This window comes from Agrobacterium salinitolerans (genome assembly GCF_027498475.1).
Taxonomy (GTDB): domain Bacteria; phylum Pseudomonadota; class Alphaproteobacteria; order Rhizobiales; family Rhizobiaceae; genus Agrobacterium; species Agrobacterium salinitolerans.
Genome location: NZ_JAPZLN010000004.1, coordinates 327501 through 384569 on the forward strand (window position 1 = coordinate 327501; position 57069 = coordinate 384569).

Annotated in this window: 47 protein-coding genes, 1 tRNA gene, 2 rRNA genes, 6 pseudogenes and 1 riboswitch (1 of these 57 cut by a window edge); of the genes and pseudogenes, 31 read left to right on the forward strand and 25 right to left on the reverse strand. The window is 57.8% G+C overall.

Annotated features, from left to right (window positions below):
- Window positions 1–78: 78 nt before the first annotated feature.
- The 4 genes and pseudogenes from O9X91_RS16715 to O9X91_RS16730 all read left to right on the forward strand — a co-directional run.
- Window positions 79–3137: ribosomal RNA gene (locus O9X91_RS16715) — 23S ribosomal RNA — on the forward strand.
- A gap of 396 nt (window positions 3138–3533) precedes the next feature.
- Window positions 3534–3648 (forward strand): 5S ribosomal RNA (gene rrf, locus O9X91_RS16720).
- A 240-nt stretch (window positions 3649–3888) separates the two neighbouring features.
- Window positions 3889–3965, forward strand: a tRNA-Met gene (locus O9X91_RS16725).
- 163 nt (window positions 3966–4128) lie between these two features.
- Window positions 4129–4233, forward strand: a pseudogene (locus tag O9X91_RS16730) (IS630 family transposase); the annotation flags it as partial.
- Between the two features lie 210 nt (window positions 4234–4443).
- Here O9X91_RS16730 and O9X91_RS23890 read toward each other — a convergent pair.
- The 3 genes and pseudogenes from O9X91_RS23890 to O9X91_RS16740 form a co-directional block, all read right to left on the reverse strand.
- Window positions 4444–5103: pseudogene (locus O9X91_RS23890) on the reverse strand (IS3 family transposase); the annotation flags it as partial.
- Window positions 5100–5446, reverse strand: a pseudogene (locus O9X91_RS23895) (transposase); the annotation flags it as partial. The pseudogenes O9X91_RS23890 and O9X91_RS23895, both read right to left, overlap by 4 nt.
- Before the next feature lie 42 nt (window positions 5447–5488).
- Window positions 5489–6514 carry a LacI family DNA-binding transcriptional regulator gene (locus tag O9X91_RS16740; RefSeq protein ID WP_142914327.1) on the reverse strand — a complete coding sequence of 342 codons (1026 nt, stop codon included), beginning with the start codon at window positions 6512–6514 and terminating at the stop codon, window positions 5489–5491.
- Between the two features lie 175 nt (window positions 6515–6689).
- Here O9X91_RS16740 and O9X91_RS16745 point away from each other — a divergent pair, with 175 nt between their 5' ends.
- The 6 genes from O9X91_RS16745 (at window position 6690) to O9X91_RS16770 (ending at window position 11983) form a co-directional block, all read left to right on the forward strand.
- The gene (locus O9X91_RS16745) at window positions 6690–7643 is read left to right on the forward strand and encodes a sugar ABC transporter substrate-binding protein (RefSeq protein WP_142914328.1); all 954 of its coding nucleotides are present in this window, start codon (window positions 6690–6692) and stop codon (window positions 7641–7643) included.
- Window positions 7644–7769: 126 nt separating this feature from the next.
- A complete protein-coding gene (locus tag O9X91_RS16750; RefSeq protein ID WP_077984632.1) occupies window positions 7770–8891 on the forward strand; it encodes an ABC transporter permease in 1122 nt (373 codons plus the stop codon).
- The gene (locus tag O9X91_RS16755; protein ID WP_044460120.1) at window positions 8891–9679 is read left to right on the forward strand and encodes an ATP-binding cassette domain-containing protein; all 789 of its coding nucleotides are present in this window, start codon (window positions 8891–8893) and stop codon (window positions 9677–9679) included. The genes O9X91_RS16750 and O9X91_RS16755 overlap by 1 nt, the downstream gene beginning before the upstream one ends.
- A gap of 84 nt (window positions 9680–9763) precedes the next feature.
- Window positions 9764–10558: a TIM barrel protein gene (locus O9X91_RS16760; RefSeq protein ID WP_191218420.1), complete on the forward strand. Its 795-nt coding sequence runs from the start codon at window positions 9764–9766 to the stop codon at window positions 10556–10558.
- Between the two features lie 23 nt (window positions 10559–10581).
- Window positions 10582–11601, forward strand: coding sequence for a Gfo/Idh/MocA family oxidoreductase (locus O9X91_RS16765; protein WP_142914334.1), 1020 nt, complete (start codon window positions 10582–10584; stop codon window positions 11599–11601).
- Between the two features lie 97 nt (window positions 11602–11698).
- Window positions 11699–11983 carry a MurR/RpiR family transcriptional regulator gene (locus O9X91_RS16770; RefSeq protein ID WP_142914335.1) on the forward strand — a complete coding sequence of 95 codons (285 nt, stop codon included), beginning with the start codon at window positions 11699–11701 and terminating at the stop codon, window positions 11981–11983.
- Between the two features lie 281 nt (window positions 11984–12264).
- Here the strand turns inward: O9X91_RS16770 and O9X91_RS16775 are convergent.
- The 7 genes and pseudogenes from O9X91_RS16775 to O9X91_RS16805 all read right to left on the reverse strand — a co-directional run bounded on the left by O9X91_RS16775 (window position 12265) and on the right by O9X91_RS16805 (window position 17876).
- A pseudogene (locus tag O9X91_RS16775) lies at window positions 12265–13016 on the reverse strand (IS6 family transposase).
- Window positions 13017–13101: 85 nt separating this feature from the next.
- On the reverse strand, window positions 13102–14358 hold the full coding sequence (locus O9X91_RS16780; RefSeq protein WP_142913330.1) for an NAD(P)/FAD-dependent oxidoreductase: 1257 nt from the start codon (window positions 14356–14358) through the stop codon (window positions 13102–13104).
- Window positions 14359–14377: 19 nt separating this feature from the next.
- Complete coding sequence (locus tag O9X91_RS16785) at window positions 14378–15172, reverse strand: amino acid ABC transporter ATP-binding protein (protein WP_269827138.1); 795 nt, start codon at window positions 15170–15172, stop codon at window positions 14378–14380.
- On the reverse strand, window positions 15169–15825 hold the full coding sequence (locus tag O9X91_RS16790) for an amino acid ABC transporter permease (RefSeq protein ID WP_077984671.1): 657 nt from the start codon (window positions 15823–15825) through the stop codon (window positions 15169–15171). The genes O9X91_RS16785 and O9X91_RS16790 overlap by 4 nt, the downstream gene beginning before the upstream one ends.
- Complete coding sequence (locus O9X91_RS16795) at window positions 15825–16538, reverse strand: aspartate/glutamate racemase family protein (RefSeq protein WP_077984672.1); 714 nt, start codon at window positions 16536–16538, stop codon at window positions 15825–15827. The genes O9X91_RS16790 and O9X91_RS16795 overlap by 1 nt, the downstream gene beginning before the upstream one ends.
- Before the next feature lie 10 nt (window positions 16539–16548).
- Window positions 16549–17382, reverse strand: coding sequence for a transporter substrate-binding domain-containing protein (locus tag O9X91_RS16800; protein ID WP_269833324.1), 834 nt, complete (start codon window positions 17380–17382; stop codon window positions 16549–16551).
- A 29-nt stretch (window positions 17383–17411) separates the two neighbouring features.
- Window positions 17412–17876 carry an Lrp/AsnC family transcriptional regulator gene (locus O9X91_RS16805; protein ID WP_077984673.1) on the reverse strand — a complete coding sequence of 155 codons (465 nt, stop codon included), beginning with the start codon at window positions 17874–17876 and terminating at the stop codon, window positions 17412–17414.
- A gap of 111 nt (window positions 17877–17987) precedes the next feature.
- Here O9X91_RS16805 and O9X91_RS16810 point away from each other — a divergent pair, with 111 nt between their 5' ends.
- Window positions 17988–18917: a LysR substrate-binding domain-containing protein gene (locus tag O9X91_RS16810; protein ID WP_269833323.1), complete on the forward strand. Its 930-nt coding sequence runs from the start codon at window positions 17988–17990 to the stop codon at window positions 18915–18917.
- On the opposite strand, the gene O9X91_RS16815 is transcribed toward O9X91_RS16810, so the two are convergent.
- Both O9X91_RS16815 and O9X91_RS16820 read right to left on the reverse strand, forming a co-directional pair.
- On the reverse strand, window positions 18908–20659 hold the full coding sequence (locus tag O9X91_RS16815; protein ID WP_269833322.1) for a thiamine pyrophosphate-binding protein: 1752 nt from the start codon (window positions 20657–20659) through the stop codon (window positions 18908–18910). The genes O9X91_RS16810 and O9X91_RS16815 overlap by 10 nt on opposite strands.
- Before the next feature lie 819 nt (window positions 20660–21478).
- A complete protein-coding gene (locus O9X91_RS16820) occupies window positions 21479–22894 on the reverse strand; it encodes an MATE family efflux transporter (protein ID WP_269833321.1) in 1416 nt (471 codons plus the stop codon).
- Between the two features lie 158 nt (window positions 22895–23052).
- Here O9X91_RS16820 and O9X91_RS16825 point away from each other — a divergent pair, with 158 nt between their 5' ends.
- Entirely contained in the window at window positions 23053–23568 is a 516-nt protein-coding gene (locus tag O9X91_RS16825) for a MarR family winged helix-turn-helix transcriptional regulator (protein ID WP_269833092.1), read from the forward strand.
- 17 nt (window positions 23569–23585) lie between these two features.
- Here O9X91_RS16825 and O9X91_RS16830 read toward each other — a convergent pair whose 3' ends face one another.
- From O9X91_RS16830 to O9X91_RS16845, 4 genes and pseudogenes are all read right to left on the reverse strand, one after another.
- Complete coding sequence (locus O9X91_RS16830; protein ID WP_142913336.1) at window positions 23586–23774, reverse strand: hypothetical protein; 189 nt, start codon at window positions 23772–23774, stop codon at window positions 23586–23588.
- A 65-nt stretch (window positions 23775–23839) separates the two neighbouring features.
- Window positions 23840–24809: pseudogene (gene ftsZ / locus O9X91_RS16835) on the reverse strand (cell division protein FtsZ).
- Between the two features lie 51 nt (window positions 24810–24860).
- The gene (gene fabF, locus O9X91_RS16840; protein WP_142913338.1) at window positions 24861–26156 is read right to left on the reverse strand and encodes a beta-ketoacyl-ACP synthase II; all 1296 of its coding nucleotides are present in this window, start codon (window positions 26154–26156) and stop codon (window positions 24861–24863) included.
- 166 nt (window positions 26157–26322) lie between these two features.
- Window positions 26323–26907: a TetR/AcrR family transcriptional regulator gene (locus tag O9X91_RS16845; RefSeq protein WP_142913339.1), complete on the reverse strand. Its 585-nt coding sequence runs from the start codon at window positions 26905–26907 to the stop codon at window positions 26323–26325.
- A 98-nt stretch (window positions 26908–27005) separates the two neighbouring features.
- On the opposite strand from O9X91_RS16845, the gene O9X91_RS16850 reads away from it, so the two are divergent.
- The 3 genes from O9X91_RS16850 (at window position 27006) to O9X91_RS16860 (ending at window position 32193) form a co-directional block, all read left to right on the forward strand.
- Window positions 27006–28115, forward strand: a complete 1110-nt coding sequence (locus tag O9X91_RS16850; RefSeq protein WP_077984683.1) for an efflux RND transporter periplasmic adaptor subunit — start codon at window positions 27006–27008, stop codon at window positions 28113–28115.
- Window positions 28115–31228: an efflux RND transporter permease subunit gene (locus O9X91_RS16855; protein ID WP_142913340.1), complete on the forward strand. Its 3114-nt coding sequence runs from the start codon at window positions 28115–28117 to the stop codon at window positions 31226–31228. The genes O9X91_RS16850 and O9X91_RS16855 overlap by 1 nt, the downstream gene beginning before the upstream one ends.
- Before the next feature lie 152 nt (window positions 31229–31380).
- Window positions 31381–32193, forward strand: coding sequence for an oxidoreductase (locus tag O9X91_RS16860; RefSeq protein ID WP_142913341.1), 813 nt, complete (start codon window positions 31381–31383; stop codon window positions 32191–32193).
- Between the two features lie 261 nt (window positions 32194–32454).
- On the opposite strand, the gene O9X91_RS16865 is transcribed toward O9X91_RS16860, so the two are convergent.
- Entirely contained in the window at window positions 32455–33489 is a 1035-nt protein-coding gene (locus tag O9X91_RS16865; protein WP_142913342.1) for a LacI family DNA-binding transcriptional regulator, read from the reverse strand.
- 162 nt (window positions 33490–33651) lie between these two features.
- Here O9X91_RS16865 and O9X91_RS16870 point away from each other — a divergent pair, with 162 nt between their 5' ends.
- The 5 genes from O9X91_RS16870 to O9X91_RS16890 all read left to right on the forward strand — a co-directional run bounded on the left by O9X91_RS16870 (window position 33652) and on the right by O9X91_RS16890 (window position 39318).
- Window positions 33652–35223, forward strand: coding sequence for a sugar ABC transporter ATP-binding protein (locus O9X91_RS16870; RefSeq protein ID WP_142913343.1), 1572 nt, complete (start codon window positions 33652–33654; stop codon window positions 35221–35223).
- Window positions 35223–36233 carry an ABC transporter permease gene (locus O9X91_RS16875; RefSeq protein ID WP_142913344.1) on the forward strand — a complete coding sequence of 337 codons (1011 nt, stop codon included), beginning with the start codon at window positions 35223–35225 and terminating at the stop codon, window positions 36231–36233. The genes O9X91_RS16870 and O9X91_RS16875 overlap by 1 nt, the downstream gene beginning before the upstream one ends.
- 195 nt (window positions 36234–36428) lie before the next feature.
- On the forward strand, window positions 36429–37247 hold the full coding sequence (locus tag O9X91_RS16880; protein ID WP_245289637.1) for a sugar ABC transporter substrate-binding protein: 819 nt from the start codon (window positions 36429–36431) through the stop codon (window positions 37245–37247).
- A gap of 110 nt (window positions 37248–37357) precedes the next feature.
- A complete protein-coding gene (locus O9X91_RS16885; protein ID WP_142913346.1) occupies window positions 37358–38362 on the forward strand; it encodes a Gfo/Idh/MocA family protein in 1005 nt (334 codons plus the stop codon).
- Window positions 38359–39318 (forward strand): sugar phosphate isomerase/epimerase family protein, encoded by a 960-nt coding sequence (locus O9X91_RS16890; RefSeq protein WP_142913347.1) that lies wholly within the window; start codon window positions 38359–38361, stop codon window positions 39316–39318. The genes O9X91_RS16885 and O9X91_RS16890 overlap by 4 nt, the downstream gene beginning before the upstream one ends.
- Window positions 39319–39822: 504 nt before the next feature.
- On the opposite strand, the pseudogene O9X91_RS16895 reads toward O9X91_RS16890, so the two are convergent.
- Window positions 39823–40125: pseudogene (locus tag O9X91_RS16895) on the reverse strand (integrase core domain-containing protein); the annotation flags it as partial.
- Window positions 40126–40212: 87 nt separating this feature from the next.
- Window positions 40213–40620 carry a nickel-responsive transcriptional regulator NikR gene (gene nikR / locus O9X91_RS16900; RefSeq protein ID WP_142913348.1) on the reverse strand — a complete coding sequence of 136 codons (408 nt, stop codon included), beginning with the start codon at window positions 40618–40620 and terminating at the stop codon, window positions 40213–40215.
- Window positions 40621–40794: 174 nt separating this feature from the next.
- Between nikR and nikA the strand changes: the two genes are divergently transcribed.
- The 5 genes from nikA to nikE are packed head-to-tail and all read left to right on the forward strand — an operon-like array spanning window position 40795 to window position 45752.
- Window positions 40795–42372, forward strand: a complete 1578-nt coding sequence (gene nikA, locus O9X91_RS16905; RefSeq protein WP_142913349.1) for a nickel ABC transporter substrate-binding protein — start codon at window positions 40795–40797, stop codon at window positions 42370–42372.
- A 5-nt stretch (window positions 42373–42377) separates the two neighbouring features.
- Window positions 42378–43322: a nickel ABC transporter permease subunit NikB gene (gene nikB, locus O9X91_RS16910; RefSeq protein WP_142913350.1), complete on the forward strand. Its 945-nt coding sequence runs from the start codon at window positions 42378–42380 to the stop codon at window positions 43320–43322.
- Window positions 43322–44173, forward strand: a complete 852-nt coding sequence (gene nikC, locus O9X91_RS16915; protein WP_269834331.1) for a nickel ABC transporter permease subunit NikC — start codon at window positions 43322–43324, stop codon at window positions 44171–44173. The genes nikB and nikC overlap by 1 nt, the downstream gene beginning before the upstream one ends.
- Window positions 44170–44955 carry a nickel import ATP-binding protein NikD gene (locus O9X91_RS16920; RefSeq protein WP_142913468.1) on the forward strand — a complete coding sequence of 262 codons (786 nt, stop codon included), beginning with the start codon at window positions 44170–44172 and terminating at the stop codon, window positions 44953–44955. Before nikC ends, O9X91_RS16920 begins: the two co-directional genes overlap by 4 nt.
- Window positions 44955–45752 (forward strand): nickel import ATP-binding protein NikE, encoded by a 798-nt coding sequence (nikE, locus tag O9X91_RS16925; protein WP_142913352.1) that lies wholly within the window; start codon window positions 44955–44957, stop codon window positions 45750–45752. The genes O9X91_RS16920 and nikE overlap by 1 nt, the downstream gene beginning before the upstream one ends.
- Before the next feature lie 135 nt (window positions 45753–45887).
- Here the strand turns inward: nikE and O9X91_RS16930 are convergent, their stop codons facing one another.
- Window positions 45888–46193, reverse strand: coding sequence for an ATP-binding cassette domain-containing protein (locus tag O9X91_RS16930; RefSeq protein WP_142913353.1), 306 nt, complete (start codon window positions 46191–46193; stop codon window positions 45888–45890).
- A gap of 6 nt (window positions 46194–46199) precedes the next feature.
- Here O9X91_RS16930 and O9X91_RS16935 point away from each other — a divergent pair, with 6 nt between their 5' ends.
- Window positions 46200–46367, forward strand: a complete 168-nt coding sequence (locus O9X91_RS16935; protein ID WP_244614260.1) for a hypothetical protein — start codon at window positions 46200–46202, stop codon at window positions 46365–46367.
- Here the strand turns inward: O9X91_RS16935 and O9X91_RS16940 are convergent.
- Both O9X91_RS16940 and O9X91_RS16945 read right to left on the reverse strand, forming a co-directional pair.
- A complete protein-coding gene (locus tag O9X91_RS16940; RefSeq protein ID WP_142913354.1) occupies window positions 46359–47246 on the reverse strand; it encodes a LysR family transcriptional regulator in 888 nt (295 codons plus the stop codon). The genes O9X91_RS16935 and O9X91_RS16940 overlap by 9 nt on opposite strands.
- Window positions 47247–47248: 2 nt before the next feature.
- Complete coding sequence (locus O9X91_RS16945; RefSeq protein WP_142913355.1) at window positions 47249–48085, reverse strand: acyl-CoA thioesterase; 837 nt, start codon at window positions 48083–48085, stop codon at window positions 47249–47251.
- Window positions 48086–48184: 99 nt separating this feature from the next.
- Window positions 48185–48375, reverse strand: a riboswitch (cobalamin riboswitch).
- A gap of 280 nt (window positions 48376–48655) precedes the next feature.
- Here O9X91_RS16945 and O9X91_RS16950 point away from each other — a divergent pair.
- From O9X91_RS16950 to O9X91_RS16970, 5 genes are all read left to right on the forward strand, one after another.
- Window positions 48656–49639 carry a DUF1852 domain-containing protein gene (locus O9X91_RS16950; RefSeq protein WP_142913469.1) on the forward strand — a complete coding sequence of 328 codons (984 nt, stop codon included), beginning with the start codon at window positions 48656–48658 and terminating at the stop codon, window positions 49637–49639.
- A 27-nt stretch (window positions 49640–49666) separates the two neighbouring features.
- Window positions 49667–50695, forward strand: a complete 1029-nt coding sequence (locus O9X91_RS16955; RefSeq protein ID WP_077984688.1) for a methionine synthase — start codon at window positions 49667–49669, stop codon at window positions 50693–50695.
- 26 nt (window positions 50696–50721) lie between these two features.
- Entirely contained in the window at window positions 50722–51222 is a 501-nt protein-coding gene (locus tag O9X91_RS16960) for a flavin reductase (RefSeq protein WP_142913356.1), read from the forward strand.
- Window positions 51223–51720: 498 nt separating this feature from the next.
- Window positions 51721–52629 carry a GNAT family N-acetyltransferase gene (locus tag O9X91_RS16965; protein ID WP_162520538.1) on the forward strand — a complete coding sequence of 303 codons (909 nt, stop codon included), beginning with the start codon at window positions 51721–51723 and terminating at the stop codon, window positions 52627–52629.
- A 163-nt stretch (window positions 52630–52792) separates the two neighbouring features.
- Complete coding sequence (locus O9X91_RS16970) at window positions 52793–54214, forward strand: aldehyde dehydrogenase family protein (protein WP_142913357.1); 1422 nt, start codon at window positions 52793–52795, stop codon at window positions 54212–54214.
- Here O9X91_RS16970 and O9X91_RS16975 read toward each other — a convergent pair.
- The 3 genes from O9X91_RS16975 to O9X91_RS16985 form a co-directional block, all read right to left on the reverse strand.
- A complete protein-coding gene (locus O9X91_RS16975) occupies window positions 54208–55137 on the reverse strand; it encodes a LysR family transcriptional regulator (protein ID WP_142913358.1) in 930 nt (309 codons plus the stop codon). The genes O9X91_RS16970 and O9X91_RS16975 overlap by 7 nt on opposite strands.
- Before the next feature lie 390 nt (window positions 55138–55527).
- Complete coding sequence (locus O9X91_RS16980) at window positions 55528–56496, reverse strand: threonine/serine dehydratase family protein (RefSeq protein WP_142913359.1); 969 nt, start codon at window positions 56494–56496, stop codon at window positions 55528–55530.
- A 5-nt stretch (window positions 56497–56501) separates the two neighbouring features.
- Window positions 56502–57069: the 3' portion of an ornithine cyclodeaminase family protein gene (locus tag O9X91_RS16985; protein ID WP_142913360.1), read on the reverse strand. Its footprint extends 425 nt past the window's final position; only the last 568 of its 993 coding nucleotides appear in the window; its start codon lies beyond the right edge, outside the window; its stop codon occupies window positions 56502–56504.

Here is a 57069-nt window from a genome sequence, read left to right on the forward strand (position 1 = left end):
GGAAATGACTTGATTGTAAAAGGTAATCAAGTTGCCGTTCCTTTGGAGCGGCTATGGATGAGCATAGACAATGAGAACGAAGAAGTGAATTAAGGGCATTTGGTGGATGCCTTGGCATGCACAGGCGAAGAAGGACGTGATACGCTGCGAAAAGCCGTGGGGAGCTGCGAATAAGCTTTGATCCATGGATCTCCGAATGGGGCAACCCACCTTAAATACCTAGAAAATCATTCCTGTTGGAATGATTTGTCTAGTCTTGTTTGATCTCACGTGCCGTATCGCACTTCCTTTTGAAGTGCTGGCACTGCGATGGCGCGCTGCACGAGCAGCGACGGACTAGCGTCCTGTATGGGTACCTTGCTCAAGCTTGAGTGTGGCAGCCATACAGACCGATAGGTCGTCGCCAACAGTTTGGCGCCCGTCCGGAGCGAAGCAGCGCAAGCTGCGACAGCGTGAGGACAAAACAAGCCCGGCACGTCCGGGTGGGACAGAGCAACCGGAATGGTTTCTAGGTATTGTTATAAGGTATCTTACTTTCGAATACATAGGGGTAAGAAGCGAACGCAGGGAACTGAAACATCTAAGTACCTGCAGGAAAGGACATCAACCGAGACTCCGCAAGTAGTGGCGAGCGAACGCGGACCAGGCCAGTGGCAATGATGAATAAAGCGGAACGATTTGGAAAAGTCGGCCATAGAGGGTGATAGCCCCTTACGCGTAGAACAGTCATTGTCCTTGAGTAGGGCGGGACACGTGAAATCCTGTCTGAACATGGGGAGACCACTCTCCAAGCCTAAGTACTCGTGCATGACCGATAGCGAACAAGTACCGTGAGGGAAAGGTGAAAAGCACCCCGACGAGGGGAGTGAAATAGAACCTGAAACCGGATGCCTACAAACAGTCGGAGCTCGCAAGGGTGACGGCGTACCTTTTGTATAATGGGTCAACGACTTAGTGTAACTAGCAAGCTTAAGCCGGTAGGTGTAGGCGCAGCGAAAGCGAGTGTTAATAGCGCGACATAGTTAGTTGCATTAGACCCGAAACCGAGTGATCTAGCCATGAGCAGGCTGAAGGTTGGGTAACACCAACTGGAGGGCCGAACCCATAACTGTTGCAATAGTTCGGGATGACTTGTGGCTAGGGGTGAAAGGCCAATCAAACTCGGAAATAGCTGGTTCTCCGCGAAATCTATTTAGGTAGAGCGTCGACCTTATACCCTCGGGGGTAGAGCACTGGATGGGCTATGGGGACTCACCGTCTTACTGATCCTAACCAAACTCCGAATACCGAGGAGTACTAGTCGGCAGACACACGGCGGGTGCTAACGTCCGTCGTGAAAAGGGCAACAACCCTGACCTCCAGCTAAGGTCCCCAAGTCATGGCTAAGTGGGAAAGGATGTGAGGATCCCAAAACAACCAGGATGTTGGCTTAGAAGCAGCCATCATTTAAAGAAAGCGTAACAGCTCACTGGTCTAAATAAGGGTCTTTGCGCCGAAAATGTAACGGGGCTAAAGCCATGCACCGAAGCTGAGGATTGTGGCAACCTTCGGGTTGCTTCAGTGGTAGCGGAGCGTTCCGTAAGTCTGTGAAGGCGGACCCGTGAGGGCTGCTGGAGATATCGGAAGTGCGAATGTTGACATGAGTAACGATAAAGGGAGTGAGAGACTCCCTCGCCGAAAGACCAAGGGTTCCTGCTTAAAGTTAATCTGAGCAGGGTTAGCCGGCCCCTAAGACGAGGCGGACACGCGTAGTCGATGGGAACCACGTTAATATTCGTGGGCCTGGTGGTAGTGACGGATCTCGTGTGTTGTTCAACCTTATTGGATTGGTTGGGCGGCGAAGAGGTTCCAGGAAATAGCTCCACCGTATAGACCGTACCCGAAACCGACACAGGTGGTCAGGTAGAGTATACCAAGGCGCTTGAGAGAACTATGTTGAAGGAACTCGGCAAATTGCACGCGTAACTTCGGAAGAAGCGTGACCCTTTTGTACGCAAGTATGATGGGGTGGCACAGACCAGGGGGTAGCGACTGTTTATCAAAAACACAGGGCTCTGCGAAGTAGCAATACGACGTATAGGGTCTGACGCCTGCCCGGTGCTGGAAGGTTAAAGGGAGGGGTGCAAGCTCTGAACTGAAGCCCCAGTAAACGGCGGCCGTAACTATAACGGTCCTAAGGTAGCGAAATTCCTTGTCGGGTAAGTTCCGACCTGCACGAATGGCGTAACGACTTCCCCGCTGTCTCCAACATAGACTCAGTGAAATTGAATTCCCCGTGAAGATGCGGGGTTCCTGCGGTCAGACGGAAAGACCCCGTGCACCTTTACTATAGCTTTACACTGGCATTCGCCAAGGCATGTGTAGGATAGGTGGTAGGCTTTGAAGCAGGGACGCCAGTTTCTGTGGAGCCATCCTTGAAATACCACCCTTATCTTCGTGGATGTCTAACCGCGGTCCGTTATCCGGATCCGGGACAGTGTATGGTGGGTAGTTTGACTGGGGCGGTCGCCTCCGAAAGAGTAACGGAGGCGCGCGATGGTTAGCTCAGACCGGTCGGAAATCGGTCGTCGAGTGCAATGGCATAAGCTAGCCTGACTGCGAGACTGACAAGTCGAGCAGAGACGAAAGTCGGTCATAGTGATCCGGTGGTCCCGTGTGGAAGGGCCATCGCTCAACGGATAAAAGGTACGCCGGGGATAACAGGCTGATGACCCCCAAGAGTCCATATCGACGGGGTTGTTTGGCACCTCGATGTCGACTCATCGCATCCTGGGGCTGGAGCAGGTCCCAAGGGTATGGCTGTTCGCCATTTAAAGCGGTACGTGAGTTGGGTTCAGAACGTCGTGAGACAGTTCGGTCCCTATCTGCCGTGGGTGTAGGAATATTGACAGGATCTGTCCCTAGTACGAGAGGACCGGGATGGACGTATCTCTGGTGGATCTGTTGTCCTGCCAAGGGCATAGCAGAGTAGCTATATACGGAATGGATAACCGCTGAAGGCATCTAAGCGGGAAACCAACCTGAAAACGAGTGTTCCCTATCAGAGCCGTGGAAGACGACCACGTCGATAGGACGGGTGTGGAAGCACAGCAATGTGTGAAGCTTACCGTTACTAATAGCTCGATCGACTTCTTCGTTCCCATTGATTATGTTCATCGAACAAAGTTCGATGACATCATCTTCTGTCCTGACGCCCGAAGGGCTCCGGACGGGCCGCGCCACAGGGCGCGACGACCTCTGGTCTGTATGGCTGCCATGCTCATTGTTGAGCAAAGGTGGAATACCGACAGGTCACAGAAAGACGTGTAATTAAGATAAAAAGTGGCAATGCCACCCAGCTTCTCGAAACAACAGTTTCCATGTGAAAACATGGTCTGTGATCGCTTGGATCAGACGTTGCCTCATATGCGAGGTGACCGTATGGCCAATTGGTGTCCCCTGTGAGCGGCAAGCGAACAGGATAAGGTACACCAATAAACAAGCAATCATATGATCCATGCGAAACGCATGGATCATATGTTGCGTTTTGCCGACCTGGTGGTTATCGCGGGGCGGCCGCACCCGTTCCCATTCCGAACACGGCCGTGAAACGCCCCAGCGCCAATGGTACTTCGTCTCAAGACGCGGGAGAGTAGGTCGCTGCCAGGTCTGCAAAACGCAACTCAAAATCTTCTCAATCACACTCTTCGGCCCAGCCGACAAAAAGGGCCGCTACATGCGGCCTTTTGTCATTCAAGGCAAAGATTTAAAGGCAATAAAAATGGCGTACAAAATCATGTGCGCCCCTTAAAGGAGATAAATTGCTCCGCAATTTACTCCGCCAGAGTTCCGTCGTCGCTAAAGCAACGACGCAGACGCGACATTCGGCTTCGCCGAATGCGCTGGTAACGCGGGGTGGAGCAGCCCGGTAGCTCGTCAGGCTCATAACCTGAAGGCCGCAGGTTCAAATCCTGCCCCCGCAACCAAAACTTATATGACTATCAAGACTTTAATCGGCCTCCTTCGGGAGGCCGAAGTCGTTTTTACCCCTAGCACAACGCTAGGGCAGATTCTGTGGTCGATGAATCGATTGTGAAGTGACAGGGCGAGCGGAAGCTGATTCAACATCCATTGCGAAAGAGGTGGATGATGGGACGAGCACTGAGCGATGATCTTCGACTACGCGTGTTAAAAGCGTCTGCGGCGGGCATGTCTGCGCGCCAGTCGGCGGCGCGGTTCGGGGTTGGGATTTCGATGGTGACCTTGCCCCCAAGTTTTATCCAGTTTTGAGTTTGCTCCAGCGGTTTTGGGTTGCTGTATTCGGGGCGGTAGCGGCGGGTTGCGGTGCGGAGCCATTTCGGCTGCGCAGCACCGCATCACGTCGCGGGTTGATGGGTCTTGGGCGAACTCGGCGGGCGTCAGCCAGCCGAGGCCGGAATGCGGTCGATGATCGTTTGTAATCGCTGCGCCAGTTTGAAAGCCCTGATCGAGCATGGGGCAGTGACGAGAGAGCGTTTCATTCAGAAACTCGTCTCGCAGCCGCCCGTTGAAGCTTTCGATGAAGGCGTTCCGGATCGGCTTGCCAGGCGCGATGTAGTGCCATTCCACTTTGGTCCGATCCGTCCATTGCAGGATTGCGTTGCTGGTGAACTCGCTGCCATTATTGCTGACGATCATCTTCGGCTTGCCTCGTCTCTCGATGATCCGGTCCAACTCACGGGCAACCCGCAGGCCGGAAAGAGACGTATCGGCGACGAGGCCCAGGCATTCCCTAGTGCAATCGTCGACGAAGGTCAGCACCCGGAACCTGCTTCCATCGGTGTGTTGATCCGACACGAAGTCCAGTGACCACCGATCATTGGCGGCAAGCGGGACCAGTATCGGTGCTCGTGTGCCTATCGCTCGTTTTCGACCGCCGCGCTTGCGCACCGTCAGCTTCTCTTCCCGATAGAGCCGGAAGAGACGCTTGTGGTTCACCAGGTGACCCTCACGCCTGGGCAGCACATGAAGGCGTCGATATCCAAAGCGGCGACGTTCATGCGCCAGCGCCTTCATCCGCTCGCGAAGGTCATAGTCATCGCTGCGCCTGGTTTCGCAACGGATCGTCATCCGGCAAAAGCCGATGGCTTTACACGCCCGCCGTTCGCTCATCTGGTGGTGGATCATCAGATGAGTGACAGCGTTCCGCCTTGCTGCGGGCGTCACCATTCTTTCCCAAAAGGTCTTTCAAAGCCGCATTGCCGAGCATCGCATCTGCAAGGAGCCGTTTCAGCTTCGTGTTCTCGTCTTCCAGCGTCTTCAGACGCTTGGCTTCGGATACGTCCATGCCGCCGAATTTGGCCTTCCATTTATAGATGCTGGCATCGCTGACGCCGTGCTTGCGGCAAAGCTCCGAGACCCGCGTGCCAGCCTCGTGCTCCTTCAGAATGCCGATGATCTGTTCGTCTGTGAAACGATTGCGCTTCATTCCCTGGTCCTCTCAATGGGCCAGAGCTTACTTCAAAATGGATTATTTCAACGGGGCAAGGTCAGCCGACCTTAATGTTGAGTTTCGAACGACGAGCTCTCCCCGGAGAGTGACCGTCTTCAAATCCGAGTGCCCCTTGACCATACTCAGAATTGCATCAATCATTTCGTCGCGCGGTTGCTCATAGGTGGTAATGCCATATCCGAACGAACCGGATAGCTCGTAGTTGTCGAAGCCCACTATCGCAATGTCTTCAGGCACTTGAAGGTGGAATCGCGCCCTGATTTCATCCATGGCGCCCATCGCCAGAATGTCGTTTTCGCACATCAGGACATCGATGCGATCGTCAGGAGACGCCTCACTCAAGTACTTCCTCACCGAGGCGGCGCCAGCGTCCAGGCTGTATTTTTCCGCGCTCATGTGGACAATGTCCTGGATACCTTTTTCCGCCCAAAACTCCGTGAAATAGTGACTTCTTTTTAAAGCTGTAGACAAAGCCGTAGCACCACTCATGAAGCCTGGGCGCTTATATCCCCCCGCATGAAGGTGGTCTACGATTTCCTTGAGGGCCAGTTCCGCGTCGCAGACAACAGCGGGAACGCCGTCGATCTGACTGTCGCGTGCAAGCACGAACATAGGCGGCATGCCTTGCCCCTGCTGCAGGTCTGTCAGAGTTTCGTCACGAAACGCTGTACCAAAGAGAATGATGGCATCGACCTGACGCTGGTCCGCGTGGAGAAGGGCGTTTACATGGTCAAAGTGACTGTTGATATTGATCAGCATCACCACCAGGCCGGCCGCCTGGAGCTTCTCGGTGAGCGCCTCAAGGAAGGGGAGTTTTTGCGGGTTGGAAAAGTCATCCACGAAGACGGCGATCTGTCCCGTCGAGTTGGTTGCGAGGCTTCGTGCAAGGAGGTTCGGCGTATAGTTCAAAGCTGCAGCAGTTTCCAGTACCTTCCGCTTGCTTTCGTCAGTAATAGAGGCGCCCGGTGTGAAAGCGCGTATTACGGTCCACTTCGAGACTCCCGCCGCATCCGCTACCTGTTTTGCCGTTGCTCTCTTGCGCATGAACTCTCCGGTAATGGAACATAAATTCCATTTTTCTGATCCAGTGAAATGAATGCTTGCTTTTAACGCATTGTGACGTAACGTGCACCTGCTTGCACCCGGTAGCAAACAAATTTGCACCCGGTAGCATTCGAATTTGTCATCCAGAGGAGTGGGTGACATTGAGGAGGAAAAAATGAAATCCATTTGGAAGAATGTCGCTTCTGCGGCTATTGCTGTTTCACTGGCTGCAGCGGGGTCGATAGGCGTCAGAGCCGATGAACAGCCCAGCATCATTGCTGTCACTCATGGGCAAGCGTCCGACCCCTTCTGGTCGATCGTGAAAAACGGTATGATGCAGGCCGGCAAGGACATCAATGCCAAGGTTGACTATCGTGCACCGGAGACCTTCGACATGGTCGCGATGGCTCAGCTCATTGAAGCCGCAGTCAATCAGAACCCGGCGGGTATTGTAATTTCCAATCCCGATCCGGATGCGCTGGGCCCGGCGATTGCCAAGGCTATTGCGGCCGGTATCCCCGTCATTTCCATGAACTCCGGCATTGCCGCAACGGAAAAGCTGGGCATCAGGCTCCATGTTGGCCAGGACGAACTTACCGCAGGCGTGAAGGTCGGCGAAAAACTGAAGTCGCTCGGCAAGAAACACGTCCTTTGCGTAAACCAGGAGGTCGGAAATGCCGCTCTTGACCAGCGTTGCGCGGGGACGGCGAAGGGCTTCGAAGGTGGAAAGGTTACGGTCCTGCCGACGACAGCCGACCCGGCGGAAATTGAATCGAAGATTCAGGCTGCTTTAACCTCAGATCCTTCCGTCGATGTCGTACTTGGCCTGTCGGCACCCCTCGTTGGTGAGCGGGCGGTCGCTGTTGTCGAGAAGATGGGCAATGGTGACAAGGTCAAGGTCGCTTCTTTCGATCTTTCGGCGAATTTCCTGAAGGCTGTTTCGGAAGGCAAGGCACTGTTTGCCGTGGACCAGCAACCCTACCTTCAGGGGTATCTTCCGGTCACATTCCTCGCGCTGAATGCAAGATATGGCACGATTCCTGCTGGAAACGTTGCCTCGGGTCCGAGCTTTGTCGAGAAGGATACCGCCGCTTCGGTGATTGAGAAATCCTCCCAGGGTATCCGCTGAGCGGGACCCATCTAGCAGCTCTCGCACCTCCGGCGGGAGCTGCCCTCATCGCCTGGCATCCGATCCGCGTGACGCGTGAACGGCAACCGATGGCGCACGTAGAAAACTTACATCTGAGGTATGCCCATGACGCTGGCCAACGAACAGAACGGGTCACCGACTCGATCCGACGAGCGCCTGAAAAAGGTTTCGACTTTGACCGCGCTCGCGCGACGTCCGGAACTCGGCGCCGTCGCAGGATTGGTGCTCGTTACGATATTCTTCATGCTCACCGCAAACCCAGCCATGTTCACACTTGCCGGTATTGTAAACTTCATGGCGCCAGCAGCCCAGCTCGGAATTCTTGCGGTTGGTGCGGCACTTCTAATGATCGGCGGCGAGTTCGATCTGTCCATCGGCTCGATGGTCGCATTCGCGGGGCTGGTTTTCGGCACGGCCCTTGTCGTCCTTAATCTCCCGCTCAGTGTCGCGATCCTGATCGCGCTTGCTTTTGCCGTGGTCATAGGTGTCACCAATGCCCAGCTCACCATGCGCACCGGGCTTCCATCGTTCATAGTGACGCTTGCGTTTCTCTTCATTCTTCGCGGCTTAACGCTCGTCGGCCTGAAGTGGGCGAGCGGCGGTTCAACCCAGCTTCGCGGGATGAGAGAGGCTGTTGCGGACAGTCCCCTTGCGCCGCTCTTTTCAGGCGACGCCTTCCCGGGTCTCTTCACATGGCTTGGCAATGCAGGAATTATCGAGACCTTCCCGAACGGAACGCCGAAAGTCCCGGGTATTCCGGTGGAAATCCTCTGGTTTGTGCTCATTGCACTCGTCGCGACATGGGTTCTGCTTCGCACACGATTTGGAAACTGGATTTTTGCATCGGGCGGTGACCCGAAGGCTGCCCGCAAGTCGGGTGTTCCTGTCGCCCGTGTAAAGACCACCCTATTTATCGTAACCGCGATGTGCGCCACTCTTGTCGCCATTCTAACTGTCCTCGACGCCGGTTCGACTGATGCCCGACGCGGCTTTCAGAAAGAATTCGAAGCAATTATCGCGGCCGTTATCGGCGGATGCCTTCTCACCGGCGGCTACGGTTCGGCGATCGGCGCATTTTTCGGTTCGATCGTCTTTGGTATGGTTTTGATCGGCCTCACCTACACGTCAATCGACCAGGATTGGTACCTCGTCTTCCTCGGCGGGATGCTGCTGACTGCAGTTATTTTCAACAACATCATTCGTAAGCGTGTGACGGGAGAACGCTGATGAGCACGACCCAGACACCACTCGTCGAGGTCAAGAACCTCGTCAAGCACTTCGGCTCGATTATCGCACTTAACGGCGTTTCGCTGAGTGTCCACGCAGGAGAGGTTCTGTGCCTTCTCGGAGATAACGGAGCCGGCAAATCAACCCTGATCAATACTCTTTCTGGCGTTCACAGGCCGACATCCGGCGACTTCCTCGTCGAGGGGAAACAACATCTCTTTACCGGTCCAAGAGATGCGCTCGATGCGGGGATCGCGACCGTCTACCAGGATCTGGCGATGATCCCGCTGATGTCTGTCACAAGAAACTTCTTCATGGGTCGCGAGCCGTTAAAGGGCTTCGGTCCGTTCAAATACATGGACATGGAATTCGCGGATCGCGTTACCAGCGAAGAAATGAAGAGAATCGGCATCGATGTTCGTGAACCCGGACAGGCCGTCGGCACGCTCTCCGGTGGCGAACGTCAATGCGTGGCGATCGCACGCGCCGTGTATTTCGGGGCAAAAGTCCTCATTCTTGACGAACCGACATCTGCACTCGGTGTTGCGCAAACCTCGATGGTCCTGAAGTACATCGATCAGGTTCGTAGCAAAGGTCTGGGCGTCATTTTCATTACCCATAACGTCAGACACGCTTTTGCCGTCGGCAACCGTTTCACAGCTCTGAACAGGGGAAAGACGCTGGGGACATTTGCCAAGCATGAAATCGACCTCGATGGCCTGCAGAATCTGATGGCCGGCGGCAAGGAACTACAGTCGATCTCCGCGGAGCTGGGCGGCACCATCTGAAGACACTTGGAAACATCAATTTTGGCTCGGCGCATTCGCCGGGCCTCGGGACAGCCATATCCAAAATCCAGGAAACCACCCCAAATGAGCAATGCGAATATTAGCCCGTTTCCGTTAGCGGCTTGCGCGGAGATGCTGTGGCGGGACAAGCCGATCGAATGGCGCGCCTCCCGATTGAAGGAGCAGGGATTTGGCGTCGGCCTCTGGAATTGGCCAGAGCACGACATCAGCAAGCTCGAAGCCACCGGTGCAACCTTCACAATTATGAACGGTTACCTGACAGGCCGCCTCACCGATGATGAGGGCGCAGCCGAACTTTTGAGAACCGCACGCGAAACGGCTCAGATTGGCAAACGTCTTGGCGTTCAGCGCCTCAATCTTCACGGCACAGGCCTCGGGGATCGTGGACTGCCGGTTCAGCCTGTCGAGGTCGTCACGGGAACCATGTGGCTGAAGGCTCAGGAGACGCTATGCCGTATCGTTGACCTCGCGGAAGAAGAAAATGTGGTTTTCACACTGGAGAACCTGAACCTTCCCGTCGATCACCCCGGCGTGCCGTTCGGGCGCGCCGAAGACACGTTGGCGCTTGTATCCAGCATCGATCACCCGCGTCTGCGTTTGAACCTTGACCTCTACCACGCGCAGATCGGTGAGGGGAACCTGATCGAACTTTGCCGCAGGAGCCTGTCGTGGATCGGTGAGATTCAGGTGGCTGACGTACCCGGCCGATTTGAGCCGGGCACCGGCGAGGTGAATTGGAAGGGGATCGCAAAAGCCCTGAGCGATATGGGCTACTCCGGCCCGATCGGGATGGAAGCTTGGGCATCCGGAGATGCCGACGCAGCGCTCGCTGCCTTCCGCGAAGCCTTCACTCTCTGATTTCAAAAACAGGACTAAAAATTATGACCAAGGTCAAAACAGTCAACGTCGGACTTATCGGGGCAGGGCGCATCGGTTCATTCCATGGGGAGAGTGTCGCAAGAAGGCTCGTAGACGCGGAGCTTGTGGCCGTCGCTGATCCCGCTCCCGGGGCCGCCGCAAAACTTGCAGACGCGCTGGGCGCCGACGCTTCTTATACCGACGTCGCAGAAATGCTTTCTCACCCCGGTCTGGATGCGGTCATTATTGCCACACCTGCACGCTTTCACACCAATATCCTTGTGCAGGCGGCGGAGGCCGGTAAAGCGATCTTCTGCGAAAAACCGATGGCACTCACGCTTGAAGATGCGGATCGCGGCATTGCGGCCGCCAAGGCCGCGGGTGTTCCCCTGCAGGTCGGTTTTAATCGCCGTTGGGACCAGGCATTTTTTGAAGGCCGCGCAGCGATCGACGCTGGAAAGATCGGTGCGGTTCAACTCATCCGGTCGCTGACACGCGATCCGGGTCCGTTCGGCGGTGATCCTGACAGTATTCCGTTGTGGACGATCTTCTATGAAACCCTTATACACGACTTCGACACATTGCTTTGGTTGAACCCCGGCGCAAAGCCTGTCGAAGTGTTTGCAATGGCAGGTGCATTGGTTCGCCCGGATGCACGCGACAAGGGCTTCCTAGACACGGCGGTCGTCAATATCCGCTTTGACAACGGGTCTATTGCGGTTGCGGAAGCAAACTTCTCTGCAATGTACGGCTACGATATTCGCGGCGAAGTATTCGGCTCCGGCGGAATGGTCACGATGGGCGACGTACGACGTTCGAGCATGACGCTGTTCGACGCGACTGGCGTATCCAACGACACATGGCGGCGCGACACGGACCACTTCGTCCAAGCCTACACGGCGCAGCTTGCTTCTTTCGTTGAGGCGGCTCGTCGCGGTGTTGTTCAGAATGCACCCACGGGAGCTGATGCTCGCAACGCTCTGGCGATCGCCCTTGCTGCCATTGAATCCGTGTCGAGAAAACAGCCGGTTCCTGTGAGTTGAAGGCCTAGCTGACAGGGGCGCTGTCGGCCTCTGTCAGCACATATATGTTGGAAAAGTTCGTGACCAGAAGCCTGTTGGTGAGGCTAAGAGGATCATCATGGAAGCGAAAGCAGAAGTTCAGAAGCCAAAAACAGTTCTTGATCTGGAAAGCATGCTTGCGGTCCAAGGTGTGACGTTATCTTTCCGTCAAGAGCGAGTAGCGCGATTTGCGGTCGCCTATCCGGAAATCGTCGCCTTCGGTACAGCAAATTCCCTTGCTGTTCGTTGTTCAGTCACCCAGTCGACGGTGGTTCGGCTGGCAATCTCTCTTGGGTTTGAGAGTTATCGCGAATTCAGGCGCGTTTTTCGGCAGCACGTGAAAGTCAACGCAACCTACCGTTAGGTTATTGATTTTTGATTCTCGTCGCGCCTACCGTCAGAGAAAGCTGCTATTGCCAGATTTGTTGGCCCGTGTCTCGCCGCTCGGATAGGAGCATGTGTGGACGGCTCCTGCGGCACAGTGGTGATTCATGCGATATCGTTCGGTCGATTGCAATCATGTGTCCGGCCTACTCGTGCGACCGCACGGGTCGCTGGCCATGATGAAGTCCGCAGACAAGGTCCCAAACGGGCTTGTCGCAATCATTTCTGCACGTCGCAATTACCCTCTGACCGCCGCTGCTTTCACGCTTTGTTAACCTTTTGAAGTCCGAAGAGGCGCGCAAGGAGATCATTCTGGTCGTTTACGGTCCAGCCGCCTGAAAAACCGAAGCCTTCCTCAGCCACAGCATCGCCTCGAAACCCGCGATCGTTCGCCGCGCCGTGTTGAATGACTGGAAGCCACCAATCTTCGGCATGTTCTTCTTCACCCGGAAATGGTCGCTCTCGATGCCTTGCTGCAGGTGTTTGGTGACGTAGTGCACGGGATCCGGATGCAGAAGCCCATCGTCAACCGACGTTTTAATCGCCGATGGAAACGTATTGGCGTCATCCGTGCCGATCCTGCCGGGCGACAATAACGGATCATCTTTCAGCATTTTGCGGAAGAAACGCTTGGCGGCATCGAGGTCGCGCTTGGCTGTCAGCAGGAAATCAACGGGATTTCCTGCTTTGTCGATGGCGCGATACAGGTATCGCCATTTGCTGCGGACCTTCACATAAGTCTCGTCGATCCGCACCGATCCACAATGTGGTCGGCGAAACCGGCGAAGCCGCTTCTCGATAATGGGCGCATAAACCAGAACCCACCGATTGATCGTGCTGTGATCGACCTCGAAGCCACGCTCACGGAACATCTCTTCCAGATCCCGATAACTGAGCGGGTATCGCAAATACAACGTAACCGCCTGCACGATCACCCACGCCTCGAAATGCCTTCCCTTGAAATCGTCCTTTGATTGGCGCTTCAACTTCTCGGCAATGGCATTCAGAATCATTGGCTTGCTCCGCAACTTTTGGAGCGCGAATTTCTCTTCCGATGGTCAACTTTCCGTCAAGCTAGAAAATTTGCGACAAGCCCAATTATTGCCTGAAACGGTTCGGCAGAAACGGAAGCGCCTCGCCGCTGATGCGATTTTCGAGTGCGTCGAGCACGAGATCTGCTGTCTTGGGAGCGGCGGCAATGCCGACATGCCCGTGGCCGAATGCGGCGACAAGACCAGGGTGCCGCGACAGCGGGCCGATCACCGGCAGGCCATCCGGTGTGGAGGGACGATGCCCCATCCAGAGCCGAAGCCTGAGTGTCTTGTCCGTGGACAGATAGGGGTAGCTCGCCAGGGCATGCCGTTGCAGCACCTGCGCGCGCTCCCAATTCGGAGGTTTATCGACTGATGCGAGCTCGACCTGGCCCGAAAGGCGCAGACCCATGTCTGTCGGTGTGTTGGCCATCCGGCCGGTGCTCGGCATCACCGGGATCTCGAAAGGCGTTTGCCCCGATGTCACGGTCACATGGTAGCCCCGTTCGCTCTGCATCGGAATGCGCACGCCGAGCGGGCGCAGCAGATGGCCGGAATGTATGCCCGCAGCCACGACGATGCGGTCGGCAGATAACGTTTCGCCGCCCTCGAGCACGGCCTGCGGTGTCGCGCCGTCGAGGATGGCGGTCACGGCGGATTGGTGGAATTGGACGCCCCTGCGCCGCGCGGCGTCCACAATGCCGGCTACATAGCGCCCGGTGTCTCGGCAATGGGCACCGTTGACCACATGGATGGCGAACCGGTAGGCAGGGCCTAGTGCCGGCAGCCTTTCGCGGATTTCGGCCTCATTCCATTCCGCATAGGCAACGCCATTCTCGCGACGCAGCTCCCAGCTCAGTGCTTCCGCCTCGAAGGAGGCTCGGTCGGGATAGGCGTAGAGCAGCCCTTTTTGAAGAATGAGCTGCTCCTGTCCGGTCTTCTGCGCGAGCTCCAGATGCCGTTCGGGTCCATCGTGCAGCAGGAAGTTCAGTAATTTCGCCGTCCGGCGCACGCGTGCCTTGCTCGCACCTGCCCACAAAAAACGGAGGAGCCACGGCGCCAGCTGCGGCAGAGACGCCCAATCGATCGTCAGCGGCCCGTTTCGGTCGAGGAGGAAGCCGGGGACTTTCCGCCACAGGCCAGGCATGCTCATCGGGATGATCGATGCCGGGCTGATCCAGCCGCCATTGCCATAGCTTGCGCCGGCCTCGCTGCCTGGCGCATTGCCATCGCAAAGGACTACATCCCAGCCCGCTTCCGCTAATCTTAATGCTGTGGTGGCACCGATGATGCCCGCGCCGACCACGATTACCTTGCCTGTCATTGCCGTTTTCGTCCTGCTCTCAGGAAAGTCCGCCATGGAAATGGCTGAGGAATTCCCGCGTTTTCGTCTCGCGGGGTTCGTTGATGACCTGGCGCGCATCGCCCGACTCGATGACGAAGCCGTCCTGCATGAAGATGACGGTGTCGGCGACATCGCGGGCAAAAGCCATCTCATGGGTGACGAGGATCATCGTCATACCCTGCTCGGCGAGCTGGCGGATGACCGCCAGAACCTCACCCACCAGTGCCGGATCGAGTGCCGAGGTGGCCTCATCGAACAGCATGACCTCCGGTTTCATGGCCAGTGCCCGGGCAATCGCCACGCGCTGCTTCTGTCCGCCGGAAAGCTGCTCCGGGCGTGCATCGGCTTTCTCGACCAGCCCGACTTTGGAGAGCAGCTCCATCGCGAGTGTCCGCGCAGAATTGCTGTCCTGTTTCAACACGCTCACCGGCCCGATCATCACATTGTCGATGACGCTCATGTGCGGGAACAGATTGAAGTTTTGAAACACCATTCCCGTATTGGCGCGGAAGGTTGCCAGATCCCGGTCGTGCATGGCGACGTGGCCCGAGGAAAAGTCCATCCGCCTTCCGCCGATGGTGATGCAGCCCGCATCGGGCAATGACAGCAGATTGAGGCTGCGCAACAGGGTGGATTTTCCCGAACCGCTCGGCCCGATCATCGCCACGACATGACCGCGTGGCACGGAAAGATTGATATCTTTCAGGACCTCCAGCGGTCCGAAGGACTTCTTCAAGCCCACGACCTCGATCATCGGTTCCGTGCCGGCCATCGTCTGGATCTCGTTATTCATGTCCTGCGGCCCTCCAGCCAATGCGCCAGGCGTGTCATGGGAAACAGGACGGCCAGATAGATGGCTGCAATCAGGGTGTATGTTTCGAGTGGCCGGTAGGTGGCGGATGTCACCAGTTGACCTTGATAGAGCAGGTCGGGCACCGCGAGCACGGAGAGAAGCGAGGTGTTCTTGAGCTGCAGGACGGACTGGTTCACCAGCGGCGGCACCATGCGGCGCAAGGCCTGCGGCAGGATGATCTTGGCCATCAACTGGCCTCGCCGCATGCCGATCGCGCGGCCCGCATCCCATTGTCCCGTATCGATCGAGACGATGCCGCCCCTGATGATCTCGGCATAAAACGCGGCGCCGTACATGGTTAGCGTGATGAAGGCCGCCATCGCTGGCGAAATCTGGATACCGACCAGCATGGGCAGGGCATAATAACACCAGACCAGTTGCACGAGGACAGGTGTACAGCGGAACAGTTCCACGATCGTCATGATCGGAACGGTAACGACTTTCATCCCAGAGAGCCGGGCAAGAGCGAAGACCGTGCCGACGACGATGCCGGAGATGATGGTCAGAACAGTAAAGCCGACCGTATAACCCAAGCCTTGAAGAAACAGGCCGCGGTACTGCCAAAGGCCGGAGAAGTCCCATTGATACTGCATCACAGCGCGCTTTGTTCGGCCCCGCGGAATATCCGGGGAGAGGTTGATGTAAAAAGCCACTCGCCAAGCGTCAGGATGTCGAAGACCGGAAGGCCGAGGGCTGCCGAGATCGCCTGTGCAAAGGGCGGCATGTTGGTGCATTCCAGCACGATTGCGCCGACCGAGGGATGCTCGGCGATGAGCTTTCGGGCAACATCGATCACTTCGGCCTCCAGCGCCGCATGATCATATGCCGCGGAGCCCTCGATGAGCGCATGAAAAGCGCCGCCGGAGGGCACGCCGCGCACGGGCACCGATGGATCGGCCCCACAGGCTTCGAACACGTCATCACCCAGGCTGGCGGCATCATAGGTTATCACGCCGGGACGCAGCCCGGCGCCAAGCGTCATTTCCACCATGGGCAGCTGCATCAGGCTGGAGGCGGCGACCGGCACGCCGAGCGCCTCGGCCAATTTCCGCTGATGTCGCGCCATGAAGCCGCAAGACGTGATGATTGCGCTGCAGCCCTCCGAGATCAGCTCTCGTCCGGCGGCGATGAAATCTTCAACGAGACCCTCGCCGCCTGCACGGACGACGAGGGAAACGGACGCACCGCGCACTTTGCGAAACTTGACCGGAAAACGCCATGACCCGGCATGGCCGACATCACCAGGTGGACGCTCGAACGTCGTATCCAGCATGATGATGCCCAAGGCACCTGAGGAAGCGGACATTGGGTTCCTGTCAGAACGTCAGATTTGCAGGCAATGCAGCCTTGTCGACCCCGACGAGTGCGAGGCTTTCGACAATCCAGTTCGAGATCTTGCCCTGCTCGCGGCGCTCCGCAAGCCAGGTATCGACATAATCGCGGAACTCGCCATTCGGATCGCGGCGCACACCAATCGTGGTCGGCTGGCTTGCATGGGGTTCAGGAATGATAAGCTTGACATTCGGCGCAAGGTTCTTCGTCGTCACGACAGCAAGCAGGGCGACCTGAATGATGGCGTCGGCGCGGCCCGACTGAAGCGCCAGAATGGTCTCATCCGCAGATTTGAGCGCGACCAGTGTGCAGTTCGGCAGGTTCTTGCGGGCGAAATTGTCCTGTGTCGAGCCGAGGTCGACGGCTACCCGCATCTCCGGCCTGTTCATCTCCTCCCACTTCGTCACTTCCAGGTCCTTGCGGGCAACGAGGGTGAAAGTATTGTCCATCAACGCCTTGGTGAAGTCGACAACCTTGGCGCGCTCCGGATTGTTGCTAAGCCCGAACATGATGTCGATCTTGTTGCTTTGCAGATCGATCACGGAATTGCCCCAGGTCGTCTCGACCAACTCCAGTTTGACGCCGATATGTTGCGCCAGATCACGGCCCATTGCGACGCAGAAACCTTCCCACTCTCCGGTCGCCAGGTTCTTGTGATAATAAGGCTCGGTGCCTGCAAACACGCCGATCCGCAACGTACCGCGGGCTCGGATCGCTTCGAGCGTTGCGCCTTCGGTTGCTGCGAGAAGTGCGGAAGATGGGAGGAGTGTTGCAGCCCCTGCAAGCAGCATTACTCTTCCGAAGTCACGTCTGTTCATGGCCATATCCCCAGTTGATTATTCGTTCCCTATTGCGCCTTGCGGGCGATCAATGCGTTGTCGCGATTGATTTTATTGGAAAGCACGACCGAATAGGTCACGCTCTCGATTTCCTCGATCCGGGCAAGCTCTTCGATCAGGGCTTCCAGATCTTCCAAAAAATTGACGTTCACACGGCAGAGGATGTTTGCCGGGCCGCTGATCGCATCGGCTGTCAAGATCTCCGGGTAGCCGCGCAATACCACGAATAACCTTTGCGTGGCGCGCATGGCGGTGGTGATGAAGATATAGGCTGAAACGCTCTGATCGATCTCGCGGCGACCAACGATCGCACGATAGCCGAGAATGACGCCGCGGCGTTCCAGCCGCTCGAGGCGCTCCTGGACACTCGATCGTGCGAGGCCGACACGTCGGGCCAATTCACTGGCAGGCACGCGTGCGTTTTCCTCCAGGATGCTGAGCAGATTGCGGTCAATGCTGTCGCCGTAGTCCATGTCGTTCCCACTTTCTTTTGTGGAAAGACTGCGTTCAAACTTTCCCAAAGAAAAGCATTGAAAAATGGGTTCTTCATGACTTTTATTCATGATCCCAACAGGAGCTTCGTCATGCGCCGTTTTCTGCCATCCTTGAGTGCCCTGCATGCATTCGATGCATCCGTGCGTCACTTGAGTTTTACCAAGGCGGCCGAGGACATGGGGATCACCCAAAGCGGCATCAGCCGGCAAATAAAAAACCTTGAAGATTTTCTGGGTCTTACCCTGTTCGAGCGCGCCGGGCCTAAACTGATCCTGACGGAGGAGGGCACGCGGTATTATGATGAGATTTCGCGCCTTCTCGATAAGCTGGAAGATGTCTCCATCGATGCCGTCCGCGGTCGAAAAGCACAGAGCATGCTGAAGATCGGCTTTCCGCCGACACTGATGCGGCGTTGGGGCGCGTCGATGCTGACCGCGTTTGCAGCCGCGCATCCCCAGACATGGTTCGAGGTTTATCCCTGCCGTCACGATCTCGATTTTGCGACATCCGAGCTGGATCTGGCGTTTCTGCGCGGCATCGGAAATTGGAGCGGAGCGCGCAGCCAGCTGCTCTTCGACGAGGAATTGGTTGTAGTTGGCGCGCCGAAGCTGATGCCGCTGCAAGGTCTCCCGAACGACGAGGCGCTGCTGGAATATCCGCTGATCCAGAATTCCAGCCGCCCGAGCCTGTGGCTGCATTGGCTGCGGGGTGCAGGCGTGCACTACAAGAGCCGCATTTATGGCCCGCGCCTGCCGAACTTCGATATGATCCTTGAATGCGCCATCAACGGTATGGGACTGGCAATCGTTCCCGAATTCCATGTGCGCACCGAACTGGCCGCGGGGATTTTGAACCCCGCTCTAAGCAGGCTTCAGACATCGGGCGAGGGCTTTTATCTCTGTTTCCCGCAGGCGCGGATGAACTCGGCCAATGTGCGGATCTTCCGCGACTGGTTTGCTACCGAATTCGCGCGCCGGCGGCAATTCCTGCCTCTGACGCATCCCTTAAGTCAAAAATAGGACTTTTCTATGGGCGTCAGTTCAAGCGGATCTTCTCCCCGCTTCAATAGCCAGGAATAGACCGGCGGCACTCGGTCTGCGATGGATTCGACGTGAACGTCAATGAAGCACGGTCCGTCGTCATGGGTAAAGGCGGCTGCGAGTGCGGCATCGAGTTCCGAACCTGTCTTGGCTGTCCATGCCTTGAGGCCATAGGCTTCCGCGATTGCCTGACCGCGCGGCGCCAGAAAGTCCACGCCAAAGCACTGATTGTGACCTTTGAGCCGGTGGAGGCCCTTGATCCAGCCGAATGTGCCGTTGTTGAAGAGGATAAGGATTGCCGGTACCTGCAAGCGCACCAGCGTTTCCAATTCGCCGACCGTCATGCCGAACGATCCGTCGCCAAAGAGACCGATCGGCCTCTTGGATGGATCGGCCCGCCAGGCTCCGACCGTGGCGGGAAGTGCCGAACCAAGTCCACCGAAGGCGCGCGGAATGGCAAAACGCGTTTCACGATCATTGATTTTAAGGAAGCGCGTCATGTAGGGCGTCGGCGTGCCGGCGTCGGAGTAGATCAAAGCCGGCTTGCAGGAGGCATGGAGCGCCTCATTGAAGGCACGTACGGCCCTCTCCGGCCGCAAGGGAACCCGCTCGTCGGAAAGCGCTTCCTCGGCGTGCTCCCAGAAAACCTTTCGACGATCATTGAGGCTGCCGATCCACGCTTCGTGTCGGGCGGGTTCTATTGCAGCGTCCAGCGTCAGGAGTTCTTCCAGAACCAACAGGGCATCGCCCTGGATGGACAGCAGATTCTCATAGTTGTTCGCCATGATTTCCGGGGAGATATCGATCTGCGCCAGACGGCGATTGAGGGTGATCCGCGGGAAGGTCCAGCCGATGGTGACGACCGAGCCGATGCGCGAGCCAACGAAGAGCGTGAAATCCGAATGCTCCAGCGCCCAGTTCGCATGGGGATGAAAGCCGTTGTCGCCGATGACGCCGATGGCGAGGCGGTGGTCGTCGTCAATGGCGCCCTGGCCGGTCATTGTCGTGCACATGGGCACGTTGTATTTTTCGGCAAGCTGCGTGATCCGGTCGCCGGCACGCGCGCGGTTTACCCCGCCGCCTGCCACGATCAGCGGCCTCTCGGCCCTGGCCAGAAGTTTGAGCAGGTCCTCCAGCTTCGAGCGCGGCGGCAGTGTCGGGTAAGCGGGGAAGGTGCGGCATTCCTCTTCGACATGAAGGGAGATCCGCCCCGGGTCCACTTCGGCAAGCAGCATGTCCTCCGGAATTTGCAGATGCACGGCGCCGGGTTTGCCGGAGCATGCGACACGAAAAGCCCGGCGGATGATTTCCGGCAGTTTTTCCGGCGATTTCACCTGAACGGACAGTTTCGTCACCGGCTCGAAGAGCTTAGCGCAGTCGAGTTCCGTCAGAACGCCGCGGCCTTCGCCGGGAAGCGGGATGTCGATGGTGAGAAGGATTACTGGCACGGACGAGCCGTTCGATTCGGCGACCGGGGGCAGCGAATACATCGCGCCCGCGCCTGAGGGGCACTCGAAAACCCCCGGTCTATTGGTGAACCGCCCATAGGCGTCAGCCATGTAGCCGGCTGAACGCTCATCGCGGGCCATGACATGACGAATCTTGTCTTCACGCAACTGAAGGGCCTCGTAGAGAGGAACGTTGGTGTCCCCCGGGACGCCGAAAATCGTGTCGACCCCGTAACCGATGAGCATTTCCACCAAAATATCCGCTCCACGCATTTCGTTCTCTCCTGTCTGTGCTGCAGGAGGATAGGACCGTCGGGAGCCGGCGGGGACCGGCGATGTGTCGGGTCTATGAAGCGTGAACCGTCAGATTGCCGGTCTCGGCCGCTGCACGGCCTGTCGCCCACGGAAATACTCAGACGAAATTCACTATGTAGGCCGCTACTCGCTTTGCGCCTGGTGCAAAGAATTCCGGTCGCTGCCGAGGCGGCTGCCGAACTCTCACCGCGAGGCAAAGCGCTATTGCCAGATTTGTTGGCCCGTGTCTCGCCGCTCGGATAGGAGCACATCAATCTCGACGGACAATATCGTTGGCCAAAGTCTAAGCGTAGGATCTCTTCGAGGCATCTTTGGCATTCACGGCAGCCAAAGCCTGTTCAATCGACGTGTAAATCTCGGTATCGATGCCTTTAGCGCGCCACGAGACGACGCTTAGGACGTCGCCACGCCTGTTTTTTCTGGCAAAGAGAACCGTTCCAGGCGGTAGGTCGCTGTGGTGGATCATTGAGAGCACCTCCGTTCGAACGTATGGCCAGAATTCGTTGGGTATCCCCATTGCCAAAAGCGCCTGCAACTCGTTCCAGAACAGTTTCGAGCTAATCGTGCGATCGTCTTTCTGAACTACAACTACATAACGGCTTGCCTGTCGCAGGCGGAGCAGTACAGGCAAGCTTGTTGACTGGGGTGACACGTGTTGTCGACAGTTCATCAGCGGTGAAATTCCGTCTATCTTGATATGATTTTCGAAGCCAGCGGTGAGAACCAACCCGTTGACGCCTTTGCGATGGCGATCTTCTGGTTGGGTACTCGACGTCTCTACCGGGCAGTTTGAACGTCCTGTTGCCTGCCAAGATGGAAAATGCGGCGCGGCAGCACGGCGACGGCCGTTAATCCACCGTATGCGATGGCCGCCACCGCCACGATCTGGAAAAGGGAATTGAGACTCGCCTCAAACCAGATCACCGAAGCCCACCCGACGAAAGCAGCCAGGATCATCCTGACTGTTCCGGCAAGAACCGGGAGAAGAACACGCTTCAGTCCCTGGCTTGCAAAATAAAGTGCCAGTCCCAATCCAACCGCACCATAGGCCGGTGCGACGATTTGCAGATACTGCGAGCCTAGCTGCTGCACATCCGGATCTGCCGTGAACAATCTCATCCAAATCATGGGGAACAGAGTGGCGAGAATGCCGATTGTCTGCGTGATGCCAAATGCAATACCTGCGCCAACCCAGGCGACCCGGCGGGCTTGTTCGATCTGGCCCGCTCCGATATTAATCCCGACCATGGTGACGATAGCGGTTCCAAGACCGAAGATGATGGGGATTTGCAGATAATCAAGCCGCGATGCAATGCCGAACCCCGCAATCGCGTCTGCGCCGAAGTGACCAACGGCTGCCGTTACGAACGTAACCGTCAGATTTACCTGGATCGTGCCGACAGCGGAAGGCAGGCCGACACCCAGAATGTCCTTGAACAGTCGACCTTGCAGCGGAACGCTTTTAAGCTTCAGCGGGCTGCTTGACGAGCGCAGGTAAAGGGCAAGCACCAGTGCCGCGATCAGATAATAAATGAAGACCGCGGCGCCTCCGCCTGCCACGCCGAGCTGCGGGAAGGGCCCCCAGCCGAAAATCAACGGCGGCGACAGGACGAGGAGAAGGAACGCGCCGGAGATGATGACGAGTGCAGGCACGTTCACGTTGCTAGCGCCCCGCAGGGCTGCCGAAAGCAAAGCCGTGATCCAGATCGGAATGGAGCCTGCGAACACAATTCCTGAATAGATGAGGGCGGCCTTCAGGGTTTCTCCCGTCCCTCCCATTGAGCGGTAGAGCAGAGGTCCAAGGAGGATTGCAGCGACTGAGAAAATGGCTCCGAATACTGTGGCCAGAACAATCGAATGCCAGACGAGCCCATCGGCATCAGCGTGGCGGTTGGCACCCAGCGCTCGCGCCACGGCTGAGGAAACTCCGCCTCCAATTCCGCCATTCGACATCATTTGCATCAGCATGAGGACCGGAAAGACGAGGGTCACACCTGCTAAAGCCTCGGTCCCAAGGAAACTGACGAAATAGGTTTCCGCGACCCCAACAAAGGTCTGGACCACGAGAACGACGACCGTGGGCAATGCCAGCCGGAACAGCGCGGGTGTGATTGCTCCATGAAGAATTCCATATGGTGTCTTCTGTGAAATTGTTGAGACGTGAGAATTTTTGCTGTCCGGCATATCGGCCATGGCTGATCCTAAAAAGTTCTCCGAGGCTCTGCTCCGCTCCCAAGGCCGGGGTTCGCAACCGGTTCTCAGAATTTAAAAATAGATTGGTTTCGAAATCTAAATTATATAGAGTTCATTCGCAATCTAAAATATCGCTTACGAGCGTGAGACCGGAGCCCGTGCAGGTGTTCAAAACCCATGTTTCCGATCAAGGATCGATAAAAGCTGAAATGGTGGAAAACCCACTTGCCGGGGACCTATGCTTTGCCGTGCAGCGGACAAACCGCATCATCTCCCGCCAGATCAACGATGCATTGCGCTCGACAGGACTAACGGCAGAGCAGATATTTCTTCTTGCAGCGATTGGTGAAGCAGGTTCCCCTCGAATATCGGAAGTTTCGCTACTTCTTGGCCTTGACCACTCAACCGTCGTTTCAAATCTAAAACCCCTGGTGAGAAAGAATTGGGTGACGATGTCCGTGGATGTCGATGATCGCAGGGCACGAAGGCTTCTGCTCACCTACAACGGGAGCGCTCGGCTTGTAGTGGCATTTGAACGTCTTCGGAAACTTGAAGACACACTGGTGAAAAAGGTTGGCGGGGCACAGAATACTCTTAGCCTTTGCCGGATGCTTAGCGAGCTATCAACAGCGTGCGCTGGACCTAGGCCGCGCGCAGCCGACACCGGCACCTGACTGCAAGGATACAGCCATCACCCTCTATTTTCGGCGCCGTCTTCCCGTACTATCTCCTCATGGGGCTGTGCCTTTAAGCCAGCCACTTCGGTCTCCAGCCGGTCCAGCCGTTTCTCCAGCGCGATGAGGTAGTCTCCCTGCGGATCGTCGATACCCAGGACGACATCTTCCCACGATCGCCATTTTTCTCGAAAGCGTTTCAACATTTAAAATCTCCATCGCCATCAACTTTATAAGTCGGCATTTGCATGCCTGGCAGTTTGAGCGAGCGTTATGCCATTCTCTCTGAAAGAGAGATCACCTCTGCCGGTTGCCGCAAACCGGTTGCGACAACGGAAACTCTTAACCGCCCTGTCAGTGCATCATTGAATGTCGCGCCGACGACGATATTGGCGTCGTCATCGACCTCCTCGCGAACACGTGTTGCCGCTTCGTCGACATCAAAAAGGGTCATGTCCGGTCCGCCGGAGATCGAGACGAGAAGGCCTCTTGCTCCCCTGACGGACGCTTCATCGAACAGCGGATTGGCAATCGCTGCCTCGGCGGCATGTCGGGCGCGGGCGTCTCCCGTTGCCTCGCCCGTGCCCATGACCGCTCTGCCCATGTCACGCATGACTGACCTTACATCGGCGAAGTCGAGATTGATCAATCCTTCCTTGACGATCAGATCGATGACGGAACTGACCCCGGCATGCAGCACATGATCTGCCATTTCGAATGCATCCGCGAAGGTCGTCTTCGCATCGGCAACCCGGAACAGATTCTGATTGGGGATGACGATCACCGTGTCTGCGCATTCGCTGAGTACCTTCGAATGTGAAGGGCATGGTGACGACGCCGACCGTCAGTATGCCTGCCTTGCGCGCAGCACGGGCGATGACGGGTGCGGCACCTGTTCCCGTTCCTCCCCCCATGCCCGCCGTCACGAAACACATATGCATTCCGTCGAGGTGGTCCATGATCTCATCAATCGACTCTTCGGCTGCCGCCTGTCCAATGTCAGCCAGTGATCCGGCACCAAGTCCTTCCGTGACGGTCAGGCCAAGCTGGATAAGGCGTGGGGCTTTTGACATCGACAAAGCCTGGGCGTCGGTGTTCGCAACGACAAACTCTGCGCCCTCGAGATCGTGCATGATCATGTTGTTGACAGCATTGCCGCCGCCACCGCCGACGCCGATGACGGCAATCCTTGGCTTGAGGAGCGTTATGCCGGGCGGTGAAACGACAGTCGTTGGTTGCATAGTGGGAGTGTCCTGGTGGAGACTTTGTTTAAAGGTGACCACGCGCGGGGGCTAGTCAGCCAATGGCGTTCGACTGCCTCTCTTCGGCCAGCGTCGAAACACTGCACTTGCATTGACCCCACCGAAGCCGAAGCCATTGGATATCGCATACTCAACATCGAGAGGTCGGGCATCGTTTGCGACAAAGTCGATGCCATTGGCCTCAAGGTCTGGTGAACTGAGATTCAAGGTCGGGGGCGCGATCTGGTGCTGGAGCGCCAGGATCGTAAAAATAGCCTCAAGGCCGCCGGCGGCCCCCAGCAGGTGTCCCGTCGCCGACTTCGTCCCGCTGACGGCGATCGACTTCTTTTGGCCGAACAGGCTCTTGATTGCTCTGAGCTCTCCGAGATCTCCAACCGGGGTCGAAGTCGCATGTGCGTTCAGATGGCCGATTTCGTGCGGGGCGATACCCGCCTGGGCGATGGCAATCTCCATCGCCCTGCGCGCGCCGCTTCCGTCCTCTGGGCCTGAGGTAATGTGGTGGGCGTCGGCTGTCGTGCCGTACCCGACGAGTTCGGCAATCGGCGTCGCACCACGAGCAAGGGCGTGGCTCAACGCTTCAATGACGAGGATGCCTGCGCCTTCACCCATCACGAAGCCGTCGCGGGCGGTGTCGAAAGGACGTGAGGCCTTGGCCGGGGTCTCGTTAAAGCCTGTCGATAGCGATCTTGCCGCTGCGAAACCACCAAGGCTGACAATGTTCATACAGGCCTCGGTTCCGCCACAAACCGCAATGTCGGCTTCATTGGACCTGATCAGTCGCGCTGCATCGCCAATCGCCTGAACGCCGGCGGCGCATGCCGTCACCGGCGCTCCCAGCGGGCCTCTGAAACCATGCCGGATAGAGACTTGTCCGGCGGCGAGATTCACGAGAAAGGATGGAATGGTGAAGGGCGAGAGGCGGCGGACGCCGCGTTGGTCGACGGTACGCACCGCCTCCGTTATCGCGGGAAAGCCACCGATGCCCGATGCGATGATTGTCGCCGTTCTCAGTTTTTCTTCTTCGGAAGCTGGCTTCCAGTTCGCCTGTGCGAGAGCCTCTTCCGCCGCCGCCAGCGCAAAGATGATGAAGCGGTCGACCTTACGTTGATCCTTCGAGGGCAGGGTCTTGTCAGGATCAAATCCTCCTTCAGGATCTTCAGCCAGGGAAGGGACCACGCCTCCGATTTTTGAAGGCAAATCCCCGACGATGTCGTCGCCCAGCCGTCGGATCCCGCTTTTGCCAGCAAGAAGCCGGGACCAGGAGATATCGACATTTGCACCAAGGGGGCTGACGGCTCCCATTCCCGTGACAACGACACGACGCATTTGCATTTCCACCTGTTAACGATCAAAATTTTGGCATGCCTTCGGCACCCGACCGAATGACCGGTCGTGAACTTGGGACATGCGGTTCGCGCTATTCTCTTCTGATAGCGTGGGGCTACGGCCGAGCTGTGACAGCTATCGGCGACGAATATCCAAAAACCATCCGTTAGCCGCCATCGCGGCCAGCAATGCGCCGGACCTCGCTCGCTGCCGCATCGAGTACACTCGTCGAAAGCGCTTCATCCCCAATGATCCTGGACAGCGTCACCGCACCGACCATCATGGACAATATTGCCATGGCCTTTTCGCTTCGAGCTTTATCGCCACCCTCTCCGATAAGCTCTTCAAGCACCTCGAAGTGTGCTCGGATACCGTCTTCAAACGGGCGCCGAACTTCGGCGGTTTGACGCGCAGCGTCGGAGCCGAGAGCAACGAGCGGGCATCCTTCTGCCTTCTCGCCACTATGGTCTTTGGAAAGGTAGAAGGTGATGATCGATTCCAGCGGATCCGACGTGTCTGCTGCGGCATCAGACCACCTTCTCGTGGCGCTCTCGAGAGCACGCCGTGATGCAAGCGCCGCAAGATCGTCCTTGGATGCGAACTGCTTGTAGAATCCACCCTGGGTGAGCCCCGCACCCTTCATCAGGTCTTTCAGGCCAATCCCGTCGAAACCATGCTCTCGAAACAAGCGGCTGGCGACGTTGATCACCCGTTCCCGGTTTTCCTCTGCCTGTAAACGGCTCACTCGCATGTGGACCTCCAATTAGATTTCATTTGACATCTATATGTCTTTTAGAGTTAGAGTGCAATCTAATATTTTCAGGATGGCCGTCAAGAAGGGGCGATGAAATGAAACGGAAACTTGTTGTCACTGCAGCAGCAGTGCTGGCGCTGGCCGCAGGCGGAGCCGCAGCGCTGCTGCTTCCGACGCAGGCACCCGAGGCAAAGGCTGCCGATCCCCGGACTTTGGCGCCACTGGTCAACCTCGCGACGGCCAGGCTTCCTGGCAATTCGAGCAGCAGCTTTACCGGAACCGTTGGTGCCCGGGTCCAGAGTAATCTCGGCTTTCGCGTTCCCGGAAAGATCGTTGAACGTTTTGTCGACGTCGGGGAGCAGGTAAGCGCTGGACAGCCATTGATGAGGCTTGACGAGACCGATCTTCGTCTTGCTCTGACCGCCAAGCGAAACGCTGTCATCGCAGCACAGGCGACATTTGTCCAAGCGAAAGCCGATGAGAAACGCTTTGCCGTGCTGGTGAAGACCTCTGCTGCCTCGACGCAGCAATATGAACGATCGAAGGCCCTGCTGGATACGGCGACGGCACAGTTGGCCGCCGCTCAGGCTGACGCCGATGTCGCGGAGAACGAAGCAAAATATGCGGTTCTCGTTGCCGATGCAGATGGAACCATTGTCGAGACGCTCGGTGAGCCGGGCCAGGTGGTAACCGCCGGGCAGCCGGTTGTCCGGCTCGCGAAGTCTGGTCCGCGCGAAGCCATTGTCTGGTTACCCGAAACCATGCGTCCTGACATTGGAGTTCAGGCTTCCGCATCGGTTTATGGCAGAAACAATGCCGAAAAGGCCAAGCTGCGCCAGATCTCCGATTCTGCCGATCAGCAGACCCGCACCTATGAAACGCGCTGGGTGCTTGAAGGGGCCGCGTCCAATGCTCCACTGGGGGCGACCGTCACCATCGAAATCGAGAACAGGGATGCGCAAAACCACGCCGAACTGCCGATAGGCGCCCTGTTGGATGACGGGACGCGCACTGGTGTCTGGGTGATCGATCAGCAATCGTCCGTCGTGAAGTTTCGTGATGTGAAAGTAGAGCGGGTAAGCGAAGAGAAAGTGGTCGTCACTAACGTCAAGCCGGGAGAGGAGGTCGTTGCGCTTGGCGCACATCTTCTGAAGGATGGAGCGCAAGTTCGCACCAGCGTTGGGACAAAAGAGGTGACAAACTGATGAACCTCAATCTGTCCGCCCTTGCGGTTCGCGAACGCGCCGTCACGCTGTTCTTCATCGTCCTTCTGTCGCTTGCCGGCGTCTATGCCTTCGTCAAGCTGGGACGCGCTGAAGACCCTTCCTTCACCATCAAGACGTTGACGGTCACGACTGTCTGGCCGGGCGCAACCGCACGCGAGATGCAGGATCTGGTTGCCGAGCCGCTAGAGAAGCGCATTCAGGAATTGGCATGGTACGACCGGGTCGAGACAACGACGCGTCCCGGCTTTGCCTATCTTACCGTTACGCTCAAGGACAATACGCCGCCAAGCGCCGTCGCCGAAGAATTTTATCAGGCGCGCAAGAAGCTCGGCGATGAAGCCAGAAACCTGCCGCAGGGTGTGCTGGGACCGTTCGTGAACGACGAATACTCCGACGTCAGCTTCGGCCTTTACGCTCTCAAGGCGCAGGGCATGCCGATGCGCGATCTCGTCCGGGAAGCGGAAAAGATCAGGCAGGACATGCTTCATGTTCCCGGCGTGAAGAAGATCAACATTCTCGGCGAACAGCCCGAGCAGATATTCGTAGAGTTCTCCTATGAGAAACTCGCCACGCTCGGCATATCTCCTCAAGACATTGCCGCAGCTCTTCAACGGCGCAATACCGTTACGCCCGCTGGCTCAATAGATACGCAGGGTCCGCAGGTCTTCATTCGCCTCGACGGTGCCTATGACAGTGTTCAGTCTATCGCTGATACGCCCATCGTCGCTTCCGGCCGCGCGTTGAAGCTTTCCGACATTGCTGAGGTACGCCGGGGTTATCAGGAGCCGGCAGGCTATGTCATCCGTCATGACGGCGAGCCGGCCATCATGCTCGGCGTGGTCATGCAGCAGGGCTGGAATGGTCTGGAGCTTGGCAAGGCTCTTGAAGAGCGCTCGAGCCAGATCGCACAATCATTGCCCCTTGGCATAACGCTGACGAAGGTCAGCGATCAGGCCGTCAACATTGACGCGGCGGTGGGTGAATTCATGGTGAAGTTCGCCATGGCCCTCGGCGTCGTGCTCTTCGTCAGCCTCATTGCGCTGGGCTGGCGGGTGGGCATTGTCGTGGCGCTTGCCGTGCCTCTGACGCTGGCTGTCGTCTTCATCATCATGCTCGAGACGGGGCGCTTCTTCGACCGCATCACGCTCGGTGCATTGATCCTGGCACTTGGCCTGCTGGTCGACGACGCCATCATCGCCATCGAGGTGATGGTCGTGAAGATGGAAGAGGGTATGGATCGCATCAAGGCGGCTGCCTATGCCTGGAGCCACACTGCGGCACCGATGCTGTCGGGAACGCTTGTGACCATTATCGGCCTGATGCCGGTCGGTTTCGCCGCCTCTGCAGCGGGTGAATATGCGGGCAATATCTTCTGGATCGTCGGTTTCGCACTGATTGTTTCCTGGTTCGTGGCGGTGATCTTTACGCCCTATCTCGGCGTAAAGCTGTTGCCCGATATCAAGCCGGTGGCAGGCGGCCATCATGCGATTTACGATACGCCGAACTACAGACGCCTGCGCGGTGCGATTGAATTCACCGTCAAGCACAAGTTCCTGACCTGCGCCATTGTTGGCGTTGTCATGGCGCTTTCGGTTGTCGGGATGGGTGCGGTGAAGCAGCAGTTCTTCCCCACATCGGACCGTCCTGAGGTTCTTGTCGAAGTCCGCATGCCAGAAGGCACGAGCATCGAAACGACAACCGCCACGGTCAAGAAACTCGAGGCGTGGTTGAAGCAGCAACCCGAAGCGAAGATCGCCACCAGCTACATCGGCCAGGGCGCCCCCCGCTTCTTCTTCGCCATGTCGCCCGAACTGCCCGATCCTGCCTTTGCGAAGATCGTTGTGCTGACATCCGACGCACATGAGCGTGAGGTGCTGAAACTGCGTCTTCGGGAAGCCGTTGCGCAAGGGCTGGCGCCCGAGGCATTCGTCCGCGTGACGCAACTCGTCTTTGGTCCCTACACGCCATTCCCCGTCGAGTTTCGGATCAAAGGACCGGATGCCGAAGAGCTGTACAAAATCTCCGAGCAGGCACTTGCTCTCATGAGCTCGGTACCTGATGTCAGAAATGCCAACCGTGACTGGGGTAATCGAACACCCGTTGTCCGGTTCGTTCCCGATCAGGATCGCCTGAACCTCATCGGCATGTCGTCCGCCGAGGCTGCCCAGCAGATACAGCTCCTGCTGAGCGGTGTTCCCGTCACGCAAGTCCGTGAGAACATCCGAAACGTTCCTGTCGTGGCGAGAAGTGCCGGCGAAATCCGCCTCGATCCTGCCAGACTCGGGGACTTCTCGCTCGTGACGAGAGACGGCCGTGCCATCCCCCTCGATCAGATCGGCCACACGGAGGTGCGCTTCGAAGAGCCGATCCTCAAGCGCCGTGACAGAACGCCTGTGGTGACGGTCCGATCCGACATTAACGAGGCGACGCAACCGCCGGAGGTTTCGCAACAGGTGATGACCGCTCTTCAGCCACTCGTTGCATCTTTGCCTGCTGGCTACACAATCGAGATGGGCGGCAATATCGAGGAATCACTCAAGGCGAATACTGCCCTGGTGAAGGTGTTCCCACTGATGATCGCAGCGACCCTGATCGTCATCATCCTTCAGGTGCGCAGCCTGTCGACGATGACGATGGTGATGCTGACAGCACCGCTCGGTCTTGCAGGCGTCGTGCCGACCCTGATCCTGTTCAACCAGCCTTTCGGGTTTAACGCGATCCTGGGTCTTATCGGCCTGGCGGGCATCCTCATGCGCAACACGTTGATCCTGACCGAGCAGATCAAGGAAAACAAGGCCGCGGGCCTGGACGACTATCATGCCGTTATCGAAGCCACGGTGCAGCGAACGAGGCCCGTCATCCTGACGGCGCTTGCCGCGGTCCTAGCCTTCATTCCCCTGACGCATTCGGTTTTCTGGGGTTCGATGGCCTACACGCTTATCGGCGGAACGGCGGTGGGTACGCTCATCATCCTGCTCTTCCTGCCGGCGCTCTATGCTGCATGGTTCCGCATCAAGCCACCCAAGGCAGACATGGGTTCGACGGAGCACGGAAACTCGGAAACAGCGCAGCATTCGCTTGCTGCGGAATAGCCAACCCGTCCCTCCGCAGCAGATGATGCCGCGGAGGGATCATACTGCCTGGCGAGAAGTGCGTTTTATTTCGCTTGCAATCTAATTGAAATATAGATTACAAACGAAATCTATATTGATTTCTAGTCCAACGCCAGTTTTGGAGAGCGTAGATGTCGACAGACAAGATTGTTGTGGTGACCGGAGCATCCTCCGGCATAGGGCAGGCGACCGTGAGGTTGCTGTCACAGAATGGGTTCAAGGTGTTTGCAGGATCGCGCAATCCGGACAAAAGTGGACCGGTTCCCGGTGTCGAGTACGGACGTCTCGATGTGGACAATGACGAGTCGGTGAGGCAATTCGTCGATTGGGTTCTGTCCCGTTCAAGCCGGATTGATGTCGTGGTGAACAATGCAGGCGTCTCTCTCGTCGGGCCGGTCGAAAGCACGTCGGACGATGAGGCGAAGGCCCTTTTTGAAACCAATCTCTTTGGCCCACTGCGCATGATACGAGCGGTATTGCCTGCGATGCGACAGCAGAATTCCGGTCTGATCGTCAATGTCAGTTCGGTTCTCGGCTTTCTCCCCGCACCTTATATGGGCCTTTATGCCAGCAGCAAGCATGCGTTGGAGGGACTGTCTGAAACGCTTGACCACGAAGTTCGGCAATTCAACATTCGCTCCGTCCTGGTCGAGCCGACGTTCACGAGGACAAGTCTCGATGTCAATGCGAAGCAGACGGAGACGCGTATCGACGACTACGCCACTCAATTAGCCAAATCCAATGAGGCCGTTTTTTCCGCCATCAGGACGGCAAGCAGTCCTCAGACTGTCGCCGCCGAAATCATGGCAGCAATCACAGGTCCTCACAAAATGCGCAGACCGGTTGGAAAACAGGCTACGCTTCTGAGCCGCCTGAAACGGTTTATTCCAGCCAAGGCATTGGATGGCGGTATCAGGAAAACGTTTGGGCTCTCCCGGCTGTAGGCATTCGCGGAGCTTGCGCACCACAAGCAGAAAGTAGGGCGTCGGCATTCGGAGACTTCACGGCTTGTCTCGGACACATTTGCTTACCTTCAGCTCCGAGGGCGGAGAGTCGATGACTGTGCGCCTGAAGGGCAAGACACCGATCGGCCCGAAGGGCCCGGTTTACCGCTTGGTGGTCACGCGCCTGCATAAGAGTGTCCGACGCAACCCGCGGATTGCGTCGCGGACGGATCACCGCCGGCGCCAGCAATCAATGTTGCACTAGATGTTTGTCGCTGAATAAAACTCAAAGGGGAGAATGTGCTGAGAAAGAGTAGTTGGTCTATCAGCGTCAAGCGCTTCTGCCATGGCTCGGACCAGAGTCTCCGCCAGTAGCCTTGCAGGATGGGATAGGACCACCTTGATCAACCCCTCCGCAAGACCTGCCCTCGTTTCATTCGTCAGCTCGTGAGCAATGACGACAGGCCGTTGTGCCACAGGCCCGCCATTCTCGCGAAGGGCTTGCATTACGCCGGTGATGCCGCCGCCGGCGACGTAAAGTCCGACCAAATCCTGTTCGGTTTGGAGAAGACGGCAAGTGGCTTCATATGCGATCTCGGGTTCCTCAAGAGTGGCGACCGTTTCCAGCATTTGAAAGCCGGGCGCGCTTTCTCGAAAATACGACCGGAATCCCATTTCGTTGAGCTCCTGGGCCAGATACCGATGGCTGCCAACGAAGACAGCGACCTTGCCGCCGTTGGCATTGAGTCCCGCTATGAACCAAGCGGCGGTCCGCCCCTTCTTGACGCAGTCGTTGCCGACATAGGCCGCGCGTGCGGCAGTTGAGAGGTCAGAGATCATCGTCACGACGGGAATGCCTTCGGCGGCAAGACCGTCTACGGCGTGGTTCACCTGCGGATGATCTGACGTAATTATCCCAATCACGTCCGCCTCCCGGCTGAGGGAGTAGATTGCCTCTGCAGCTTTGTCTGGTGCGAGATCGTTCATAAACCTCACGATCGGTCGCCCATGCGCATCCGGAAAAGCTTCTACGGCCGCCGTCAGCAGTTCGCCCCACATCTGGTAAAGCTTTCGATGCGACTGCTTGAGAAGGAAACCGAACTTGATAACTGGCTTGTCGTGTTCCAGCCGCCGCTCAATCGCCGTGACTCCGTGATAGCCTATCTCCCGGGCGGCATTGAGAACCCGTTCGGCGGTCTGTGCGCGGACTGGGTCGCGGCCATTCAAAACGCGATCGACCGTTGAAATACTCACGCGGGCAGCTTTGGCAAGATCTGGGATAGTCGGTCGGGACATCGAAGCCTCTCATAAAATGAAGTCAATTATGAGAGTATTTGAAAGTAAAATCCATCCCTAAGTTGACAATCAGGTCGGTTTTAGTGATTTGTTCCTCATGAAATACCGCCGTTAAGGCAAAGAGGACTTGGGAGAGTCCTTTCATTTGGAGGAAAATCTTTCATGTCCGCGACCTTGAAGGTGGCGCCGCTATCGGGCGGCGGCGGCGCTCGCGCGCCTATAAATGACGAAAACGACTTTGTCCTTGAGATGCGGTCAATCACCAAGGCTTTCCCCGGTGTGCTCGCGCTTGACGAGATGAACCTCCAGGTCCGTGCCGGTACCGTGCACGTGCTCGTTGGCGAGAACGGCGCGGGCAAGTCAACCCTTATGAAGATTCTGAGCGGTATGTACGCGATCGATGGCGGCGAGATCTATTTTCGGGGCGAAAAGCTCGATCATCAGAATGCTGCAGCGGCACTCGATCGCGGCATTTCCATGATTCATCAGGAGCTTAGCCCGGTGCTCGATATGACGATCGCCGAAAACATCTTTCTCGGTCGCGAACCTGTCCGCGCCGAAACCGGGCTTCTGTCCAAGTTCGTCGACTTCGACAGGATGAACAACGAAACAAAGGTCCTGCTCGCCCGCGTAGGCCTGCGTTACAGCCCCGACACGAAAATGCGCGAACTGTCGATCGCGACCATGCAGCTCGTCGAGATCGTCAAGGCAATCTCGCGCGAAGCCTCTCTTGTCATCATGGACGAGCCGACATCAGCAATCAGCGACACCGAAGTCGCGATGCTCTTCCGGCAGATCGCCGAGCTGAAAGCCGCTGGTGTCGCCATCATTTATATCACGCACAAGATGGATGAGATCTTCCAGATAGCCGACGACATTACCGTCATGCGCGACGGTCAATATATCGCTGCGGGACCGGCTAGTGAATACAATACAGGCACGCTTATCTCTAAGATGGTCGGGCGGACGATTTCCGAGGTCTTTCCCAAAGAAGAAGTGCCGATCGGTGAGGTCGTCCTGTCGGTCGAAAACCTGACCCGCCACGGCGTCTTCGAAAATGTGAGCTTCAATGTTCGTGCTGGCGAGATTGTAGGCTTATCGGGTCTCATAGGTGCCGGCCGAACCGAGGTCGCGCGCGTGATTTTTGGACTTGATGGCGCCGACGCCGGAGTGGTCCGACTGAACGGCGCTGCTTTGAAGCTTGGCTCGCCGAGGGACGCGATCGCCAGCGGCATTGCCATGGTGTCCGAGGATCGCAAGTCGGAGGGCCTGGTTCTGTGCCGGTCCGTGGGCGAAAATATCTCTTTGGCAAACCTCAGGAAGTTCACCTCGCGGCTGTTCATCAGCGAACGGCAGGAGGAAAGCGCTGCGCAGCACATGATCAAGATGCTGCAGATCAAAACGCCCAACACAGCGATGACTGTGGAGAACTTGAGCGGCGGCAACCAGCAAAAGATCGTTCTTGCGAAATGGCTGCTGGGCGATCTGAAGCTTCTCATTCTCGATGAGCCTACGCGCGGGATCGACGTGGGATCCAAATCGGAAATTCACAAGCTCATGACCGAATTCGCCCGCCAAGGGCTCGCGATCATCATGATCTCATCCGAGCTGCCCGAAATTCTCGGGATGAGCGACCGCGTGGTGGTGATGAGCGGAGGCCGGGTGACCGGTGAACTTACAAGGAGCGAGGCGACGCAGGAAAGCATCATGCGCCTCGCCACGGGAGGACATTGATGAGTATAGATCCAGTAGCAGGAGCAGAAAAGCGGGAGGGACGGGTGCTGCGGGGTCTACGGGAGATGAGCTTCTCCCAGATCTATCGCAAGTACGGCACCGTCCTGATCTTCGTCGGCATCTGCATCCTGGCCTCGATGTTGAGCCCGACGTTTTTGACGGAAGCAAATCTCACTAACGTCCTGAGACAGGTGGTCGTTGTCAGTCTTTTGGCCTGTGGCATCACCTTCGTCATCATCCTGGGGCATATCGACGTTTCCCTCGGTTCGGTTCTTGCTCTTTGCGGGGTAATCGCGGCAAGCGTGATGTCGATGACCGGCAGCATCGTACTTGCGGTGGCAGCCGGTCTTGTCGTGGGTGTCATAACTGGCACGATCAACGGCTTCGTAATCACGTTCTTCCGAATCCCCTCGTTCATTATGACGCTTGCCATGACGACGGTCGCACGCGGAACCGTTCTGCTCTATACGGGCGGATCGCCCGTAACTGGCCTCGGTGACTTCAAGGTCATAGGACAGGGTTCACTAGGCCCAGTCCCCATCTCCGTGCTCATTCTGGCGGTAGTGGTCGTCCTGTCGTGGCTTCTGCTCAACAAAACCAAGTTCGGTCGATACGTCTATGCCGTCGGCGGGAATCAGCGCGCCGCACTTGCCTCCGGAATCAACCCCGACAGCATCGTCATCAAGGCGTTCATTTTCAATGGCGTCCTCTGTGCCGTTGCCGGCATTGTTCTGATGTCGCGCATCAATTCCGGCCAGCCCGCAGGCGGCGTTGGCTACGAGTTTGACGCGATCACGGCCGTGGTTGTCGGTGGCACCAGTCTGATGGGGGGGACCGGAACCATCACCGGTACGATCATTGGCTCCATGATCATCGGCGTTATCAACAACATCCTCAATCTCATGAATGTCAGCTCCTACTGGCAGCAGATCATCAAGGGTCTGATCATTGCGATCGCGGTGATCCTTGATGTTTGGACGAAATCAGCCCGTGGCAAGAAGAAGGCATAAACCCGTTCCAGGGACCTTCGGTCCCGGAAATAACTCTGTGTCGGCGGGATTTCCGCCCCTGCACCAACACACACCCTTTGGGAGGAAACCATGAAAGTTATCGCAAAATTTGCTTTCGCCTGCGCAGTCTCTCTGGCCGCGCTTTCTGCAACCGCCGCAACAGCAGCCGACAAGTTCGTCGTCGGTTATGCCAACATGGCCGACACCGACGTGTTCGTCATGGCACGTAAGAATGCCTTCATCGAGGCTGCCAAATCTGACCCGGCAGTGACGGTCAATTTCTCTGACGCGAATAACGATGTCAGCAAGCAACTCGACCAGATCGATAACTTCATCGCGCAGAAGGTCAATGCCATCGTTGTCGTGCCGGTCGACTATCAGGGCATTGTGCCTGGAGTTGAAAAGGCCAATGAGGCGGGCATTCCCGTGATTGCTCTCGGGATCCAGTCTGCTGGCGGCAAATATACATTTGTGGGCTCAAAGAACATCGATGCCGGCCGCCTTCAGGGCGAATACATGAAGGCGAATCTGCCGAAAGATGCGAAGATTCTCTATCTCGAAGGCACGCCGGGTCTCTCCCACACGCAGGAGCGGAAGAAGGGGTTTGAGGATGCGCTCGGCCGATCGGATGTTACGACGCTCGCAAGTCTATCGGGCAACTATGATCGCGCCGAGGGCATGAAGGTCACGGAAGACTGGATCCAGAGCTTCCCGAACTTCGATGCCATCGTTGCTGCCAACGATCAGATGGCGCTTGGTGCTCTCGAAGCCCTGCAGGGAGCCAATCGCCTTAAGGGCGTACTGATCTCGGGCGTCGACGGCACGGCCGACGCGCTCAACGCCATCAAGGCCGGCACGATGTCCCAGACGATCTTCCAGGATGCAGCAGGGCAGGCCAAGGCTGCCTTTGAAGTTGTTGAAGGCCTGAAGAAGGGCGAACAGGCGCCGGCGGAAAAGCTGGTTCCGTTTGCCTCGATCACCAAGCAAAACGTCGATCAGTACGCAAAGAAATAACCCTCCCACGGGAAGCGTGTCGGGAAACGAGGCCCGGCACGCAACGACACAGGCCGGTGCTCTGCTGGCGCCGGCCATCCCTTTCATCAGTTACAGAAAGATCATAGGAAATGGGTACCAGGATCGCAATCATCGGGGCGGGACTGATGGGGGCAGACCATGCAAAGATCGTGGCGGAAGATCTGCCGGGCGCAACGCTCCAAGTCGTGTGCGACATGGACGCTGATCGGGCGAGAAAAGTCGCGGACCGCTACGGCGCTCGGGATGTGGACGTGAATCCGGATGGTATCGCGGCACGACCGGACGTCGATGCGATCATCATTGCGAGCCCGGACTTTACGCACGCGACCCTTTCGTTGTCCTGCATCAAGGCGGGCAAGCGGGTCCTTTGTGAAAAGCCCCTTTCGCAATCGTCGTCGGAGTGCCTCGATATTCTCAAGGCGGAGGAGCAGGCTGGTGAGCGCTTCATCATGCTTGGCTTCATGCGCCGCTTCGATCAGTCGTACGTCGAGATGAAGCGAGCCGTGCAGGATGGCGCGATCGGCCGAGCCCTCATGATGCACAACTTCCACCGCAACGTGGCGACCCCGGCTGCCGACTTTACCGGTGCGATGGCTATTACCAATTCGGCACCCCATGAATTCGACGTGGTGCGCCATGTCCTTGGCACCGAATACATTTCGATTTCTGCGTTCCAGCCAAAGCGCTCCGACACCCTCGTCGCGCCCGTTCATATGGTGCTTGAGACGGTGGACGGTCAGCTTGTCAACATCGAGATCAACAACAACGCAGCCTATGGCTACGATGTTCGTGCCGAACTGGTGGGCGAAAAGGCGACTATAGCGATGAACCCGGTGAACTACACGCGGGTCGACCGTAATCTGGGACAGAGCACGAGCTACGAGGCCGACTGGCGTGGCCGCTACCATGAGGCCTACCGGCGTCAGAACAGGGCATTCCTGCGCTTCGCGGAGAGCGGCTTGTTCCCAGAGACGGCGTCCAGCAGTTGGGACGGGTACTGCGCCGCCGTCGTTGCCGAGGCGGGAGTGCAAGCGCTGAACAAGGGACACAAGATGCCCGTGGAGATGATCATGAAGCCGGAGTTCTACGCATGAAGCTGGGTTTTGTTTCAGACAGTCTGGGTGGTCTGCCGTTCGACGAGATGCTCGACCATGCCCGCCGGCTCGGGGTTTCCGGAGTGGAAGTCAACACCTGCGGCTGGTCCACCGCTCCGCACTTTGACCTGCCGGGGATATTGAAGGACGGTAACGTGCGGAAGGGCTTCCTCGCGTCCTTCGCAGACCGTGGACTGGAGGTCATCAGCCTCAACGCCAACGGAAACCCGCTGCATCCGACTGACCCCGCGCAAGGGCAGGGCCTTGAGGATACGATCCGAGCGGCCGGCGAGCTCGGGGTTAGTACTGTCTGCTCCATGTCGGGCCTCCCCGCCGGAAACGCAACGGACACCATGCCGAACTGGGTGGTTTCCTCCTGGCCTCCCGAAACGCAGGCCATACTCCGGTATCAATGGGAGGAGAAACTTATCCCGTACTGGACGAGGATCGCTGCGCTGGCAAAGGAACACGGGGTCGAACGCATCGCGCTGGAACTTCATGGCAACCAATGCGTCTACAACGTTCCGTCCCTGCTCAGACTGCGGGAGGCGGTGGGCCCGGTCATCGGTGCAAACCTGGACCCCTCCCATCTTTTCTGGATGGGCGCCGATCCTCTTGTGGCGGCGGAAGCGCTCGGCGAGGCCGTCTATCACGTCCATGCCAAGGACACATTCCTGAACTCTCCGAAACAGGCCGTGGGCAGCCTCCTAGAGAACGGGAGCCTGATGGACATTCCCGCCAGGAGCTGGTCCTATATCACGCTCGGTTTCGGCCACGGAGAGGAATGGTGGCGGCAGTTCTGCTACAGGCTGAAGATGGCAGGCTACGACGGCTGGCTTTCCATCGAGCATGAAGACGTCCTTCTGAACAGCCTGGAAGGTCTGGAGAAGTCTGTGGCGCTGCTCCAAGCCGTCATGCCAGTCGCCAAGAGCGACTTCAAACCGCAGGCGATCTAGGAGCCGCCAAACGGACCCATGCTCAAGATCAATTCGCTGCCGGCGGCATGCTTCCGGCAGAAAGTCGTCTGCGCCGAGGCGGGCGCGGTTCAACACGTATCAGAGACGCGAACATGCAGAAAACGCTCGACGTCATCACCATCGGCCGTGCCGGAGTAGACCTTTACGGCGCTCAGGTCGGCGGCCCACATAATCCTTCATTTCAGTGATGATCCAGTTGCTCGCCCGTTAACAGCGAAAGGATAGACTTAGTATAGGGGAAATCCCGTGCGCGGGTAAACTTGCACCAAATCGGTAAATGTTATGGGACAACAAAGCGGCTGCTCTTCGCATGTGCGAACCGAAAGCGGACCGCCATCTTGCGGCCCTAAATCGCTCAGTTCATCACTTGAGGTGGATGTCCGAATTAGGGCACAATGGACCAAGTGGAAACGATTTCCGCAGATGTGCTTATTAACTAGCTGAATTTGCAAGTCTCCATAGAATCAGGCCCCCGCAACCAAATCCCAGTTTCTGTCCGGCCAGCACGGTCGATATGTTGATCTTCTTGCGATAGAGGCAGGCGCGTCCACAATTGGTGACGATGATGTCCCGATCATGGAAGGGGTAATCGATCTCCGGCAGGCCAATGTAGGGTCGCAAAGAGGCGGTGTAGAGATCGGCCGGCACTTTCATGCCGATAGCCTCATGCGGCCTTTCACCATTGAATTCGCTGACGAATGCTTCGAAGCGTGCCTGTTGCTGAAGAAGGTTACCTTCGGGCGGGCGAGTTGCCTGCTTCTTCAATGTCAGATGCATGCGCTCATGAGCATGCGCTGCAGTGCGCTGATCGGTGTTGGGATAATCGTCGGTGGCCTCGGCACTATCAGGCCCATCTGGCCTGCCGGTCAGGCTTCAGGACTTGTGTGCCGGGACAATATGCAGGCGACCATAACGCACGGAACGCTCGGCGATAACGTGATCGGCAAAATGCTGAACCTCGCCCATCGGCCCCTTGAGCACGCCGACTTCAAGACAGTTCTCGGCATCGAGATGCACATGCATGCTGGCAATGGTCAAGTCATGGTGGTCATGGAACGTGCTGGTCAGTCGGCGGGCCAGATCGCGGGCAGCGTGGTCGTAGACATAGGACAAGACGCCGACGCAGTTCTGGTTGGAGCCCTGTTCCTGCGCCGCCTGCTTCAGGCCAGCGCGTGCCAGGTCTCGCAAGGCTTCCGATCGGTTCTGATAACCTTTGGTCTCGATGGCACGGTCGAGTTCCGCCATGAGGTCTTCATCGATGGTGATCGTAATCCGGTGCATAGCCAAATCCTTCCTGACATCAGCCCACAAGGTCAGATGGTTCTGGCCTCCGCGTCGCCTATTGTCCAGTCGGAAGTACGGCAAACAGCGTATGTCGGGATTGACGGCACTGCAAGTATGATGTTCTTTGCAAATCAGCATACTTTCCATCGGATTTCCTGAGAGATCAGTTTCATGTTCAAGAACACATTGCGCGGCCTCGCATTCGCATTGTCGCTTGCCGCTTCGTTTTCCGCGTCCCACGCCCTTGCCGAGCAGAACCTCAATTTTTCATGGCCGATGAATGTCGGGCCGCTCAATCCGCATCTGTATTCGCCCAATCAGATGTTCGCGCAGAACATGGTCTATGAAACGCTGGTTCGCTATGAAGCCGACGGCACGATCAAGCCGTGGCTTGCGGAATCCTGGGAAAGCTCCGCCGATGGGCGCAGCTATACGTTCAAGCTGCGCGAAGATGTCAAATTCTCCAATGGCGAGACATTCGACGCTGCAGCGGCAAAGGCGAACTTCGATGCGGTGCTCGCCAACCGCTCGCGCCATGCATGGTTGGAGCTTGCCAACCAGATTGTCTCGACCGAGGTCGTCGATCCCTACAGGCTGAAGGTTACGCTGAAGGAGGCCTATTATCCGCTGCTGCAGGAACTGGCGCTTCCGCGCCCGTTCCGTTTCGTCGCGCCTTCGCAGTTCAAGGATGGCGGCACCAAGGACGGTATTGTGGCGCCGGTCGGCACGGGGCCTTGGAAGCTAACCGAAACCCTTCTCGGCGAACGCGACGTCTTCACGCGCAATGACGGCTATTGGGGACAGAAGCCGGCCTATGACAAGGTCACGGTTAAGGTAATCCCCGATCCGAACACCCGCGCCATTGCCTTCGAAACCGGCGAGATCGATCTGATCTACGGCACGGACGGCCCGATCTCACCTGATACCTATGAGCGATTCAACAAGATGGGCACCGTTACGGCAGCGCTGTCCGAGCCATTGGAAACACGCGTTCTCGCCATCAACACCAATCAAGGTGCCACCCGCGACCTGGCCGTCCGCAAGGCGATCAATCACGCGGTGGACAAGGACACGATGATCGCGACCATCCTCTATGGCACGCAGCGCCGGGCAGACACCCTGTTCGCCACCAATGTCCCCTATGCGAATATCGGCCTCAAGCCCTATGCCTATGATCCCACCGAGGCGAAGCGGCTACTCGACGAAGCAGGCTGGAAAAGCGAAGGCGGCGGTGTCCGCAGCAAAGATGGGCAGCCGCTGTCCATCGAACTCTGCTTCATCGGCACGGACGCTGTCAGCAAGTCGATTTCCGAGATCGTCCAGGCCGATCTTCGCAAGATCGGCATCGATGTGAAGCTGACCGGCGAAGAGGAGAGCGCGATCTATGCGCGCCAGCACGATGGCCGCTTCGGGCTGATCTTCAACCGCACCTGGGGCGCTCCTTACGATCCGCACGCCTTCGTAAGCTCGATGCGCGTTCCCTCCCATGCTGACTATCAGGCGCAGCTTGGCCTGCCGGACAAAGCCGAGATCGATGCCAAGATCGGCAAGGTGCTGATTTCCACCGACGAGACGGCACGGCAGGCGCTGTACCGGGATATCCTGACGCGGCTCCATGAAGAGGCGGTCTATCTGCCGCTGACCTATGTCACGGCCATCGCCGTTGCCAAGCCCGAAGTCGGTGCAATCCCCTTTGGCGCGATGTCGAGCGAGATACCCTTCGATCGCCTGGCGCCGAAGGCGAACTGAGTTCCATGACCGGGTTCATTCTCCGGCGGGTCATCCTGCTCGTGCCCATGTTGCTCGGCGCCTCGCTCGTCATCTTTCTGATGCTGCGATTGGGGCCGAGTGACCCGGCCATGGATTACCTGCGTCTGTCCAAAGTGCCGCCGACGCCGCAGGCGCTCGCCGATGCGCGCCAGATGCTAGGACTCGATCGATCCATCGCCGTTCAGTATTTCGATTGGCTCGGCAAGGCGGTGCGCGGTGATTTCGGAGTATCCTATGCGACGCAGCGGCCCGTGCTGCCGGATCTCCTGCATTTCCTCCCGGCGACGCTACAACTCGCCGGTGTGGCGCTGGCTTTGACAATCGGTATTTCCGTCCCGCTCGGTGTCTGGGCCGCGCGATATCGTGAGCGCTGGCCCGATCAGGCGGTCCGTTTCCTCGCCTTTCTCGGCGTTTCCATGCCGAACTTCTGGCTCGGCTTCCTGCTGGTCATGGTGTTTTCGGTGCACCTTGGCTGGTTGCCACCGATGGGCCGCAGCGGTATCGCAAATATCGTCATGCCGGCAATTGCGGTTTCCTTCATGTCGCTCGCCATCAATGCCCGGCTGCTGCGCGCCAGCATGCTTGAAGTCGCGGGCCAGCGACATGTCCGCTACGCCCGTCTGCGAGGCCTCTCGGAGAGAGAGGTGGAGAGGTCACATATCCTGCGCAATGCCTGGCTGCCGATCATCACGGCAATGGGCATGCATATCGGCGAACTGCTGGGCGGTACGCTGGTGATCGAAAGCATATTCGGCTGGCCCGGCGTCGGACGTTATGCCGTTTCGGCCATCATGAACCGGGACTATCCCGTCATCCAATGTTTCACGCTGGTCATGGTAACGATCTTCGTCGTCTGCAACCTGATCGTCGATATCATCTATGCCTGGGCCGATCCGCGCATCCGGCTATCCGCCGAAGGGGTCGAATAATGACCGTCTCACCGACACGGGCGAAAATCCTCGCGCCGCGCCTCAGCACCTATATCGCTTGCTGCATCATCGTCCTTCTTGTGCTGGCGGCAATCGCGGGGCCGTGGATATCGCCGCACGATCCCGACCAGGTCGAATTGACCCAGCGGCTGCGGGCGCCCGACGCGACCTTTCTGCTCGGAACCGATCATCTCGGCAGGGATATTTTTTCGCGGCTGATCGCGGGCACGCGCGTGTCGCTCGGCTCCGTGGCAATCACCCTCGTGGTGATCCTGGGTCTCGGTATCACCATCGGCGGCATATCCGGTTTTATCGGCGGTCGTGTCGACCAGATCATCATGCGGATCACCGATGCGTTCCTCACCTTCCCGACGCTGGTTCTGGCACTCTTCATGATTGGCATGCTCGGAACCGGCCTCGTCAATGTCATCATCGCGATCGCGCTATCGCACTGGGCATGGTACGCGCGCATCGTCCGCGGCATCGTGCTGTCGCTGCGGCACAGGGAATTCCTGCTGGCGGCGCGTCTCAGTGGTGCGGGGCCAATCCGTATCTTCGTCGAGCACCTGCTGCCCGCTACACTGTCGCAGCTCCTGGTGCTCGCGACACTCGATATCGGCCATATGATGCTCCATGTCTCCGGCCTGTCGTTCCTCGGCCTCGGCGTGACGCCGCCGACTGCCGAATGGGGCGTGATGATCAGCGATGCAAGGCAATTCGTCTGGACCGCGCCGATGCTGATCTTCTGGCCCGGTTTTGCGCTGTTCATCGCCGTCATGGCCTTCAACATCCTCGGCGATGCGCTGCGCGACCGCCTCGACCCGCATCTGAGGGCAGAACATTGCCACTGACAGCGAAGAGCCTTTCCATTCGCAACGTGACGGTGACCGCGCCTCATGGCGACCATGCACATGTTCTTGTCGATGACCTGTCTTTGACGCTGCAGCCCGGCCGCGTGCTGGCCCTGGTCGGCGCCAGCGGATCGGGCAAATCCATGGCCTGTGCGGCAAGTCTCGGGGTATTGCCGCCGGGCGTGCTGCTCGAAGCCGGCGAAGTGCTGCTAGACGGCAAATCGATGCCAGCGCGGGAGTTGCGTGGCAGGCATGTCGCGACGATCATGCAAAACCCGCGCAGCGCCTTCAATCCCGTCCTTACCATGCGCGACCACGCGGTCGAAACGTTGAAAGCGCTTGATCGCCATGGAGCGGACGCGGAGCACGGGATTGAACTGGCCATGGCCGAAGTGGGCCTGGAGGAGCCGCAGCGGGTTCTTGACATGCATGCCTTCGAGATGAGTGGCGGCATGCTTCAACGCATGATGATCGCATTGGCGTTGCTGAGCGAAGCCCCCTACCTCTTTGCCGACGAGCCGACGACCGACCTGGACCTCGTCGTGCAGATGCGCATCCTTGAGCTGATCGAAAAGCTTGCGCGGGAGCGTGGCCTCGGCGTCCTGCTGGTTACGCACGACATGGGCGTGGTGGCAAGGCTCGCCGACGACGTCGCGGTGCTGGATTTCGGCATGCTGGTGGAGCAGGCGCCGGTCGAGGAGATCTTCAGCACTCCACGCCATGAGGTCACGCGCATGCTGGTGGAGGCCCATCTCGCGCTTTACGGAATGGAGCTTGCCTGATGATCCTGATCAGCGCCGATAACATCAGCAAAACCTATCGGACTTTCTCGGTGGTCGGGGCCAGCGCGCCGCGTAAAGTGCTGGATCAGGTTTCGCTCTCGATCAACGATGGTGAGACCGTTGCCCTTCTCGGCCGCAGTGGTTGCGGCAAGAGCACGCTCGCCCGCTTGTTGTGCGGGCTTGAACGGCTCGACAGCGGTGCGGTGTCCTACCGGGGCACGCCAATCGATAAGCTTGGAAAAGGCGAACGGCTGTTTCGCCGCGAAGTGACGCTGGTGTTTCAGGACTCCCTGAGTGCGGTAAACCCGCGCCTCGATGTCCGGGCCGCCATCAGCGAGCCGCTCAGGCACCTGACAGGCCTCGATGCATCCGCGCGTGACGCCCGCGTCGCCGAACTGCTCGACATGGTGCAGCTGTCGGCCGACATCGCCGATCGGCTGCCATCGCAGGTCAGCGGGGGCCAGTTGCAGCGGATCTGCATCGCCCGCGCGCTCGCGCCGAAACCCAAGCTGATCATTCTCGACGAAGCCGTGTCGAACCTCGATATCCACCTTCAGGTCTCGGCGCTCGCGTTGCTATCCGAATTGCAGGAGAAACAAGGTATTGCTTACCTCTTCGTCACCCACGATCTAAGGCTGGTCGAGCGTTTTGCCGACAGGGTTATCGTGATGGAGGAAGGTAAAATCGTCGAAGAATGTGCGACGGGGGAGATCGAGCGGCTGTCGCATCCGGCGTCTCGCCTCCTGAAGGACGCCGTTTTGCCGGCTCTACCCCACAAGCGCTCCGGTTGCGTGTAGGTCTCGACGCGTTAGAAGGCACTGCTTCGCGTATGTTGAGTATCGAGTATAACCAATAACTTAGTCCTCAACTCAGCAAATCCGCCCTTCACTGCCTGTTCTCATCCGCCAATCCGCCCCATGTTGGTGCAATTCTCAACCTAGCTGGACGACGTCATCAGCCACCGCCCGGACAAGACGGAGGTCATGGCTGGTCAGCAGAAGGCTCATGCGCTGCTCATCCACGAGATCGCGGAGAAGCTCTATCGTCTGCCTTTGCACCAGCGGATCGAGCCTTGAGGTCGGCTCATCGGCTACCAGGCAGATTGGCTTGAACAGCAGGAAACGGGCAATTGCAAGACGCTGGAGCTCTCCTCCAGACACCTCATCTGGTCGTGTACAATGCGGCATTTGAACGCCATCATTGGTCGCTGAGCTCACCTGAGGCGATGGCGCTATCATTGAGGGATGATTGATGTCAGCAAACGCGACGAGTTTTACCAGCAGGCATATTGCGGCGGCGTCTGTTCCCTGCGCGACAGCAATATTCACCGCCGCAGCCAGGGCCGTGAGCCGATCGAGATCGGCAAGCTCTATTACAGCAATGTCGATGCTGACAACGATGTGTCAGGCTGAGGCCATGCGCGACGTCGCGAGAAAACCGGCGATGAAGTCAACGGCCTCTTCGCCGCTTCTCAAACCGAGGTGAATACTCTTCTGTATCCCTGATTTGCCGATACTGACGGGACGAACTCCGAGCTCGGCGGCCTCCCGACGCACCAGCCAGTTCGGGATGGCGCTGACGCCGCGACCGGCCGCGACGAGCTGTAGCATCATTTCCGTGGTCTCGACATTCCGGTGGTGGCGCGGGCGGCAATTTGCAGGCGCAAGGAAATGCGTGAACACATCCAGCCGCTCGGGTGGCACAGGATAGGTGAAGAGCGTTTCATCCAGCAGATCCGCAGGTTCGGCATGGTCCTTGGCCGCCAGAGAGTGGTCGGCCGGTACGGCAAGAACCAGTTCGTAGTCGAACACCGGTAGATAATGGATGCTAGGCGCTTCGATCGGGTCCGGGGTGATCAGGATATCGATCTCGTATCCGGTCAGCGCCGCCACGCCGCCAAAAGCAAATGATGTCGTCAGTTCCAGGTCCACATGCGGCCAGTCTACCAGATAGGGCTTTGTCACGCCCATCAGCCATTGGTGACAGGGATGGCATTCCATCCCGATCTTGAGCGAGCCTCGCTGTCCGTAGCGGTAGTCGGACAAGACATCCTCAGCCCTTTCGATCTGTGGCAGGACGCGCTGCGCCAGCGCGACGATGTAGCGGCCGGCCTCGGTGAGACGAAGATTGCGGCCGTCCTTTTCCCACATGGAGACCCCATAGCGTTCTTCGAGCTTGCGGATCGTGTGGCTCAGCGCGGACTGGGTCACATTCAGCCGTTCTGCCGCCGCCGTCAGACTGCCCATGCGATCGACTTCGCGCAGGATCGACAGATGTTGCCTGTCCAGCATCGTTATGCGCCTCCTTGGTCGAGGGGAAAGACTTCTATCTGTTCGCTTTCTCGAACAGGAACCGGCCGGTGATCTTCGTCGACCGCGACCATGGTGAAATGTCCGGTAGCCGTGATATGCCGCTCGCCCGTCAGAAGGTTTTCCGACCAGAGTTTTGTCTCGACGGACATGGAACTGCGGCCAACGCTCGCGACACGTGCCTCCGCCTCGACGATTTCGCCGATCTCGATTGGCCTTGCGAAGTCGATACGCTCGGATGATGCCAGCACCACTAGCTTGCCGGAGTAGCGCGATGCCGTCACGAACGCAGCTTTTGTCATGTAGGCGATTGCCTCGCCCCCGAACATCCGGCCGACGCTGTTAGCCTGATCCGGAAAGACGATTTCGACCATGGCAAGCATATCGCTTTCGCCCGGCGCGTCCTCGGGAAGCAGTTTGGGTAAGGCGTAATGCGCCGCGTTCTCGCCCTCTGGAACGGCAACCATATGGAAGACGCCGCGCGTACAGGTATGCCGTTGACGGCCGACAATCGTCTCTGCCACCATCTCGACCTCAACAGTCAGGGAACGGCGGCCAGCCTTGACGGGTCTTGCCGTGAATTCGACGATGTGCCCGATGCGTGCGGGCTGTTTGAAATCGATACGTTCGCAGGACGCGGTCACGAAGGGTGCGCGCCCGAAGCGGGTCGCCGCGATGAAAGCGACTCGATCCATAAGGGCGAGGCCGGTCCCTCCGAACAGAGTTCCGTGATGGTTTGTGTCACCAGGGAAGACGATATCGACGAGTTGTGTTGTCGACAGGTGCTGCATGGGCTTGTCTGTCGTGTCGGTGCTGATCATCGGCGCTGCCATCAGGTTGTGGCAGGGCTGGGCAATGACGCAGAGACGACGGCGCGGAGATGCCGATCGCGAAAGCGGCACTCCGGGACACCCCGCCCGTGGACGTTATCTGTCGTGGCAGGTCTCCTGGCTCGCGGATGACCGCTCCCGCCCGTCTTCCCGGGATAAACCCAGTGACAAAAATGGACGTTCGCTAGCCGCTTACAGTTGCGGGGGCAGCTCCGGCATCTGACCGAATTCCCTCTTAGCTCCGGACTGTCGTCCACAGAACCACGACGGTAAACCAATGTCCCATGCCGCTCGTGGGGTCAAGGCCTCGTTTCCGGTCGGCGGGCCAGACCCACTTGTCCCGCAAGCCATGTCGCTTACCCAAAACCATGAGGACGGCTCATGCTTCAATGAAATGAAATCAATTTTTCTCCATCAACGGCTCAGGCATAAGAGGGGCGCGCTCCAGGCCATAGACAAGCTAAAGATTGTTGATTGAGAAACACGAGAGAAAAAATGAGAGCACTGAAAGAAAAAGAAACAGATTCAGGGTTTTTCTCGGTCCATGAGAACAATATTGCCATGAGCGGTGAATTTACGTTCTCTCTCAAGAGCATTCCTTTTGACGAGGATTATCAACCCTCGGAAAATACGCGGCTCACGACTAACTTCGCCAATCTGGCCAGAGGGGAGAGCCGCCGGGAGAATTTGCGCAACGCGCTGAGGATGATCGACAATCGCTTCAACGCCTTGGCGCATTGGGACAATCCGAAAAACGATCGTTATTCTGTCCAGCTCGAGATCGTTTCCGTCGAGATGAGGATTGATGCTGAAGGCAATACTGATGCTTTCCCCCTGATCGAAATCCTGAAAACGAATATCGTCGATCATAAGACAGGCGAACGCATCGAAGGCATCGTCGGGAATAATTTCTCCTCGTATGTTCGGGATTATGACTTCAGCGTCGTGCTGCCGGCTTACAATAAGGATCGCCCGGCATTTGGCACGCCGGAGAATTTTGGCGATCTGCATGGAAACCTGTTCAAGTGTTTCCTGAATTCAGATGCCTACAAAGAACACTTTCAAAAACTTCCGGTCATCTGCCTGAGTGCCTCCAGCAGCAGGACATACGGCCGGACCGGTAATCAGCACCCTGTATTGGGTGTCGAATACCAGCAGGATGAATTGTCGTCGACCGATCGATACTTCCAGAAAATGGGATTGAAGGTTCGCTTTTTCATGCCGCCGAACAGCGTCGCGCCTTTTGCATTCTATTTCCTCGGTGATCTGCTCGACGATTACACCAATCTCGAGCTCATCGGCACAATCAGCACCATGGAGACTTTTCAGAAGATTTACCGGCCCGAAATTTATAATGCCAATTCCGCGGCAGGGGCCTGTTATCGCCCGAGTCTCGGGCATCAGGACTACTCATTGACGCGTATCGTCTACGATCGCGAAGAGCGTAGCCGGCTGGCTGTCGAGCAGGGAAGGTTCGCTGAGGAGCACTTCATCAAACCCTATGGGACTGTTCTTGAGCAATGGTCTACCAAACACGCCCTTTGATGAACTGAAAGCATAAGGTCCCCCATCATGAAAACACTGTTGCCCACGTCAACCGCCGGCAGCTTGCCGAAACCTTCATGGCTTGCGGAGCCTGAGAAACTCTGGTCGCCTTGGAAATTGCAGGATGACGAACTGATCGAGGGCAAGCAGGACGCCTTGCGCTTGTCCTTGGACGACCAGCGGCAGGCAGGTATCGATATCGTCAGCGACGGCGAGCAAACGCGCCAGCATTTCGTCACGACATTCATCGAGCATCTCGATGGTGTCGATTTCGAAAAACGCGAGACCGTCAGAATCCGGGATCGCTATGATGCGAGCGTTCCGACAGTCGTCGGCGCCGTGTCGCGCAAACAGGCGGTTTTTGTCGAAGACGCCAAGTTCCTGCGTCAGCAGACCAAACAGCCGATCAAATGGGCTCTGCCGGGGCCGATGACGATGATCGATACGCTCTTCGACGATCACTATAAAAGTCGCGAAAAGCTGGCCTGGGAATTCGCCGGGATCCTGAACCAGGAGGCCAGAGAACTGGAGGCTGCCGGGGTGGATATCATCCAGTTCGATGAACCCGCATTTAATGTCTTCTTCGATGAGGTGAATGACTGGGGTGTTGCCACTCTGGAAAAGGCAATCGAAGGCCTGAAATGTGAGACTGCCGTTCATATTTGCTACGGCTACGGTATCAAGGCCAATACGGACTGGAAAAAGACTCTTGGGTCGGAGTGGCGGCAGTATGAGGAAACTTTCCCCAAGCTGCAGAAATCCAGCATCGGCATGATCTCCCTGGAATGCCACAACTCTCACGTTCCGATGGATCTTATGGAACTGGTTCGCGGCAAGAAGGTGATGGTCGGAGCGATCGATGTTGCGAGCAATACCATCGAGACGCCGGAGGAAGTGGCCGCTACTCTGCGAAAGGCACTTCAGTTTGTCGATGCCGACAAACTTTGCCCTTGTACCAATTGTGGCATGGCACCCCTGTCTCGCCGGGTAGCACGAGGCAAGCTGAATGCTCTCGCCGCAGGTGCGGAAATCGTTCGAAAAGAACTGTCAGCCTAGCGTTACCGGAGCCGCAGGAGGCCGACATGAACATGGTGAACCACCGCTTCGATATTGTGGACAAAGCCACGTTTCGCAACGGCATGTCGCGTCTCGGCTCTGCGGTCAACGTCGTCACCACCACATACGGCGGGAAGCGTTACGGCTTCGCCGCATCGGCTGTTTGCAGTGTCAGCGACACGCCGCCGACACTTCTCGTCTGCATCAATCGAGCCAGCTCATCTTTTCATGCGTTTGAGCGTGCGCGACACTTCTGCGTCAACACGCTGATGCCGGGCCAGGAGGAGATCTCGAACCCTTTCGGCGGAAAGAGACCGGTGAAGGATCGATTTGCGCTTGGCGAATGGAAAGACGGCCTCACGGGTGTCCCGATTCTGGCTGACGCCTCGGTCAGCTTTGAATGCGAGCTGACCAATGCCGTCGACGAAGCAACGCACCGAATTCTTTTCGGGTGCGTGATCGACATTCGCGAGAGCGAAGAGCAGGCAACGCTGCTCTACTGCATGCGTCGCTATCTCAAGGGATAGCGGATACAGGCCGTCGTGACACCGGCGTTCACCTCTCCCACCACATCCTCCGAAACTCTGTTGTATGTAACGCACAAGATGGAATCCATGTTTTGCAATAGCTCCATTTCGGGGTTCTACAGGTTCAGGGGGCGGGAGCGAGGGGTTTGTGCCATCCCCTCCTGATGCCCTCGACGTCGCAGGGCTGCGACCAGCAGTCGTTCGGTCCATTCGACGATCGCGGCATTCAGCGTCCTGAACACGCTAATGAAGCAAACCAGTTTTTCCAGAACTTCAGCCACGTTCACCGGGTCACGGGTGCAGGCTTCGGCCGTCTTTGGCACGGTTCGACAGCTATCGGGCACGGCATTGTGAAGGATGTGATGCCGAACGCATCACCGTTTCGGTGAAATGTTGCAAAGCTCCACTGATTTCGAGCAAAAGCTGCGGCGCGGTGGGGTTATGATCGAGCCGCTATGCGCCACGAGCGGCACGAAATGGTGGGAATTGATAGAGGACATGCGTGTGAGTGAAATCCTCAAGCTCGGAGAAAGAAACCAGATCGATGCCTTCGCGATGCAGATCGACGATGTGGCGAGGGCGGACCTTGAGCAGCTTCATGCGCTGTCGATTTCGGTCGGCTGGCCGCACCGCCCGCAGGACTGGCAGTTCTTGCGCGACGTCGGCAAAGGCGTCGTTGCGACCGATGACATCGGCCGCATCATGAGTTCCGCCATGTGGTTCCGTCAATCGCCCGAGCTCGCAACGATCGGCATGGTCATCACCTCGCCGCGCCTGCAGACGCATGGCACGGGCCTCTGGCTGATGGAATATGCGCTACAAGATCTTGACGGCATAGATCTGCGCCTCAACGCAACGCGGGCTGCCCAGAGGCTTTACCTGTCCCTCGACTTCGTGCCGGAAAAGATTGTTTATCAGTGCCAGGGTATCGTCACCGATGCGCCCTTCGAGCAGGATTTTTCCGGCGACTTGCGGGTCTTGGGCGCTGATGATCTCGCCGCAGTGACGGCGCTCGACGCGGCGGCCTTTGGCGTGGTGCGCTCAGGCGTCATCGAAAAGCTCATGGCCCATTCGCGAAGCTACGGCCTTTTCCACGATGGCGTACTGAAGGCTTTTGCCCTCTGTCGCCGGTTCGGGCGCGGCCATGTCGTCGGGCCGATTGTGGCCTCGAACGACGAGGAGGCCATCGCTGTCGTTTCGCCGCATATCCGCGATCATGAGGGCCGGTTCCTGCGTCTCGATACGCACTACGAAACAGGTGACTTTGCACTCTTCGTGCAGCGCAGCGGTCTTACCGTCTACGATACCGTACTGACTATGTCGCGGGGCAAGCGGCTTGCGGATTTTGCGACGGAGGGAACGCGTGCGCCGGTGACGTACTCACTGGCCAGCCAGACGCTTGGCTGATCATGCTGAGGCGACCGGCGGACCTGCCCATTCGGGCCGCCGTTGTTAAGCCCAGCCTTAACCGGGCACTCAGGCGAGATCGACTGTCGATCTCTTGCCCTTTCAGTCATCCTGTTCGAAGCGCACGGAATACGTCGTGCAGGACCAAGGAGAAGACGTAGCGATGAAACGAGAGAACCAGTTTTACATCAACGGCGAGTGGCAGGCATTCGCCGATGTGAACCTGCTGCCGGTCGTCGATCCGGCGTCTGAACAGGTTACCGGCCATGTCCCTGCCGGAAGCGCCCGCCACGTTGACCTGGCCGTGGCCGCCGCGCGCAAGGCCTTTCCCAGTTTTGCCCAATCGAGTATCCCGGAGCGGCTTGCGCTTCTGAAAAGAATGCATGCGCTTGTTATCGAGCGCGCCGAGCTCTTCGCCCAGACGATGGTGAGCGAAATGGGAACGCCGATCAGCTTTGCCCGGTCGTCGCAGGTCTTCTTTGCCGCCGAACATATCCGCGTCCAGATGGAGACGCTCGAGACATATCCGTTCCTGTCGGTGAACGGAGGCCTCGCGACAGCGAAAGAGGCCATCGGCGTCTGTGCCCTCATCACCCCCTGGAACTGGCCTCTCTACCAGATCACCGCCAAGGTGGCGCCCGCGATTGCCGCTGGCTGTACGATTGTCCTGAAGCCCAGCGAGCTTTCGCCTTACAGCGCAGTGCTGTTTGCCGAACTGATGCACGATGCCGGCACGCCACCCGGCGTCTTCAATCTGGTCAGCGGCACGGGCGAGGCCGTTGGTGCTGCTCTGTCCAGCCATCCGGATGTCGACATGATCTCCATCACCGGCTCGACGCGTGCAGGCGTGCTGGTCGCCCAGGCGGCCGCACCGACCATCAAGCGCGTGGTTCAGGAATTGGGTGGCAAGTCGCCCAACATCCTGCTGGATGATGCCGATTTCGAAATCGCGGTCCCGAAAGGACTGCAGGCGGGCATGCGCAATGCCGGCCAATCCTGCAGCGCGCCGACGCGGATGCTGGTGCCAGCGCACCGGCTTTCCCAAGTGGAGGAACTGGCGCGCAACACCGTCCATGCCATGGTGGTTGGCGATCCGCGCGACGCCGCGACAACGATGGGGCCGATCGCCAACCGCGCCCAGTTCGAACGCGTTCAGACCATGATCAGGGCCGGCATCGATGGCGGGGCCAAGCTCGTGGCAGGCGGACCTGGTCGTCCTGGTGGGATCGAGAGCGGCTTTTTCGCACGGCCGACGGTCTTTTCCGACGTCACGCCTGACATGCGCATCGCGCGCGAGGAAATCTTCGGCCCTGTCCTGGCGATCATGCCCTATAAGGACGAGGAAGAGGCTATCACAATCGCCAACGACACGGTCTACGGTCTCGGCGCGCATGTGCAGTCAGGCGATATCAGCCGGGCTAGGCGTGTGTCGGGCCGCATCCGCGCGGGTCAGGTTCATATCAATTATCCGGCCTGGAACGGTGCGGCGGCATTCGGCGGCTACAAGCAGTCGGGCAATGGGCGCGAATACGGCGTCCACGGACTTGAGGAATATCTCGAGACGAAGTCAATCCTCGGCTACTGACCGACTGATGCCATGTTGCCGCTTCGCCATGGCGGCGGCTTGAGCGACTGACGCAGGAGCTTCAAGAAAGCGGTGGAGCGGGCGCTTCGCCCGTGCCTCGATCCCAGCATGGCGATGATGTCGGCCGAGGGAAGCTGCCAGTCGGGCAGCACTTCCTGCAATCGGCCGGCGACGAGGTCTTCAGCGACGCTCCATTCCGACCGCATCATCACGCCCTGGCCCGCCAGCGCCCAGTCTCGGATGACCGAACCGTCATTGCTCGACATGGCTGGATTGATACGCACTGTCGCAGTCTCCTGCCGGGGCCCGGTGAAACGCCACAGCGTCACGTCTTCTTCGTTCTCGCGGACGGCAAGGCAGCGATGCCTGGCGAGATCTGCCGGCTCCAAAATCGGCGACGCCGAAGTCAGATACTGCGGACTGGCGCAGAGAATGCGCCGGTTCGGCGCCAGCGTCGTTACCACTTGGTCGAGATGTCCCCGCGCGCCGATGTGAATGATCACTTCGAAACTCTCGATGAGCAAGGCGGAAGGGTGGTCGGACAGTTCCAGCGTGGCGAGCGCGCTCTTATGCTCGCGCGCGAACGCCTCCACGACGGGTGCGACATGCTGCCTGCCGAACCCGTGTGGGGCTGCGATCCTCAAATGTCCCCGCACCACGCCCCTGCGGTCCGCCAGGGCTTCTGACAGCTCATCGATTGCGTTGCTGACGATAACGCTGTGCGAAGCGACGAGCGAGCCCTCCTCGGTCAAAAAGAGGCTTTTGCCGGTTCGATCGATCAGCCTGACACCCACTTTTTCTTCGAGCGCACGCAGCCGCTGAGTGACGGCTGGCGGCGTCACGTTGAGCTTGCGCGCGCTCTCCGCCAGGGATCGCGAGCCGACAAGGACCGAGAAAAAGGCGAGATCATCGGATGTAAGCATTAAGTTCATCCTGAATTTAATATTCTAATCGCATTAATTTTCATCTTCATACTCAGGAGGCAAGACGTTTGAGCGAAGAATCGCGGAAAAGCCTCGATTGTCGCGGCCGCGCGGGCGACAGCTTCGTGATGAAGCTAGGCTATGTCGGCGCCTGGAGGACGATCGAGACGCTGCGTAACCTTCGTCACGGTCACCTGAAGAACTGCGACGTTCAAGAACAGGCATCTGTCTCAAGTCAGCAGCCAACCTGCACCAGAATAAGAACGGCTTTCGTCCAGACGGCGCAAGTTACCGATGTGTTCTCCCGGACCATTTCCGGTAGGGATGAGCAGTCAATCCATACAATGAGACGTTTGGTCGCCGGCTGCCTGGTGAGACCGACTCAAATGCTTATCCCTCGGCATAGACTTCAGCGAGATCGCTTAAGTCCCAGTTTCCGCCAGACAGCACGGCGCAGACCTTTTCATTTGGCTTCAGATTTATCGAGCCAGCCAGCAGCGCCCCCACCGTGATCGCGGCCGCCGGCTCAGCAATCAGCTTGGCATCTTTTGCCAACGCACGCATGCCATCAACGATATGTCGGTCTTCAACCAAAATAATCTCATCGACGTATTTTTCAATGATGGGAAACGGATTCTGGGCCGGCACGCTGAGCCGCAGCCCGTCAGCAATCGTGTTCAGCAACGGAAGCGAAGTGCGCTCCTTATTGATCCGGCTCTGGTAATATTTCGGCGTCAAAGAGGGCTCTACGCCGATGACGCGCACGGAGGGATTAGTTTCCTTGATGGCTGTTGCGATACCCGAAATCAGTCCGCCACCGCCGACGGGGACGATGACCGTATCAACGTCCGATAGATCATCGAGAATTTCGCAGCCGATCGTTCCCTGGCCTGCCATCACAATCGGATCCTCGAAAGCGTGGATGGGGGCATATCCGTTTTCGGCGGCCATCGCGTAGACGTGTTTCCACCGCGCTGCATTGTCTCCGTCAAAGAGAACGACCTCTGCCCCCAGCGCTTTTGTGTTCTCGATCTTGATCTTCGGTGATGTGACCGGCAGCACCAGAATAGCCTTCACGCCCAGCATACGGGCGGCATAGGCTAACCCCTGTGCGTGATTGCCCGAAGATGTCGCGATAATCCCGTTTGCAATTTCGTCCCTGGACAGCGAGAGAGCCTTGTTGAGCGCGCCGCGAATCTTGAAGGCGCCAGTAACCTGCAAGGTCTCAGGCTTGAGGTAGAGTTCGCAGTCGACAACCTTTTCAATCTTGTCTGCGCGCAACAGGGGCGTATGCCGGATATGGGGTTTCAGGCGCGCTCGCGCGTCCTGGATGTCCTGAAGGGTCGGGAAGCTTTTCATGGTGATCACTCGAAAAAGGAAAAGAATGCGCCAACATTGTTGGCGAGGGCGTTCTGGTAGATGGACCGGGCAGTCGTGTTATCCTGGATCGCCATGCCGGTGGAATCGAAGATCGTGATTTCCTCATCATTTGTCCGACCGGATTTCGCGCCGAGCAGGACCTCTCCTATTTCGCCATGGATGTCGTCCATGGTGATGATGTTGTTTGCGAGCGGATGAAAGGTTTCACCCTTTTGCGAGCACTGCGAAATGGAATCGACGACAATCTTCGCGTTTCGGAATATTTCGGGTTCGAGTTCCTGTTTGCCGCGCTGATCAGTGCCGATCGCAACGATGTGGGTTCCAGGTTTTACCCAATTGGCCTGCACCAGATCGCCTTTGCCGCGCGTCGTCGTGATCAGAATGTCCGCATTTTCGACAGCGTCTTTCTTGGACGCCGCCAGCGTAACCGGTATGTTGAACTCGCGCTCTATGTCCTGCTTGTAAGCAGCCAGGGCCGCCGACGTGCGGCTCCAGGCGTGAATCTCGTCGATCTGCATGATCCTGCTAATCGCGCGGATCTGCATTCTCGCC

Excerpts from the sequence above, each read along its gene's own strand:
- O9X91_RS16830 (WP_142913336.1), bottom strand. The coding sequence starts at position 23,774 with ATGTTGAAACGCTTTCGAGAAAAATGGCGATCGTGGGAAGATGTCGTC.
- O9X91_RS16880 (WP_245289637.1), top strand. The coding sequence starts at position 36,429 with ATGGCCGACACCGACGTGTTCGTCATGGCACGTAAGAATGCCTTCATC.
- O9X91_RS16805 (WP_077984673.1), bottom strand. The coding sequence starts at position 17,876 with ATGGACTACGGCGACAGCATTGACCGCAATCTGCTCAGCATCCTGGAG.
- O9X91_RS16965 (WP_162520538.1), top strand. The coding sequence starts at position 51,721 with ATGCGTGTGAGTGAAATCCTCAAGCTCGGAGAAAGAAACCAGATCGAT.
- O9X91_RS16845 (WP_142913339.1), bottom strand. The coding sequence starts at position 26,907 with ATGCGAGTGAGCCGTTTACAGGCAGAGGAAAACCGGGAACGGGTGATC.
- nikB (WP_142913350.1), top strand. The coding sequence starts at position 42,378 with ATGACCGGGTTCATTCTCCGGCGGGTCATCCTGCTCGTGCCCATGTTG.
- O9X91_RS16875 (WP_142913344.1), top strand. The coding sequence starts at position 35,223 with ATGAGTATAGATCCAGTAGCAGGAGCAGAAAAGCGGGAGGGACGGGTG.
- O9X91_RS16955 (WP_077984688.1), top strand. The coding sequence starts at position 49,667 with ATGAAAACACTGTTGCCCACGTCAACCGCCGGCAGCTTGCCGAAACCT.
- O9X91_RS16945 (WP_142913355.1), bottom strand. The coding sequence starts at position 48,085 with ATGATCAGCACCGACACGACAGACAAGCCCATGCAGCACCTGTCGACA.
- nikR (WP_142913348.1), bottom strand. The coding sequence starts at position 40,620 with ATGCACCGGATTACGATCACCATCGATGAAGACCTCATGGCGGAACTC.
- O9X91_RS16795 (WP_077984672.1), bottom strand. The coding sequence starts at position 16,538 with ATGTCCGCTTCCTCAGGTGCCTTGGGCATCATCATGCTGGATACGACG.
- O9X91_RS16755 (WP_044460120.1), top strand. The coding sequence starts at position 8,891 with ATGAGCACGACCCAGACACCACTCGTCGAGGTCAAGAACCTCGTCAAG.
- O9X91_RS16790 (WP_077984671.1), bottom strand. The coding sequence starts at position 15,825 with ATGCAGTATCAATGGGACTTCTCCGGCCTTTGGCAGTACCGCGGCCTG.
- O9X91_RS16950 (WP_142913469.1), top strand. The coding sequence starts at position 48,656 with ATGAGCGGTGAATTTACGTTCTCTCTCAAGAGCATTCCTTTTGACGAG.
- O9X91_RS16940 (WP_142913354.1), bottom strand. The coding sequence starts at position 47,246 with ATGCTGGACAGGCAACATCTGTCGATCCTGCGCGAAGTCGATCGCATG.
- nikE (WP_142913352.1), top strand. The coding sequence starts at position 44,955 with ATGATCCTGATCAGCGCCGATAACATCAGCAAAACCTATCGGACTTTC.
- fabF (WP_142913338.1), bottom strand. The coding sequence starts at position 26,156 with ATGCGTCGTGTCGTTGTCACGGGAATGGGAGCCGTCAGCCCCCTTGGT.
- nikA (WP_142913349.1), top strand. The coding sequence starts at position 40,795 with ATGTTCAAGAACACATTGCGCGGCCTCGCATTCGCATTGTCGCTTGCC.
- O9X91_RS16860 (WP_142913341.1), top strand. The coding sequence starts at position 31,381 with ATGTCGACAGACAAGATTGTTGTGGTGACCGGAGCATCCTCCGGCATA.
- O9X91_RS16785 (WP_269827138.1), bottom strand. The coding sequence starts at position 15,172 with ATGAATAACGAGATCCAGACGATGGCCGGCACGGAACCGATGATCGAG.
- O9X91_RS16745 (WP_142914328.1), top strand. The coding sequence starts at position 6,690 with ATGAAATCCATTTGGAAGAATGTCGCTTCTGCGGCTATTGCTGTTTCA.
- O9X91_RS16810 (WP_269833323.1), top strand. The coding sequence starts at position 17,988 with ATGCGCCGTTTTCTGCCATCCTTGAGTGCCCTGCATGCATTCGATGCA.
- O9X91_RS16935 (WP_244614260.1), top strand. The coding sequence starts at position 46,200 with ATGATTGATGTCAGCAAACGCGACGAGTTTTACCAGCAGGCATATTGC.
- O9X91_RS16820 (WP_269833321.1), bottom strand. The coding sequence starts at position 22,894 with ATGGCCGATATGCCGGACAGCAAAAATTCTCACGTCTCAACAATTTCA.
- O9X91_RS16975 (WP_142913358.1), bottom strand. The coding sequence starts at position 55,137 with ATGCTTACATCCGATGATCTCGCCTTTTTCTCGGTCCTTGTCGGCTCG.
- O9X91_RS16850 (WP_077984683.1), top strand. The coding sequence starts at position 27,006 with ATGAAACGGAAACTTGTTGTCACTGCAGCAGCAGTGCTGGCGCTGGCC.
- O9X91_RS16800 (WP_269833324.1), bottom strand. The coding sequence starts at position 17,382 with ATGAACAGACGTGACTTCGGAAGAGTAATGCTGCTTGCAGGGGCTGCA.
- O9X91_RS16770 (WP_142914335.1), top strand. The coding sequence starts at position 11,699 with ATGGAAGCGAAAGCAGAAGTTCAGAAGCCAAAAACAGTTCTTGATCTG.
- O9X91_RS16890 (WP_142913347.1), top strand. The coding sequence starts at position 38,359 with ATGAAGCTGGGTTTTGTTTCAGACAGTCTGGGTGGTCTGCCGTTCGAC.
- O9X91_RS16815 (WP_269833322.1), bottom strand. The coding sequence starts at position 20,659 with ATGCGTGGAGCGGATATTTTGGTGGAAATGCTCATCGGTTACGGGGTC.
- O9X91_RS16750 (WP_077984632.1), top strand. The coding sequence starts at position 7,770 with ATGACGCTGGCCAACGAACAGAACGGGTCACCGACTCGATCCGACGAG.
- nikC (WP_269834331.1), top strand. The coding sequence starts at position 43,322 with ATGACCGTCTCACCGACACGGGCGAAAATCCTCGCGCCGCGCCTCAGC.
- O9X91_RS16780 (WP_142913330.1), bottom strand. The coding sequence starts at position 14,358 with ATGACAGGCAAGGTAATCGTGGTCGGCGCGGGCATCATCGGTGCCACC.
- O9X91_RS16855 (WP_142913340.1), top strand. The coding sequence starts at position 28,115 with ATGAACCTCAATCTGTCCGCCCTTGCGGTTCGCGAACGCGCCGTCACG.
- O9X91_RS16960 (WP_142913356.1), top strand. The coding sequence starts at position 50,722 with ATGAACATGGTGAACCACCGCTTCGATATTGTGGACAAAGCCACGTTT.
- O9X91_RS16870 (WP_142913343.1), top strand. The coding sequence starts at position 33,652 with ATGTCCGCGACCTTGAAGGTGGCGCCGCTATCGGGCGGCGGCGGCGCT.
- O9X91_RS16970 (WP_142913357.1), top strand. The coding sequence starts at position 52,793 with ATGAAACGAGAGAACCAGTTTTACATCAACGGCGAGTGGCAGGCATTC.
- O9X91_RS16980 (WP_142913359.1), bottom strand. The coding sequence starts at position 56,496 with ATGAAAAGCTTCCCGACCCTTCAGGACATCCAGGACGCGCGAGCGCGC.
- O9X91_RS16885 (WP_142913346.1), top strand. The coding sequence starts at position 37,358 with ATGGGTACCAGGATCGCAATCATCGGGGCGGGACTGATGGGGGCAGAC.
- O9X91_RS16760 (WP_191218420.1), top strand. The coding sequence starts at position 9,764 with ATGAGCAATGCGAATATTAGCCCGTTTCCGTTAGCGGCTTGCGCGGAG.
- O9X91_RS16865 (WP_142913342.1), bottom strand. The coding sequence starts at position 33,489 with ATGTCCCGACCGACTATCCCAGATCTTGCCAAAGCTGCCCGCGTGAGT.
- O9X91_RS16740 (WP_142914327.1), bottom strand. The coding sequence starts at position 6,514 with ATGCGCAAGAGAGCAACGGCAAAACAGGTAGCGGATGCGGCGGGAGTC.
- O9X91_RS16765 (WP_142914334.1), top strand. The coding sequence starts at position 10,582 with ATGACCAAGGTCAAAACAGTCAACGTCGGACTTATCGGGGCAGGGCGC.
- O9X91_RS16930 (WP_142913353.1), bottom strand. The coding sequence starts at position 46,193 with ATGATAGCGCCATCGCCTCAGGTGAGCTCAGCGACCAATGATGGCGTT.